The sequence below is a fragment of the Atlantibacter subterraneus genome (assembly GCF_007570865.1).
Taxonomy (GTDB): domain Bacteria; phylum Pseudomonadota; class Gammaproteobacteria; order Enterobacterales; family Enterobacteriaceae; genus Atlantibacter; species Atlantibacter subterraneus.
In genome coordinates this window covers 169,598-227,268 of sequence record NZ_VLPS01000008.1, presented here as the reverse complement: position 1 = coordinate 227,268, position 57,671 = coordinate 169,598, and the positions used below count along the sequence as shown (strand labels likewise).

At 55.1% G+C, this 57,671-nt stretch carries 48 protein-coding genes (2 of these 48 running past the window's edge); 20 read left to right on the top strand and 28 right to left on the bottom strand.

Translation table 11 applies throughout. From position 1 onward, the window contains the following. Positions 1-10, top strand: the final stretch of a protein-coding gene (locus FND52_RS15900) for a type II toxin-antitoxin system HipA family toxin (RefSeq protein ID WP_144131796.1). 1,025 nt of this gene lie to the left of the window's left edge; 10 of the gene's 1,035 nt are visible here — the last part of the coding sequence; its start codon lies off the left edge, out of view; the stop codon is at positions 8-10. Between the two features lie 52 nt (positions 11-62). Here FND52_RS15900 and FND52_RS15895 read toward each other — a convergent pair whose 3' ends face one another. Then, positions 63-254 (bottom strand): toxin-antitoxin system HicB family antitoxin, encoded by a 192-nt coding sequence (locus FND52_RS15895; protein ID WP_144131794.1) that lies wholly within the window; start codon positions 252-254, stop codon positions 63-65. Positions 255-389: 135 nt separating this feature from the next. Here FND52_RS15895 and FND52_RS15890 point away from each other — a divergent pair, with 135 nt between their 5' ends. After that, positions 390-920 (top strand): hypothetical protein, encoded by a 531-nt coding sequence (locus FND52_RS15890; RefSeq protein WP_144131792.1) that lies wholly within the window; start codon positions 390-392, stop codon positions 918-920. Positions 921-1,012: 92 nt separating this feature from the next. Here the strand turns inward: FND52_RS15890 and vapC are convergent, their stop codons facing one another. From vapC to pgaA, 6 genes are all read right to left on the bottom strand, one after another. Continuing rightward, positions 1,013-1,417, bottom strand: a complete 405-nt coding sequence (gene vapC, locus FND52_RS15885; protein ID WP_125292707.1) for a type II toxin-antitoxin system tRNA(fMet)-specific endonuclease VapC — start codon at positions 1,415-1,417, stop codon at positions 1,013-1,015. Then, a complete protein-coding gene (vapB, locus tag FND52_RS15880; RefSeq protein ID WP_125292706.1) occupies positions 1,417-1,647 on the bottom strand; it encodes a type II toxin-antitoxin system VapB family antitoxin in 231 nt (76 codons plus the stop codon). Before vapB ends, vapC begins: the two co-directional genes overlap by 1 nt. Positions 1,648-1,789: 142 nt before the next feature. After that, entirely contained in the window at positions 1,790-2,290 is a 501-nt protein-coding gene (pgaD, locus tag FND52_RS15875) for a poly-beta-1,6-N-acetyl-D-glucosamine biosynthesis protein PgaD (protein WP_125292940.1), read from the bottom strand. 2 nt (positions 2,291-2,292) lie between these two features. Further along, complete coding sequence (gene pgaC / locus FND52_RS15870) at positions 2,293-3,621, bottom strand: poly-beta-1,6-N-acetyl-D-glucosamine synthase (protein WP_125292705.1); 1,329 nt, start codon at positions 3,619-3,621, stop codon at positions 2,293-2,295. Further along, on the bottom strand, positions 3,614-5,632 hold the full coding sequence (gene pgaB / locus FND52_RS15865; protein WP_144131790.1) for a poly-beta-1,6-N-acetyl-D-glucosamine N-deacetylase PgaB: 2,019 nt from the start codon (positions 5,630-5,632) through the stop codon (positions 3,614-3,616). Before pgaB ends, pgaC begins: the two co-directional genes overlap by 8 nt. Positions 5,633-5,641: 9 nt before the next feature. Continuing rightward, positions 5,642-8,098 (bottom strand): poly-beta-1,6 N-acetyl-D-glucosamine export porin PgaA, encoded by a 2,457-nt coding sequence (pgaA, locus tag FND52_RS15860; RefSeq protein ID WP_125292703.1) that lies wholly within the window; start codon positions 8,096-8,098, stop codon positions 5,642-5,644. Positions 8,099-9,180: 1,082 nt separating this feature from the next. Between pgaA and hmsP the strand changes: the two genes are divergently transcribed. The 3 genes from hmsP (at position 9,181) to FND52_RS15845 (ending at position 14,312) form a co-directional block, all read left to right on the top strand. Beyond that, entirely contained in the window at positions 9,181-11,175 is a 1,995-nt protein-coding gene (hmsP, locus tag FND52_RS15855) for a biofilm formation regulator HmsP (RefSeq protein ID WP_144131788.1), read from the top strand. 177 nt (positions 11,176-11,352) lie between these two features. Further along, positions 11,353-12,639, top strand: a complete 1,287-nt coding sequence (locus FND52_RS15850; RefSeq protein WP_144131786.1) for a dicarboxylate/amino acid:cation symporter — start codon at positions 11,353-11,355, stop codon at positions 12,637-12,639. 197 nt (positions 12,640-12,836) lie between these two features. After that, on the top strand, positions 12,837-14,312 hold the full coding sequence (locus FND52_RS15845) for a M16 family metallopeptidase (RefSeq protein ID WP_125292700.1): 1,476 nt from the start codon (positions 12,837-12,839) through the stop codon (positions 14,310-14,312). A 40-nt stretch (positions 14,313-14,352) separates the two neighbouring features. On the opposite strand, the gene FND52_RS15840 is transcribed toward FND52_RS15845, so the two are convergent. Then, positions 14,353-16,413 carry an AsmA family protein gene (locus FND52_RS15840; RefSeq protein ID WP_144131784.1) on the bottom strand — a complete coding sequence of 687 codons (2,061 nt, stop codon included), beginning with the start codon at positions 16,411-16,413 and terminating at the stop codon, positions 14,353-14,355. A 58-nt stretch (positions 16,414-16,471) separates the two neighbouring features. Next, entirely contained in the window at positions 16,472-17,245 is a 774-nt protein-coding gene (pdeH, locus tag FND52_RS15835; RefSeq protein ID WP_125292698.1) for a cyclic-guanylate-specific phosphodiesterase, read from the bottom strand. Positions 17,246-17,474: 229 nt separating this feature from the next. Here pdeH and kdgK point away from each other — a divergent pair, with 229 nt between their 5' ends. Then, positions 17,475-18,407 carry a 2-dehydro-3-deoxygluconokinase gene (gene kdgK, locus FND52_RS15830; RefSeq protein ID WP_125292697.1) on the top strand — a complete coding sequence of 311 codons (933 nt, stop codon included), beginning with the start codon at positions 17,475-17,477 and terminating at the stop codon, positions 18,405-18,407. Here the strand turns inward: kdgK and rsmJ are convergent. Next, the gene (rsmJ, locus tag FND52_RS15825) at positions 18,379-19,158 is read right to left on the bottom strand and encodes a 16S rRNA (guanine(1516)-N(2))-methyltransferase RsmJ (RefSeq protein WP_144131783.1); all 780 of its coding nucleotides are present in this window, start codon (positions 19,156-19,158) and stop codon (positions 18,379-18,381) included. The two genes, kdgK and rsmJ, sit on opposite strands and share 29 nt — an antisense overlap. Positions 19,159-19,166: 8 nt before the next feature. Continuing rightward, on the bottom strand, positions 19,167-21,209 hold the full coding sequence (gene prlC / locus FND52_RS15820; RefSeq protein WP_144131781.1) for an oligopeptidase A: 2,043 nt from the start codon (positions 21,207-21,209) through the stop codon (positions 19,167-19,169). A 177-nt stretch (positions 21,210-21,386) separates the two neighbouring features. On the opposite strand from prlC, the gene FND52_RS15815 reads away from it, so the two are divergent. After that, the gene (locus tag FND52_RS15815; protein WP_125292694.1) at positions 21,387-22,229 is read left to right on the top strand and encodes a 23S rRNA (adenine(2030)-N(6))-methyltransferase RlmJ; all 843 of its coding nucleotides are present in this window, start codon (positions 21,387-21,389) and stop codon (positions 22,227-22,229) included. A 71-nt stretch (positions 22,230-22,300) separates the two neighbouring features. Next, on the top strand, positions 22,301-23,653 hold the full coding sequence (gene gorA / locus FND52_RS15810) for a glutathione-disulfide reductase (protein ID WP_125292693.1): 1,353 nt from the start codon (positions 22,301-22,303) through the stop codon (positions 23,651-23,653). A gap of 126 nt (positions 23,654-23,779) precedes the next feature. Here gorA and FND52_RS15805 read toward each other — a convergent pair whose 3' ends face one another. Next, positions 23,780-24,601, bottom strand: a complete 822-nt coding sequence (locus tag FND52_RS15805) for a helix-turn-helix transcriptional regulator (protein WP_167509369.1) — start codon at positions 24,599-24,601, stop codon at positions 23,780-23,782. Between the two features lie 318 nt (positions 24,602-24,919). On the opposite strand from FND52_RS15805, the gene FND52_RS15800 reads away from it, so the two are divergent. Continuing rightward, on the top strand, positions 24,920-26,317 hold the full coding sequence (locus FND52_RS15800) for a glycoside-pentoside-hexuronide (GPH):cation symporter (protein WP_144131777.1): 1,398 nt from the start codon (positions 24,920-24,922) through the stop codon (positions 26,315-26,317). An 18-nt stretch (positions 26,318-26,335) separates the two neighbouring features. After that, the gene (locus FND52_RS15795; protein ID WP_425277911.1) at positions 26,336-28,297 is read left to right on the top strand and encodes a glycoside hydrolase family 127 protein; all 1,962 of its coding nucleotides are present in this window, start codon (positions 26,336-26,338) and stop codon (positions 28,295-28,297) included. Between the two features lie 80 nt (positions 28,298-28,377). Here the strand turns inward: FND52_RS15795 and FND52_RS15790 are convergent, their stop codons facing one another. The 6 genes from FND52_RS15790 to FND52_RS15765 all read right to left on the bottom strand — a co-directional run bounded on the left by FND52_RS15790 (position 28,378) and on the right by FND52_RS15765 (position 33,213). Further along, on the bottom strand, positions 28,378-29,325 hold the full coding sequence (locus tag FND52_RS15790) for a bifunctional helix-turn-helix transcriptional regulator/GNAT family N-acetyltransferase (RefSeq protein ID WP_144132042.1): 948 nt from the start codon (positions 29,323-29,325) through the stop codon (positions 28,378-28,380). 65 nt (positions 29,326-29,390) lie between these two features. Further along, on the bottom strand, positions 29,391-29,642 hold the full coding sequence (locus FND52_RS15785; protein WP_144131773.1) for a putative Se/S carrier protein: 252 nt from the start codon (positions 29,640-29,642) through the stop codon (positions 29,391-29,393). Then, a complete protein-coding gene (yjiL, locus tag FND52_RS15780; RefSeq protein ID WP_125292688.1) occupies positions 29,639-30,406 on the bottom strand; it encodes a putative 2-hydroxyacyl-CoA dehydratase activator YjiL in 768 nt (255 codons plus the stop codon). The genes FND52_RS15785 and yjiL overlap by 4 nt, the downstream gene beginning before the upstream one ends. A gap of 9 nt (positions 30,407-30,415) precedes the next feature. After that, the gene (locus FND52_RS15775) at positions 30,416-31,567 is read right to left on the bottom strand and encodes a double-cubane-cluster-containing anaerobic reductase (RefSeq protein WP_144131771.1); all 1,152 of its coding nucleotides are present in this window, start codon (positions 31,565-31,567) and stop codon (positions 30,416-30,418) included. A 145-nt stretch (positions 31,568-31,712) separates the two neighbouring features. After that, a complete protein-coding gene (locus tag FND52_RS15770; protein ID WP_144131769.1) occupies positions 31,713-32,630 on the bottom strand; it encodes a manganese catalase family protein in 918 nt (305 codons plus the stop codon). Between the two features lie 70 nt (positions 32,631-32,700). Then, positions 32,701-33,213 (bottom strand): ferritin-like domain-containing protein, encoded by a 513-nt coding sequence (locus FND52_RS15765; RefSeq protein WP_125292685.1) that lies wholly within the window; start codon positions 33,211-33,213, stop codon positions 32,701-32,703. 519 nt (positions 33,214-33,732) lie between these two features. Here FND52_RS15765 and FND52_RS15760 point away from each other — a divergent pair. Together FND52_RS15760 and FND52_RS15755 are read left to right on the top strand one after the other, a co-directional pair. Further along, positions 33,733-35,010 (top strand): MASE1 domain-containing protein, encoded by a 1,278-nt coding sequence (locus FND52_RS15760; protein WP_144131767.1) that lies wholly within the window; start codon positions 33,733-33,735, stop codon positions 35,008-35,010. A 23-nt stretch (positions 35,011-35,033) separates the two neighbouring features. Next, complete coding sequence (locus FND52_RS15755) at positions 35,034-36,365, top strand: HdeD family acid-resistance protein (RefSeq protein ID WP_125292683.1); 1,332 nt, start codon at positions 35,034-35,036, stop codon at positions 36,363-36,365. Here FND52_RS15755 and FND52_RS15750 read toward each other — a convergent pair. Next, complete coding sequence (locus FND52_RS15750) at positions 36,362-37,102, bottom strand: MipA/OmpV family protein (protein ID WP_144131765.1); 741 nt, start codon at positions 37,100-37,102, stop codon at positions 36,362-36,364. The two genes, FND52_RS15755 and FND52_RS15750, sit on opposite strands and share 4 nt — an antisense overlap. A gap of 131 nt (positions 37,103-37,233) precedes the next feature. Between FND52_RS15750 and FND52_RS15745 the strand changes: the two genes are divergently transcribed. After that, the gene (locus FND52_RS15745; protein ID WP_125292681.1) at positions 37,234-37,455 is read left to right on the top strand and encodes a hypothetical protein; all 222 of its coding nucleotides are present in this window, start codon (positions 37,234-37,236) and stop codon (positions 37,453-37,455) included. A gap of 161 nt (positions 37,456-37,616) precedes the next feature. Here FND52_RS15745 and FND52_RS15740 read toward each other — a convergent pair whose 3' ends face one another. Then, on the bottom strand, positions 37,617-38,579 hold the full coding sequence (locus FND52_RS15740) for a P1 family peptidase (protein WP_144131763.1): 963 nt from the start codon (positions 38,577-38,579) through the stop codon (positions 37,617-37,619). 15 nt (positions 38,580-38,594) lie between these two features. Beyond that, the gene (locus FND52_RS15735) at positions 38,595-40,190 is read right to left on the bottom strand and encodes an STY4199 family HEPN domain-containing protein (protein WP_144131761.1); all 1,596 of its coding nucleotides are present in this window, start codon (positions 40,188-40,190) and stop codon (positions 38,595-38,597) included. 179 nt (positions 40,191-40,369) lie between these two features. Here FND52_RS15735 and FND52_RS15730 point away from each other — a divergent pair, with 179 nt between their 5' ends. After that, on the top strand, positions 40,370-40,912 hold the full coding sequence (locus tag FND52_RS15730; protein ID WP_144131759.1) for a GNAT family N-acetyltransferase: 543 nt from the start codon (positions 40,370-40,372) through the stop codon (positions 40,910-40,912). 25 nt (positions 40,913-40,937) lie between these two features. Here the strand turns inward: FND52_RS15730 and FND52_RS15725 are convergent, their stop codons facing one another. Then, on the bottom strand, positions 40,938-41,696 hold the full coding sequence (locus FND52_RS15725; RefSeq protein WP_125292677.1) for an SDR family NAD(P)-dependent oxidoreductase: 759 nt from the start codon (positions 41,694-41,696) through the stop codon (positions 40,938-40,940). A 118-nt stretch (positions 41,697-41,814) separates the two neighbouring features. Here FND52_RS15725 and FND52_RS15720 point away from each other — a divergent pair, with 118 nt between their 5' ends. The 3 genes from FND52_RS15720 (at position 41,815) to FND52_RS15710 (ending at position 45,411) form a co-directional block, all read left to right on the top strand. Then, the gene (locus tag FND52_RS15720) at positions 41,815-42,714 is read left to right on the top strand and encodes a LysR family transcriptional regulator (RefSeq protein WP_144131757.1); all 900 of its coding nucleotides are present in this window, start codon (positions 41,815-41,817) and stop codon (positions 42,712-42,714) included. Positions 42,715-42,767: 53 nt separating this feature from the next. Continuing rightward, positions 42,768-43,820, top strand: a complete 1,053-nt coding sequence (gene yhjD, locus FND52_RS15715; protein ID WP_144131755.1) for an inner membrane protein YhjD — start codon at positions 42,768-42,770, stop codon at positions 43,818-43,820. Positions 43,821-44,091: 271 nt separating this feature from the next. Continuing rightward, a complete protein-coding gene (locus FND52_RS15710) occupies positions 44,092-45,411 on the top strand; it encodes an MFS transporter (RefSeq protein ID WP_125292674.1) in 1,320 nt (439 codons plus the stop codon). A 45-nt stretch (positions 45,412-45,456) separates the two neighbouring features. Here the strand turns inward: FND52_RS15710 and dtpB are convergent, their stop codons facing one another. Together dtpB and uspA are read right to left on the bottom strand one after the other, a co-directional pair. After that, positions 45,457-46,929, bottom strand: a complete 1,473-nt coding sequence (gene dtpB / locus FND52_RS15705; RefSeq protein ID WP_125292673.1) for a dipeptide/tripeptide permease DtpB — start codon at positions 46,927-46,929, stop codon at positions 45,457-45,459. A 238-nt stretch (positions 46,930-47,167) separates the two neighbouring features. Next, positions 47,168-47,605: a universal stress protein UspA gene (uspA, locus tag FND52_RS15700; RefSeq protein ID WP_125292672.1), complete on the bottom strand. Its 438-nt coding sequence runs from the start codon at positions 47,603-47,605 to the stop codon at positions 47,168-47,170. A gap of 437 nt (positions 47,606-48,042) precedes the next feature. On the opposite strand from uspA, the gene uspB reads away from it, so the two are divergent. Then, the gene (gene uspB, locus FND52_RS15695; protein ID WP_125292671.1) at positions 48,043-48,378 is read left to right on the top strand and encodes a universal stress protein UspB; all 336 of its coding nucleotides are present in this window, start codon (positions 48,043-48,045) and stop codon (positions 48,376-48,378) included. A 45-nt stretch (positions 48,379-48,423) separates the two neighbouring features. Here uspB and pitA read toward each other — a convergent pair whose 3' ends face one another. After that, the gene (gene pitA / locus FND52_RS15690) at positions 48,424-49,920 is read right to left on the bottom strand and encodes an inorganic phosphate transporter PitA (protein WP_125292670.1); all 1,497 of its coding nucleotides are present in this window, start codon (positions 49,918-49,920) and stop codon (positions 48,424-48,426) included. A gap of 227 nt (positions 49,921-50,147) precedes the next feature. Between pitA and FND52_RS15685 the strand changes: the two genes are divergently transcribed. Next, complete coding sequence (locus tag FND52_RS15685; protein ID WP_144131753.1) at positions 50,148-51,338, top strand: BaiN/RdsA family NAD(P)/FAD-dependent oxidoreductase; 1,191 nt, start codon at positions 50,148-50,150, stop codon at positions 51,336-51,338. A 215-nt stretch (positions 51,339-51,553) separates the two neighbouring features. Here the strand turns inward: FND52_RS15685 and fdnI are convergent, their stop codons facing one another. Genes fdnI through fdnG form a run of 3 tightly spaced genes read right to left on the bottom strand, consistent with a single transcriptional unit; the run spans position 51,554 to position 56,134 of the window. Continuing rightward, entirely contained in the window at positions 51,554-52,195 is a 642-nt protein-coding gene (fdnI, locus tag FND52_RS15680; protein WP_125292668.1) for a formate dehydrogenase-N subunit gamma, read from the bottom strand. Continuing rightward, complete coding sequence (gene fdxH, locus FND52_RS15675; RefSeq protein ID WP_125292667.1) at positions 52,188-53,075, bottom strand: formate dehydrogenase subunit beta; 888 nt, start codon at positions 53,073-53,075, stop codon at positions 52,188-52,190. Before fdxH ends, fdnI begins: the two co-directional genes overlap by 8 nt. A gap of 11 nt (positions 53,076-53,086) precedes the next feature. Then, the gene (fdnG, locus tag FND52_RS15670; RefSeq protein ID WP_144131751.1) at positions 53,087-56,134 is read right to left on the bottom strand and encodes a formate dehydrogenase-N subunit alpha; all 3,048 of its coding nucleotides are present in this window, start codon (positions 56,132-56,134) and stop codon (positions 53,087-53,089) included. Between the two features lie 866 nt (positions 56,135-57,000). On the opposite strand from fdnG, the gene FND52_RS15665 reads away from it, so the two are divergent. After that, positions 57,001-57,671, top strand: partial view of an AEC family transporter gene (locus FND52_RS15665; protein WP_125292664.1) — the 5' portion only. Its footprint extends 295 nt past the window's final position; only the first 671 of its 966 coding nucleotides appear in the window; its start codon is at positions 57,001-57,003; its stop codon lies off the right edge, out of view.

The following is a 57,671-nucleotide window of genomic DNA, read 5'->3' as shown; positions in this document are numbered from 1 at the left end:
GGGGCTGTAAAAACGATATTGGTAAATGCTGCAACGTTGCAGGCAAAAATCTGATAACTGTCTTACCCCTTCGGCTCAATTCCTTTCTGCCGTAACGCCTCACGCGCCAGGTTTTTAAACCAGTTCGCCAGACTTATGCCTTGTGCTGCGGCCTCGGCGTCAAGTTGCTCTTTTAAAGCAGGATCAATACGCATTTTGAATTGTGGGGCCTGTCCCCCAATTGTCGATTTTTTATCTCTTTTGATAATTGACAAGAGGCCACCTACGGAATAATTTAGGTTTCATTGGTGGCCACTTTAGCATAGTAAAACCACCATAAACAACGCCCCGGAGTGCTTGCAACCACTACCGAGGCGTCTAACCACAAACGTTAATCACGGAGTAACGCTATGGCTAACGCTAATAGTACCACACTCGCTCGTCCTGAAATCGTGCTCCCCGAATCAGATACCCACTCTGCGATCCCGCTTCTGCTTTCTGCGCCACTGGGTAACAGCCTGGATTTATTCGACTTACTCGACCGCTGCCGTCACCATGCCGACGCGTTGATTGAAAGCGACAACCACACCGAGCGTATGGCGCTGTGCGGGCGGTTGCTGGCCGGGCTGGAAGTGTTAAGAAGCGTATTACAAGCGCCATTACCGCCGCATCTCATCGACAGGCTAACCACTGATGCAGCCACGCCGGGCAATTATCGCTGCCCCCTCGCAACGGATTCCGAAACATTACGGGAATACTGCGCGGCACTCGCTCAGTTGTTATTACAACATCAGCAGACGGCGCAACAGCAAGAATCGGTGACCGGGCTGTTATCTGAATTAGTTTCGGTGCTGGTAACGGATCTTAAAGCGCCGCGCTATGTACGGACTGAAGCCGGGTTAATGATGATTGGCGGTGAAGGCGGAAAGGGCGTTCATTAATCTGCGCCACTTTTCGAAAATTCCCGTGTACTGGCAGTAATGTATCCACTATCGGTACATTACTGTTAGCGACTTGATTGATAAATAAAAGCTTATTGTGCGGTCCAGTCTTCAACCCGTAATCCCGGCACGCGATCGAATTCGCGCCGATTATTCGTCACCACAATCAACCCCTGAGAACGTGCATGGCCTGCAATCATATAATCGTAAGCACCAACAGGCGTGCCTTTTCGCTCCAGGTCGGCCCTGATTTGGCCTGTATGATTAGCGGCACCCACATCGTAGGGAAGTACCACCAGACGAGCAGTAAATCCTTCAATTGCGCGCAAATTTCTCTCGACCTGTAATGATTTTTCCGCCCCCACAATAAGTTCCATCAACGAGACTGAGCTGATACACATTTGTCCGTCATGCCGATTGAAGGCATCACGGACAATTTGTGGTTTGTTCTTCATCGTAAAAATACAAATATTGGTATCAAGGAGATATTTCAGCATCAAAAATCATCCCTGCTTTGCGCTGCCGGTTGTTCCCTGTCGGACATAAAGTCATCGCTGACACCCTCGCCATCAAACCAGCTGTCCCAGCGTTCTCCCGCGGGTGTGATGATACGGGTACGACCCACCGCGACGATCTCAACATGCTTTACGTCTTCCGGCAACGAAACGGCTTTTGGCAAGCGAACCGCCTGACTGCGGTTGCTTTTGAATACAGTCGTTTTACCCATGATGGCCTCCGGTATGTGTACGTCTTTTAATCTAAAAGCATAAAATCCTCATGGGATATGTCAATGGGATATACAATTTATTGCGGCCATGATTCCAGACAAAAACGCCAGCGTCTCGCTGGCGTTTTCCCTTACGGCCCCTCTACAACGTCGCCGGTGACGTTTGGCGCAGCGGTGGGGGCATCATTTGTAGCTTTAGCGGCGGGGCAGGCAGCAGGTTATCATTAATCCCCTGCTTAATATCGACATACGATATCCCTCCCATCGAGTTATGATGAACCGTCAGCACCCGCGCTTTATTCAGTTCAGTCACCAGTTCCGGCGTAATATGGAAACTGACCGCCAGCTCTTTGGGAGCCAGCGCCGGGCGGCGCTTACGGCGCTCCACGCGAAAGCGCAGCTGGTTATATTTGGCCCACAGGATCAGCACTAACCCGTTCACCAGCGCGATCAGAAAATAGAGCGCCAGAGTGACCAGCGTTGATTCAAACGGGCGCGGTCCCATAAAGGCGTTTTCCGATAGCGCCTTCACCAGCCCCAGATAAATCAGGTAGCCAAAACCCAGCCAGGCGGCAATGGTCAGCACCGTATCGATAAATTTTGGCAGCTTACGCTGTTCAGTGAAAATTAACGGTTGTTCAATCATTATATCCTCCCAATACCACGGTCAGGACTCACCCAACGCGCGCGGGCGCGCTGGCGTTTCAGCATGACTTTCGGGAATGCCACAAGGGTAGTGAACAGGCTGAGCATCCAGTACACCACCGGGAACCAAATCACCCAGAACAGCGAACCGGCGATGCCTTTTTCGTAACGGCGCTCAATCAACAGGCTGACCAGGAACTGCAACAAGCAGACCACGCCGAGCATCAGGCCAGTAAAGGCCGGAGGGAACAGGCTGTGGATCTGTAAATCTTCCGGCATCGGCACCAGGTAGCCCAGTACAAACAGCACCACGCTCATGGCGTAGGCGAAGGCCCAGGTGGTGGACAGCGTAAACTCCCAGTACAACGGCCACATGCGGCGATATTCCCAGGCCGCCAGGCGGCGCATATTCACCAGAAACACCTCCGCGCCGCCCTGTGCCCAGCGCAAACGCTGTTTCCACAGACCCTTTAACGTCTCCGGCATCAAAATCCAGCACAGCGCACGCGGTTCGAAGAATATCGACCAGTGGCGTAGCTGCAATTTCCAGCTGATATCAATGTCTTCGGTGATCATATCCGGGCTCCAGTAGCCCACTTCCGCCAGCGCACTGCGGCGGAATGCAGCGATCACCCCGGAAACGGTAAACACCTGTCCGTAAATACGCTGGGTACGCTTAATCAGCCCGATAATGGAAGAGAATTCCCCCACCTGAACGCGGCCAATCAGCGTGGAGCGGGTACGGATGCGCGGGTTACCGGTTACCGCACCGACGCGTGGGAACTGCAACAGCGGTGCGACCAGATAGGCGGCGGTATCGCGATCCAGCAGGGCATCGCCGTCGATACACACCAGGAAGTCGCTGCGCGCGGCGGCGGCCCCGGTTTTCAGCGCCACCGCTTTGCCCTGGTTTTCCGCCAGGTGGATCACACGCAGGCGCGGATACTCCGCAGCCAGCTGGTCGAGCACGTCGGCGGTGTTGTCGGAAGAACCGTCGTTAATGGCGATCACTTCAATGTTTTCATAGCGCTGCGCCAGGGCGGCTTCGACTGTTTCCCGCGCGTTCAGCCCCTCGTTGTAACAGGGGATCAGAATGGAAATCAGCGGATTGCCCTCCAGCGCAGGCGGCGGCACCTCTTTGCCCCACGGCCATTTGCGCTCGCGGTAAAACCAGAAGTAAATCCCGCCGGTGATCCAGATGGCGGACATAAACAGCGGCCAGAAGAACACGAAGTTCAGCATCATTTCGCCGGTAAAGATCACCGCTACGCCGAGCGGGATGCTGAATACCAGGCAAAGAACGAGAAAAGCTATTAAGCGATCAATCATTTTTCGGATACCAGAAAGATGAGAATGCCGGTCTGACCTGGGACATCTCAGGCTTATCGTTTATGAAATCATCAGGGTAGTAACCAAAGTGTCTGGCGCCGCTCATCTGGAGCTGCTTCATCCATTCGGCTAACTGCGCACCGCTGATTTCCGAGTGATTGTCATCCTTGCTCCAGTCCCTGGCTTGAAGTTCAAAGACCGTCTTATTCAACGCTTTCGGGTCTTTCGCTATCGTTCGTACCAGCTTGTCCAGCCAGGCATTACTCTCATTCAAAGGGACGCCTTCCATAAGCGGCATTGCCATCGGCGCGGTCCAGTCATAGGTCGAGAGGAAATCGTTAAGGTTTTGCGCGAACCAGGCTTCGCTTTCCGGTTCGAGGATCGGCATCGCGTAGATATTGCGCGACGTTTTGACATACGGGCCGCGGATATCCCGCACCGCCTGAGTCAGGGAGCGGGTATAGTCGATCAGGTAGCGGCTCTTATAGCGCGTCCAGCGCTGGAACGTCTCCGGGTTGCTGCGAATATCGCTGATGGTGCCGTTGAAACCAGCGGCGCGATAGGCGTTCATCGCCACCGGGCTGGCGTCTTCAAAATCCGTCAGCATCGCATCGTCATGGAACAGCACGCCGCGGAACGAGGCGTAGCGCGCCAGGTCCTGGTAAAGCTGAGTGATTTGCTGGCGGCCTTGCTGGCTCCACGGCGAGATCCGCTGATAGTGCTGTTTACTGGTCTCTACCCGATTGGTTTTCGGGTTCCAGGCCTGCACGCGAGGGATTGATTTCTCGAGGTCAACGGCCAGCACCGGCATCCACGCATACACCACAACCCCGGCTCGGGTTTGTAGCTGCCAGGCCATATAGTTAAACAGGTCTTCGCGTACCGGCAGAACGCTGTTATTGAAGTACACCGAGCGCACGGTGCCGTCGCCCGTCGGGTCGGCGAAGGCTTGCAGATAGACATGGGTGATTTTCATGTCGTACACGCGCTGGATCAGCTTGTCGATATTGCGTTTTTGCTGTGCCGGATTTTTGTCGTAGACGTAATCGAGATCGATGTGCATCACGCGCTTCGGCCAGATTTCCTGCACCTGATTCAGAGTGTTGGCGAATTCGCGGATATTTGGGTTACCGGAAATCAGTACGCGCGGAATACTGCTGAGATCGCTGGCGTTCGCCAGGCCATCCTGCAGCGTAAACGCCATCTGGTAGCCATGCTTTTTGGCGATTGCCAACGAGGTGCCGTTGGACGCCCCGTAAGGCCAAACCCAGGCGCGTGGCGCTTTGCCGGTGACTTGCGTGATTTTATCGGTGATGCGCACCACATCGCTTTCGATACGCTTAGTGAACTGCTCATCGGTTTCATATTTACCGGTGTTTTTGTCATACAGACGGTTTGCCACAGCGGGTAGTTGGCTCCCCTGCGGGTTGGCCTGGCTGCCATAGTGCGAGTTCCAGGTATGCGAGCCGATTTCTACCAGATGCGACCGGCTCAGCTCGCGCACCATATCCCAGGTGGCGAACTTATTACGCTCGGTCATTAAGCCGCCGAAATTCACCTTTTGATTCGGCGGCGCATCGACCCAGCTTCCCACCGGGGCCCACAGCGCAGGGAATTTATAGGCCTGTAACAGCGGCCAGACGCGGTCATAGAAGCTGCGGTAACCGTCATCGAAAGTCAGTAACACCGCTTTAGCGGGCAACGGGCGGACGCCGTTATGGGCATCGAGGATTTGCTGAACGCTGACCGGGTGGTAGCCATGGTCACGTAGCCAGGCCATTTGATCGTTCAGGGCGCTGGTGCGCACCGACAGATAACGCTGATCGGCGGCGTTATCTTCCACGTCATGGTATCCGAGCACTAAAAAACTGTTCTGCGGCCAGGGGCTGTTCGCTTCGAGCTGCGGACGTTGATCCGGCGGTAAGAAGCGTGGTTTTTGCGCATTGCCGCAGGCGGTGATCAGTAACCAGGACGCCACCAACAGTGCGATACGGAACACGTGTTTCAGCATGATTAATCCTTAAAACCGTACATTCAGATCAAAGGCGACGCCAAGGTTTTGCTCACGTTTCCCGTCGTAGGGACGTTTGTCCCAGGTCAACATGACGCCGGCGTCGAAGGTATTGTTTAACTGCAACCGCTGACCGTATCCCGCCTGGGTAATCAGACCGGTGTCGTAATTTTTCTGCCAGTAGGCACCCACGCCCGCGACCAGACGCTGGCTCCATACGGTTTCGTAATGGCGGTACATGACATGTTCCGCCTGAATGGCTGGCGTAACGGAAAAATCCTGTTTCGGGTTGAAGTAAGGCACGTTCTCTTTGCTGTTTACGCTGCCGTACAGGCTGGGGGTGAAATCGAGCGTTAAGTTCGGACGCGTCAACATCCGCTCTTTGCCGCTCAGGCCAAATTCCCACCGGTTGTTGCCGTCGGAGAACCAGCTCGGCGCGACGCTGAACTGATATTCGCGGCGTTCGTTCTGGTACCAGCGCACATACGCGGTGCCGCCATCCGCCGTCACGTCGTTACGCATTGCGCGCAGCGGCGTGTTTTGCGATAGCCGCTCGGCAGAACCGCCGACGCGCCAGTTGTCGTTGAAGTCGTGCCAGCCTGAGAGCCGTGCGCCTAATTTGTCGCCGCCGTTGTAGTTGCGGTTCGACAGTTCGGCTTCAATCCAGTAATCGCGGGCGCGCCATTCGATGCCACCCAGCGCATCGCGGGTGATACCTTTCCCTTCTTCAAATTCGCTGTTGGCATAGTTGAACCCGGCGAACAGCCGCCAGTTATCGCCCATTGGCGGGCCATAAATCGCCGAGTTGAGCGTAAAGTCATGGCTGCCGCTCACCGGGCTGTCGGAGTCAATGCCCTGCGAACCGCTGATGCGCAGTTCCGATTTATGATGAATATCGCGGATGCGGTCGAGCCGCTGGGAAGCCGGATCTTCACCGCTGCGATCAACTACATCGTCGGTCAGCAAGTCCATCTGCCGAAACTCCTGAAGATCCAGCGCAACGTAGGCCTGCTGGCGCTCCAGCTCCAGGTTAGAGGGCTCCAGCGCCTCGGCGATTTTCAGTTCCCGTTCGGCGGCGCGGGGCAAGCCGCGCGCGTCCAGCACCGAGGCATAGTTTATGACCAGCCCCTGGTTGCCCGGCGCGCTGCGCGCCAGGTTATAGCTAAGTTTCTCGGCGGCGGGCAGGTCGTTGGTCATCACCTCGTACTGCACCAGCAGGGTGCGGCCCAGTAACCATTTATCGTTCGGGCCCGGCGTCGGTGAGCCGTAGAAGTGACGCTGGTACGGGCTTTTTTCGAGGATCTGCACCACTTCCTGTTGGGCCATGGCGTAGTTTTCGCTTTCCATGTAGGCGTAAAACAGATCCTGTTCATCATCAGTCGGCAGGTTGACGGCGTTGGTTGGGCCGAACAGTTCGCTAAATAATTTCTGCGCTTCCTGCGGCTTACGATCGGCCAGATATGCCGAGGCGGCCCAGCGGCGCGCGTAGTCTGGCACCGGTTTACCGTCAGCGAGCAGGGATTCATATTCGCTGACCACTTCGCTGTAACGATTACGGTTCAATAGCGCACCGAGGCGGTCAACGCGGGCGCGGCGATATTCCACGGCGGCAGCGGGATCGTCTTTCCATTTCTTCAGTAAAACGTCGTAACGGGCGAGGGCTTTGTCGGCCACTAAAAAGCGATCGCGCTCGCTGCGTGTGGAGGTGAAAGACATGCGCACCAGCTCGGCGGCGGCGTCGGCTTCCAGGGTGCGTTCGAATTGCGGAGAAATTTTGGCGGACTGCGACATATTCAGCGCCGGGCCGGAGATGCGGTTGGCCGACAGTGTACCGAGCAGCGACTGTTCCAGCTCGGCGTTGGTTGGCTCAATCCCCTCGGCTCGGGTGGTGGCGAACAGCGTATCCCAGCTTTTACCCTGTGAGCGATACACATAGGCCAGCAGCTGATAGTTCCTGGCGCTCGGATCGGCGACCAGCATCGCTTCGGCTTCCTGCAGAGCGCGATAGTTTTGCTTCGCGTCCGCCAGCGTCATTACCCAACCGACGTGCAGGTCATCGTTCCTGGGCTCAAGCTGGCGGGCCTGCTCCCATAAACTGAGCGAGGTATTCCACTGCTTTTGATTGCGGTACGCGCGCGCGGCGGCGGCCACGCCCCTGACCGGGATGTCCATGCTGGTGTGATAGCGCTGCCAGACGCGGGTGACTTCCGCATCATTGCCGGACCATCCTGCCACCTGTAGCCAGTCGGCCACCTGGTTGGCATTCAGCTCGCTTTGCTGTTCCTGAGCATGCATATAATCGAGCAGCCCGCGCGTATTCCCTTCACGCGCCTGAATAATAAGTTGGTCGTAGTTTGAATCCGCTGCGCTTGCCAGGACGGGAAAAAATAAACATAGACTCAGAGCGCAGGACGCTCGTAGACCTTGCCTGAAGGCAATCTTTTTATATTGCTGTGCGATACGCATAACACCCCTTATATTTTTTATTCCTGCCCGAGACAGTCAACGCTACACATTGCATATTGCAATACGTACAAAAAAACGTTGGAGAATTACTGAGTTTCTCCATATTTCATAAGTAAATTCATACGAAAGGCTTATTGACCACCCGGTCAGAGATATTTGCGACGCTCCATGTTGCAAAGATGAAAACGCAAAAAGTATATCAAGCGAAACTTATGTGTCCAGATTATTTACAGCATCAAAATTATTTCTTAACAAAGTCACCCAAGATTATAGTTAATCTTTCGTGACTAAAAGTATGATTCTTGAAAAATTAATTTTTAAACAATCTCTTTTTATTCAAGTGGTTAATTGGCTCCTTACCTTAAGGAAAATTAATAATTATTAATTTTAGTCGCTGTAATGTTGGCCAGAAAAGTGATGCCGATCATGATCTCAAACAAACTCGACCGGCCAGGGAAAGCCCGTTCGCTTATATAATCACGCTCTCTGTTGTACAATTTTGGACATGTTTAACGGGGCGTTGTACACGTTTTTTTAGCATTATTTTGCTATTGCTTTTTCGCCATAAATGAAAAACGGGTGTAGTTATATCCATAGCCGCTAATTAATTGGAGTGAGGTGTAGGTTGGCTGGTGCAGGCTGAAAAAATTATTCAAACTTCGTATTGCATATTCTCCGTAATAAGCTACTCGCTATTTATTCATACTCATTATTAATTGGTCTGTGATTATTGCGGGCGGCCAGCAATTATAATCCTGAACTGTTCCCGGCGTTTTCCTCGCTCCGGGTCCTGAATACAGTGTCTTACACTGGCGATAACCGCTAATGATGATGGACTTAGCGGCTATACTTTCCGCCAGAGGATGACAACAGGCGCAGAAGATTCACGTGCGGCGATCCGGGTTTACCTGCCGGGCATAGCAACAAAACAGCTGATGCCAGCGCAGCGGCTAACCAATAGCCGGAATAATCTTTAAAGCCCCGGCGGGCCTGATTAAAACCCACCGCAATGCAGTATACTCTGCCCGCGCAGGATAATGATGAGCGTATCCTGCGAGTAGCCGTGTCTTTGGAGAAAGAGCTTGCGAGTCAGTCGTTCGTTAACGATAAAGCAGATGGCGATGGTTTCAGCCGTCGCTGTGGTTTTTATTTTTGTTTTTGTAGTGATTTTGCTTTTCCATTTTGTGCAGCAAAATCGTTATAACACTGCGATGCAGATGGAAAGCATCGCCCGTTCTGTGCGCCTGCCGCTTTCTGCTGCTGTGCTGAAAGCCGATATCCCGGAAGCCGAAGCCATCCTTAAGCAGATCAAGCCTGCTGGGGTTATCAGCCGCGCGGATGTGGTGCTGCCTAATCAGTTTCAGGCATTGCGGTTGAGTTTCACCCCTGAAAGACCGATTCCGGTCATGATTGCGCGTATTTTCGAAATACCGGTACAAATTTCGTTGCCGCTCTATTCACTGGAGCGGCCCGCCAATCCGCAGCCGCTGGCCTATCTGGTGCTGCAGGCCGATTCCTGGCGGATGTACAAATTCATCATCAGCGCCATTTCGACGCTGGTGACGTCGTGGCTGCTGCTGTCGCTGATGCTCTCTGTGGCGATCACCTGGTGCATCAACCGGCTGATGGTGCGTCCGCTACGCAAGCTGGCGCGCGAGCTGAACCATCTGGATGCCCAGGACGTGCTGGGGCATCAACTGACCCTTCCGCGCCTGCATCATGACGATGAGATCGCCATGCTGGTGCGCAGCTATAACCGCAATCAGCAAACGCTGCTGCGCCAGCATGAAGAGATGACTTCTCAGGCCACGCGCTTCCCGGCCACCGAATTGCCTAATAAACCGCTGCTGATGGCGTTGCTGGATCAATCCACCGGCAACAGTCACCCGCTGGCGCTGCTGGTGATTGCCTGCGAAACGTTGCAGGACGTCGCAGGCGTATTAAATGAAGAACAACGCGAAGTCCTGCTGCTGACGCTGGTGAGCAAACTTAAAGCGGCGCTGCCGCCGCGCATGGTACTGGCGCAGGTGAGCCATTACGATTTCGCCGTTATCGCCCACGGCGTGAAAGAGCCCTGGCACGCCATTACCCTGGCGCAGCGCCTGCAAAAAGAGCTGGGCGAAAAGCTGCCGATTAACGGGATCCAACTGCGCCCCACCGCCAGCATCGGTATCGCCATGTTTTACGGTGGCCTGACGCCGGAGCAGTTATATCGCCGCGCGATATCCGCCGCCTTCAGCGCCCGCCGCAAGGGCAAAAACCAGATCCAGTTCTTCGATCCGGTGCAGATGGCACTGGCACAAAAGCGTCTGACCGAAGAGAGCGACATTATTACTGCGCTGGACAGCGATCAATTTGCCATCTGGCTACAGCCGCAGGTGGATTTACGCAGCGGCGAACTGGTCAGCGCGGAAGTGTTGCTGCGCCAGAAGCAGCCGGATGGTCAATGGGAGTTGCCGGACGATTTAATCGAACGCATTGAGTCCTGCGGGCTGATGGTCACGGTGGGGCACTGGATCCTGGAAGAGTCCTGCCGGCTGCTGGCGGCCTGGCAGTCGCGCAATATCGCGTTGCCGCTGTCGGTGAACCTCTCGGCGCTCCAGTTATTGCATCACAATATGATGAACGACGTGCTGGAGCTGCTGTCGCGCTATCACATCAAACCGGGAACCCTGATTCTGGAAGTGACCGAAAGCCGCCGCATTGACGATCCGGATGCGGCGGTCAATATTCTCCGTCCGCTGCGCCAGGCCGGCGTGCGCATTGCGCTGGATGATTTTGGCATGGGTTACGCCAGCCTGCGCCACTTGCATCATATGAAGTCGGTACCGGTAGACGTGTTAAAAATCGACAAAAACTTCGTGGAAGGCATCCCGGACGACCACAGCATGGTCTCGGCGATTATCGCGATGGCGAAAAGCATGGAGCTGGACGTGATTGCCGAAGGGGTGGAAAACGATGCCCAGCGTCAGTGGCTGGCCGACGCGGGTGTGGTTGTTGCCCAGGGATATCTGTTTGGCAAAGCGGTGACGCCAGCCGAGTTTGAAAAAAACTGGTTACCTAACCCGAAAGTATGAGGTTTTAGCGCAGCGCGACGTCATGGGCTGGTGCGAGTCAGCTCATGTTTCTTAACATTTATGTTTCAATTTTGATGCATTGTTATATCTGCGCTGTTTGGCGGGTGTTATTTTTAGCGCCACGGGTTGCATAAAGACCTTATGCAATCTGTGGACTTTTCCTCGCAAGGACACCCTATGAAAATCTCATTATTCAAAAGTCTTTATTTTCAGGTTCTGACCGCCATCGCTATCGGGATTTTACTCGGTCACTACTACCCTGAACTCGGCGCGCAGATGAAGCCGCTGGGCGATGCATTCGTTAAGCTGATCAAAATGGTTATCGCCCCGGTTATTTTCTGTACCGTGGTAACCGGCATCGCAGGTATGGAGAGCATGAAAGCGGTGGGGCGCACCGGCGCGGTGGCGCTGCTCTACTTTGAAATTGTCTCGACGCTGGCGCTGATTATCGGCCTGGTGATCGTCAATATCGTGGAGCCAGGCGCGGGCATGAACGTCGACCCTGCAACGCTCGATGCCAAAGCCGTCGCCGTGTATGCCCAGCAGGCGGAACAGCAGGGAATTGTCGCGTTTCTGATGGACGTGATCCCGAACAGCGTCATCGGCGCGTTCGCCAGCGGTAACATCCTGCAAGTGCTGCTGTTCGCGGTGATGTTTGGTTTTGCGCTGCATCGTCTGGGCAATAAAGGCCAGCTGATTTTCAACGTGATTGAAAGCTTCTCGCAGGTGATTTTCGGCATCATCAACATGATTATGCGTCTGGCCCCTATTGGCGCGTTTGGCGCGATGGCGTTTACCATCGGGAAATACGGCGTCGGCACACTGGTACAGCTGGGCCAGCTGATTATCTGCTTCTATATCACCTGTATCCTGTTCGTGGTGGTGGTGCTGGGCAGTATTGCCCGCGCGACCGGCTTCAGCATCTTCAAGTTCATCCGCTATATCCGTGAAGAACTGCTGATCGTCCTCGGCACCTCCTCATCAGAATCCGCGCTACCGCGTATGCTCGATAAAATGGAAAAACTCGGCTGCCGTAAATCGGTGGTGGGGCTGGTTATCCCGACGGGTTACTCGTTTAACCTCGACGGCACGTCGATTTACCTGACCATGGCGGCGGTGTTTATCGCCCAGGCCACCAACAGCCAGATGGATATTTTCCATCAGATCACGCTGCTGGTGGTGCTGCTGCTCTCCTCAAAAGGCGCGGCAGGGGTGACCGGCAGCGGGTTTATCGTGCTGGCAGCCACCATTTCCGCCGTTGGGCATTTGCCGGTGGCGGGCCTGGCGCTGATCCTCGGCATCGACCGTTTTATGTCTGAAGCGCGTGCGTTAACCAACCTGGTGGGCAACGGCGTAGCAACGGTGGTGGTGGCGAAATGGGTCAAAGAGCTGGACCAGAAAAAGCTCAATGACACCCTGAATAACCGTGACAGTAACGAAACGAAACAACAATTATCCTCTTGATATCACTCATTTGCCCGCGGCGGCTTGCCCTGGCCGCGGGCTCCTGCGCATAATTGCCCTAATTTTTACTTTTTAACGTGACGTTTTTCAGTTTGCGCGGTCAAACGCTGTAGCGAAACGTTACCTTAGGTGGCCCACGTAAAAAGGACGGGCCGCCTTTGCTTGTTTTTAACCAGGAATGTTGATCAGGGGTTCACATGCAGGGCACATTTACTCGAATTTTCACCGGCGGTTTGCTGTTAGCCATCGTCGGTAACGTGCAGGCAGAAGCGCTCCAGCCGGACCCGGCATGGCAACAGGGCACACTTTCAAATGGGTTTCAGTGGCAAGTTCTGGCAACGCCGCAGCGTCCCAGCGACCGCATCGAAATCCGACTGTTAATCAATACCGGTTCACTGACCGAAAGCACCCAACAAACGGGTTATAGCCACTTTCTGCCCCGGGTTGCGCTGACCCAAAGCGGCAGCCTGCAGCCGGTACAGGCTCGCTCCATGTGGCAGCAAAGCGTCGATCCTAAACGCCCTATGCCGCCCGCTATCGTTTCTTATGACTTCACGCAATACAATCTCAGCCTGCCGAATAGCCGCAATGACCTGCTGAAAGAGTCGTTGACCTGGCTGGCGGATGCCGCTGGCAATCTGACGATCACCCCGCAGAGCGTGACTCACGCGCTGCAAACCCAGGATATGGTGCTGACCGCCCCCGCCGACACCAAAGAAGGCAGCTGGCGCTACCGCCTTAAAGGCTCGACGCTGTTAGGCCACGATCCCTCTGAATCGCCGAAGCAACCGGTGGATGCCGAGCATTTGAAGGCGTTTTATCAAAAATGGTACACGCCGGATGCTATGACGCTGATCGTAGTGGGCAATATCGACAGCCGCGCGGTCGCAGAACAAATCAACAAAACCTTTGGTAGCCTGAAGGGTAAACGTGAAACACCAGCGCCGGTGCCGACGCTTTCTCCGCTGCGCCATGATCCGGTCAGTATCATGACGACGGCGGTGCGCCAGGATCGCCTGGGCATCACCTGGGATACACCCTGGCAGCCGATCCGCGAATCCGCCGCGCTGCTGCGCTACTGGCGCGCCGATCTGGCGCGTGAAGCGCTGTTCTGGCACGTGCAGCAGTACTTGACCCGCAGCAACGTTAAAGATCTCAATCTGGGCTTTGACTGCCGGGTGCTGTTCCAGCGCGCGCAGTGCGCCATCAATATTGAATCGCCGGGCGAGAAGCTGGACAGCAACCTGAATCTGGTCGCCAAAGAGCTGGCGAATGTGCGCAGCAACGGGCTGGCAAAAGAAGAGTTTGACGCGCTCATCACGCAGAAAAAAGCCGAACTGCAAAAGCTGTTCGCGACCTATGCGCGCACCGATACCGATATTCTGATTAACCAACGGCTGCGCACGCTGCAAAACCAGGTGGTGGATATCGCGCCAGAGCAATACCAAAAGCTGCGCCAGGATTTCCTCAACGGCTTAACGGTTGATCAACTGAATCAGGATCTGCGCCAGCAGTTATCCCACGAGATGGCATTGATTCTGTTACAGCCGCAGGGCGAACCGGAATTTGATATGAAGGTGCTGAAGGCGACCTGGGACAAGATTATGGCGCAGGAACCTGTTGTAGAAGAACCCACGCCTGAAGGCGATGCGGGCGCGCCAGCCGCTCAGTAATTAACAAACCCGGCTCTTAACAGAGCCGGGTTTTTTCTTGTTACTTCTTCATCTGCGACAAAATCACCTGACACTGATTCGCTTCGCCTTCCGACGGAGAGATCAGCGCCAGTAGCGCGGCAGCCGGTGTGACCAGCGTTGCCAGCGCCGCGGCCACCGCACCGCGGGCAATCAGCGGCCCCGGCTTCACGCCGTAATCCGGGTTTTTAAAGGTGCCGCGCACGTACAGCGGCGAGCGCAGCGTGACAATGCGTATCCCTTTACTTTCCGGATCGATGGTTAAATCGAGCTGCTCCGAGGCAAAGCTGGCGGTGCCGGTAATGTTGACCACCGCGTTTTCGGTGTCGAACGCGAAGATTTGCGGGCGCGCCACGCCACGGCGGATATCCAGGTTGGCGGCGGCGCAGTTGACGCGCACTTCTTCATCACCAAAGATTTGCCCGACCAGGAAATTGCCCACGTTGAGACCGAGAATTTCCATCAGGTTGCGGCTAATCAGCCCGTCGTTCATCAGCAGCTTGAGATTACCGTCGCTGCTGCCCAGCAGGGCGGCGATGGAGTTGCCGGTGCCGCGGAACTCCGCATCACCGTTCATTTCGCCGAGCGTTTTCTGCATCAATTCCACGTCCGGCATCAGCTGTTTGAGCTTCAGGCGGCGCGCCTGAATATCGGCCTCGCCCCGCATCGGGTTTTTCCGGCCATCGAGGTGGATGTTGGAGGCAATAGTGCCGCCCGCCATGCCGAACTTGAGTGGCTTAAGACGTAAATCGCCGTTATTCAGCAGGATATGGGTAGAGAGATCGCTCAGTGGCAGGGTGGAGCTGTGCTCGATGCGCCGTCCTTTAAACCGCACATCGGCATCCATGGTATCCCACTTATCCGTCTCGAATTTGTCATACGGTAAAACCTTGCCTGCCGGTTGCGCGGATTTCTCGCCTTTTTTCTGCTCGGACTGGCGGCTCTTCTCTGCGCCTTTACCGGAATCCACCCCAATCAGCGGACCTAAATCCGCCAGCCGCAGCTGGCGCGATTCCAGATCGCCTTCCAGTTTCGGGCGCGGTTCACGCTGGCTGTAGGTTAGCGAGCCGCGAATGTCACTGTCGCCGATACGGCCACGGAAGCCGCGATAGTCGAAAACTGAGCCTTTTTCGGCATCGATTTTCGCCACCAGACGCCCGTCGGTTTCAAAAGGTGGGGTATCCGGCAGCAGTACGCCGGTCAGTTCATACAGTTCCCCTAATGAATCCCCGCTGAATTTGAGCTGGAGATCCACGCCGCCCATTTTCATCGGATCGTTCACGGTGCCCTGAAACGCCACCCGCGTATTGCCGGAGCGAATATCGGCCTGCACCGGGAACGGCGTACCTTCGCTGCGCAGCGCCAGCATTCCGCCAATTTTCCCGCTACCCTGCACGCTCTGCTCGTTATAACGGCCCTTCATTTTTAAGCCGAAAATGTAATCACCGGGTTTTTTATCGTCGTCTTTGGCTTTCTGGCCGCTGACTTCGCTGTACGGCAGCGGTTTGCCCAGCGGGTCGACCAGGATTTCCACATCGGCCTTAGAGACGCTGTCATCCACCGCGATGCGGCCTTCATCGAACAGAATATTGTCCAGACGGAACGACCAGGATGAGGGCTGCTGCGGCTCGTCTTCGCTATCGCTTTTCGCCATATCGAAGGTCCAGTTATTGGTTTTTTCATTAATGCGGATCAGCCTGGCATCGGGTTTAACCAGCTTAATCCAGGGTAGATACACGGTTTTCGACAGCAGCGCCAGCGGGGCCAGCGTGGCTTCCACGCGCGGCAAATGCACCATGGTGATGGCAGGGATATCGGGCGGGTTACCGAGGATAATATCGTTGGCGTACACGTGGGGCCACGGTACCCAGCTGCGCCAGCCCGGCTCGTCGCGGTTGCGCGCCCAGGCGACGCTAAGATCGCCGCGAATAGCAAACGGACGGTTCAGTTCAGTAGAAACTTTTTGGTTGATGGTTGGCTTCAGCCTGTTCCAGTCAAATGTCGCAATAACAATCACAACCACCACAACCAACAACAAAAAAGCGCCTGCTACTCCGCTTATAATTTTTCCGGTTCGCGTCATGCCCACCTCTGTTTGATTATCTTTTTTAATAAAGATAGTTCAGCACAGAGAAAGGGCATCAAAGCAGCAGCATTTCTACCTCATCCAGGGTGCTGAAACAGACCGGACGCGACAGATAATAGCCCTGTGCTGCCAGCGCGGGCGATCCCTGAACGTCCTGCCACTCTTCTACGGTTTCGACGCCCTCGACAATCACGCCGTTGCAGTAGCGGTTCATTAGCTGGAGTAGTTGAGTAAACAGATTGCGCCCTTCCGGGGTGGTGCGCAGCATGATAAACAGCTCGCGCGCCACTTTGATGTAGTCATAGCGCACCTCGCTTAAGGCCGAGAAATTCGCCATGCCGGTGCCGAAATCGTCCAGCCACAGCGGGCCAAATTCGCTCATCCCCGCAAGGTTAGAGTCTTCCGGCAGGCGGATATGCTCTACCAGTTCAAAGCGCACCCAGGGCAGTTGGTTGACCAGTTGCAGAATATCGCTGCGCTCGCGCATGGCGATAAGCGTGGGGCCATCGACATTCACCGACGCCAGCACCTCGTGGCGCAGGAAGAAATGTTCCCGCTGCTGGAGCATCCGCAGCTGTTCTTCAATCACGCTCAGGCGCAGGCGTACCGGGATCGCGGCGAAATAGCGATCCGGCGCGATGCGCTGTTGGGGATTGGCAGGATGCGTGACGACCGTCAACAGCTCCACGGCCAGCAGTTTGCCGTTGGTTTTATAGATTGGCTGATAAGTATAAGCACGCTCACACTGCAACCAATATCGATGCTCTTCTAAATTTTCGATACTCGCGGCGGGCATTGTCAGCCGGTGAGTGACCTGCTTTAACTTCATCGTCATCGTCCTGTTAAACGGGGTGACATACCTGGACATTGGGATTATCGGCCCCGCGCTTGAGAACTTTATGTTTCGTTCGTAACCAATTCTGGCAGTTTTTTGGGGATTTAGTTTCGGGATCGCCACCTGGCTCAAAAAAATTATCGGAACATTGTTTTAAAATATTTGACGACTTTTCGTTCGCAGCACACACTGCGCATAATATTGATAATCCGGGTTGGCCACTATGTCGTTGAAAAAGATTGCCGTCATTGGCGAATGCATGATTGAACTGTCGCAGAAAGGCGCGGAAGTAAACCGCGGATTTGGCGGCGATACGCTGAATACCTCTGTTTATATCGCGCGTCAGGTTGATGCCGAAGCGCTGGGCGTACACTACGTAACCGCGCTGGGCCAGGACAGCTTCAGCCAGCAGATGCTGGAAGCGTGGCAGGCCGAGCAGGTTCAGACATCGCTGATCCAGCGTATGGAAAACCGTCTGCCGGGCCTGTACTACATCGAAACCGACGAGACCGGCGAGCGCACCTTTTACTACTGGCGCAACGAAGCTGCCGCGCGTTTCTGGCTGGAGAGCGAGCAGGCACCGGCAATTTGCGCCGAACTGGCGCAGTTTGATTACATCTATTTAAGCGGCATCAGCCTGGCGATCTTAAGCCCGGAAAGCCGTGAGAAACTGCTGGCGCTGCTGCGCCAGTGCCGCGCCAACGGCGGGAAAGTGATTTTCGACAACAACTACCGTCCGCGCCTGTGGGCCAGCAAAGAAGTGACCCAGCAGGTTTACCAGCAGATGCTGACCTGTACTGATATCGCCTTCCTGACGCTGGACGACGAAGACGCGCTATGGGGCGAGAAGCCAGTTGAGGAGGTGGTTGCCCGCACTCAGGCGGCTGGCGTCAGCGAAGTGGTGATTAAGCGCGGCGCGGATTCTTGCCTGGTGGCGATTGCCGGCGAACCGCTGCTGGACGTCCCGGCGGTGAAACTGCCGAAAGAGAAAGTGATCGACACCACCGCAGCAGGCGACTCGTTCAGCGCCGGTTATCTGGCGGTGCGCCTGACCGGCGGCGATGCCGAAGCGGCGGCGAAGCGTGGTCACCTCACCGCCAGCACCGTGATCCAGTATCGTGGCGCGATTATTCCGCGTGAGGCGATGCCGCAGTAATTTCTGCCAGCGGCGGATAAATATCGAAGCGATGGCTTTTGGTCGTCACCGCCGACTGGGTGGCGACGCCCGCCAGCGGCGGCGCATAGTCGGGGCGTTTGACCACAATGCGTTTAGTTGCCAGACGTCGGGCGGGTTCCAGTAATCCGTCCGCGTCGATATCCGGCCCTACCAGCGACTGAAACACCCGCATCTCTTTCTTTACCAGCGCGCTTTTCTGCTTGTGGGGAAACATCGGATCGAGATACACCACCTGCGGACGCGGAGTGATATTTTCCAGCGCCGTCAGGCTGGAGGCGTGGATCAGATGCAGCCGTTCCCGTAGCCAGGAGCCGATTTCCGGGTCCTGATAGCCGCGCGCCAGACCGTCATCCAGCAGCGCCGCCACTACCGGATTGCGTTCCAGCATCCGCACATGGCACCCTACCGACGCCAGCACAAAGGCATCGCGCCCCAGGCCCGCCGTGGCATCCACCACATCCGGCAGATAATCGCCCTTAATGCCGACCGCTTTAGCGACCGCTTCGCCGCGACCGCCGCCGAATTTACGGCGATGGGCCATCGCACCGGAGACAAAATCGACAAAAATCCCGCCGAGTTTAGGTTCATCGCGCTTACGCAGTTCCAGATGTTCCGCCGTCAGCACCAGCGCCATCGGGTTATCAGCGTCGTGGTTGAGCCCCCAGCGCTGCGCCAGAAGTGATAAGGCGCCGTCTCCGGCGCCTGTTTCATCAATTAAACAGATGTTCACGAGAAGGGTTAACCCTTAATGCCGTAGTGTTCCAGCATCGCATCCAGCTGCGGTTCGCGGCCCCGGAAGCGTTTGAACAGCTCCATTGGCTCTTCGGATCCGCCGCGGGTCAGGATGTTGTCGAGGAACGCCTGGCCGGTTTGACGGTTGAAAATCCCTTCTTCTTCGAAGCGGGAGTAGGCATCCGCCGCCAGCACATCGGCCCACAGGTAGCTGTAGTAGCCCGCCGCGTAGCCGCCAGCAAAAATGTGGCTGAACGCGTGCGGGAAACGGCCCCATGATGGACCCGGGATCAGCGCCACCTGGCTCTTAATTTCCGCCAGGGTTTCGAGGATTTTCGCTCCGAGATCCGGGCTGAACTCCGCATGCAGGCGGAAATCGAACAGGCCGAACTCCAGCTGGCGCAGGATAAACATCGCCGCCTGGTAGTTTTTCGCCGCCAGCATTTTCTCCAGCAGTTCCTGCGGCAGCGGTTCGCCGGTTTCATAATGGCCGGAGATAAACGCCAGCGCGTCCGGCTCCCAGCACCAGTTTTCCATAAACTGGCTCGGCAGCTCTACCGCATCCCACGGCACCCCGCTGATGCCCGCCACCCCTGGGGTTTCGATACGCGTCAGCATATGGTGCAGGCCGTGGCCGAATTCGTGGAACAGGGTGATCACTTCGTCGTGGGTAAACAGCGCCGGTTTGCCGTTCAGCGGACGGTTGAAGTTACAGGTGAGATAGGCCACCGGTTTTTGCAGCGAGCCGTCGGCTTTGCGCATCTGGCCGACGCAGTCGTCCATCCACGCGCCGCCGCGCTTGTTTTCGCGGGCGTACAGGTCGAGATAGAAACTGCCGCGCAGTTCGCCGCTGTCGTCATACAGCTCGAAGAAGCGCACGTCCGGATGCCAGACGTCCACGTCTTTACGCTCTTTGGCCGTTATGCCGTAAATGCGTTTAACGACTTCGAACAGACCGTTGACCGCTTTGTTTTCCGGGAAGTACGGGCGTAGCTGTTCGTCGCTGATGCTGTACAGATGCTGCTTCTGTTTTTCGCTGTAGTAGGCGATATCCCACGGATGCAGTTCATCCACGCCGTACTGCGCTTTAGCGAAATCGCGCAGCTGGGCCAGCTCTTTTTCACCCTGCGGACGGGCGCGTTTTGCCAGATCGGTTAAGAAATCCAGCACCTGCTGCGGGTTTTCTGCCATTTTGGTGGCGAGGGATTTATGGGCGTAGTTTTCAAAGCCCAGCAGTTCCGCCAGCTCATGACGCAGCGCCAGGATCTCCGCCATAATCGGGCTGTTATCCCATTTCCCGGCGTTTGGACCCTGGTCAGAGGCGCGGGTGCTGTAGGCGCGGTACATCTCTTCACGCAGCGCCTGGTTGTCGCAGTAGGTCATTACCGGCAGGTAGCTCGGGATATCCAGCGTCAGCAGATAACCCTGCTGCTCTTTGGCTTCGGCCTGAGCTTTGGCGGCGGCCAGCGCGCTTTCCGGCATCCCGGAGAGTTCAGATTCGTCAGCGACCAGTTTGCTCCAGCCCATGGTAGCGTCGAGCACGTTGTTGCTGTAGGTGGAACCCAGCTCGGACAGACGCGCGGCGATCTCGCCATAGCGCTGCTGTTTGTCTTTCGGCAGACCAATGCCGGAGAGTTCAAAATCACGCAGCGCATTATCCACTGCTTTTTTCTGAGCGGTGTCGAGGGCGGCGTAGTGCTCGCCGTCACGCAGATCGCGGTACGCGTTATACAGCCCTTCATGTTGGCCGACCCAGGTGCTGTATTCGGACAGCAGCGGCAGGGTTTGCTCGTAGGCTTCGCGCAGTTCCGGGCTGTTCTGCACCGAATTGAGGTGGCTGACCGGCGAGAAAATGCGCCCTAAACGATCGTCCACTTCCGCCAGCGGCTGGCACAGCGTCTCCCAGCGGTACGGCGCGCCTTTCGCGACCACTTCTTCCACACGCTGACGGCAGGCATCCAGCGCTTGCGTCACAGCGGGCACCACATGTTCAGGTTTAATAGCGGAGAAGGGCGGCAACTCGAAAGGGACGAGTAATGGATTGGTCATAAGCGCGTTCCTGATTAAAAGGTAAGTGAAGCGCGTCGATTGGCGCTTTGTTCATTGTGTGGTGATCTGGGGTTTAGTGTAGTGGATTTCAATGGTCGCCGTCGGCAATCCCCGGTCGGGTTAACTTTCCGGTATACTGTCGCCATACCCTTAAGATCCCATCTGGAAACGTTCTACATGCTTAGCTATCGCCATAGCTTCCACGCCGGTAACCACGCCGACGTGCTGAAGCACACCGTACAAAGCCTTATCATTGAATCCCTTAAAGAAAAAGAGAAACCGTTTCTCTATCTGGATACCCATGCGGGCGCAGGGCGTTATCAGTTAAGCGGCGAGCATGCGGAGCGTACCGGCGAATATCTGGAAGGCATCGCGCGCATCTGGCAGCAGGACGATTTACCTGCGGAGCTGGAGCCGTACATCAGCGCGGTGGAACATTTCAACCGTGGCGGGCAACTGCGTTATTACCCCGGTTCACCGCTGATCGCGCGCCAGCTGCTGCGCCCGCAGGACAGCATGCAGCTCACCGAACTGCACCCCAGCGATTTCCCTCTGCTGCGTGCTGAATTTCAGAAAGACGACCGCGCCACCGTCAGCCGTTCCGACGGCTATCAGCAGTTAAAAGCCAAACTGCCGCCGGTGTCGCGCCGTGGGTTGATTCTTATCGATCCGCCCTATGAAATGAAAACTGACTATCAGGCGGTAGTGACCGGTATTAAAGAAGGCTACAACCGCTTTGCGACTGGCGTATACGCCCTGTGGTATCCGGTGGTGCTGCGCCAGCAGATCAAACGCATGGTTCATGCGCTGGAAGAAACCGGCATTCGGCGTATTCTGCAAATCGAACTGGCGGTACTGCCGGACAGCGATCGTCGCGGCATGACCGCGTCGGGGATGATTGTGATTAACCCGCCGTGGAAGCTGGAACAGCAGATGAACAGCGTGCTGCCCTGGCTGCACAAAAAGCTGGTGCCAGCGGGAACCGGCCACGCGACCGTCAGCTGGATCGTGCCGGAATAATCGCAGCCATCGATGGAACCTATTGATTTCAGGTATACAATCGCGGCAATCAGACATTAAGGACCAGAATCATGACCAGACATTATGACTACCTCGCTATCGGCGGCGGCAGCGGTGGTATTGCCTCCATTAACCGGGCAGCCATGTACGGGAAGAAGTGCGCGCTGATTGAAGCCAAAGAGCTGGGCGGCACCTGCGTCAACGTGGGTTGCGTGCCGAAAAAAGTGATGTGGCATGCGGCGCAAATCGCGGAAGCTATCCATCTGTACGGCCCGGATTACGGTTTCGATACCACCGTGAATCATTTCGACTGGAAAAAGCTGGTCGCCAGCCGTACCGCCTACATCGACCGCATTCACACCTCTTATGAGACGGTGTTAAAGAAAAACATTGTTGATGTGATCCGTGGCTTCGCGCGTTTTGTTGATGCGCATACCGTGGAAGTGAACGGCGAGACCATCACCGCTGACCATATTCTGATTGCTACCGGCGGCCGTCCGTCTATCCCGTCAATTCCGGGTGCGGAATACGGCATTAATTCCGACGGCTTCTTTGAGCTGGACGAGATGCCAAAACGCGTTGCGGTAGTGGGCGCGGGTTACATCGCCGTAGAAATCGCCGGCGTGGTTAACGCGCTGGGGGCGGATACCCATTTGTTCGTGCGTAAACACGCGCCGCTGCGTAACTTTGATCCGCTGATTGTCGAAACGCTGGTGGAAGTGATTAACACCGAAGGCCCGACGCTGCACACCCAGGCGATCCCGAAAGCGGTGGTGAAAAACGCCGACGGCAGCCTGACGCTGCAACTGGAAGATGGCCGTAGCGAAACCGTTGACTGCCTGATTTGGGCGATTGGCCGCGAACCGGCGAACGACACCTTCAACCTGGAAGCGACAGGCGTTAAAACCAACGAAAAAGGCTATATCGTCGTCGATAAATTCCAGAATACCAGTGTTGATGGCATTTACGCGGTAGGCGATAACACCGGCGCGGTAGAACTGACGCCGGTCGCGGTTGCTGCCGGCCGCCGTCTCTCCGAGCGCCTGTTTAACAACAAGCCGGAAGAGCATCTGGATTACACCAACGTCCCGACCGTGGTGTTCAGCCACCCGCCGATCGGCACCGTGGGCCTGACCGAACCGCAGGCGCGCGAGCAGTACGGCGACGACCAGGTGAAAGTGTATAAATCGTCGTTCACCGCGATGTACACCGCCGTGACCTCTCACCGCCAGCCGTGCCGCATGAAATTAGTGTGCGTCGGCCCGGAAGAGAAAATCGTCGGCATTCACGGGATTGGCTTCGGAATGGATGAAATCCTGCAAGGTTTCGCGGTGGCGCTGAAAATGGGCGCGACCAAGAAAGACTTTGATAATACCGTGGCGATCCATCCGACAGCGGCGGAAGAGTTTGTGACGATGCGTTAAGCACAGAGCATTGTTTTTGATATCTGCTTATCTGAAAAACTGGCCGTAAGGGCCAGTTTTTGTTTTTCCGGACCGGAAGTCATTATCAATTTAGCGCGGTAATAACTTACCTCTTTTATAAGCCCGTTAATGCGTATTAATGTGGATCCTCGAATAAAGTGCTCGCCATTTCTTTGGCGTTACGCCTTTGTATTTTTTAAATATTTCCCGGAAATAGGCTGTATCTGTAAATCCGCATCGGGTGGCAATATCGGGCAGAGAAAACAGACTTGTAACGAGTAAACTTTCTGCCGTTTTTACCCGTTGTTGATTGATCTCATCGGTGACCGTAAGACCACGATATTGTCTGAATAAGCGTCCGAGGTAATCAGGGTTGCATTTCAATTTCGCCGCTACGGATGAGGTGGAAATTTTTAAATGATAATGTGTCCGAATGTAGGCTGCTGCCTGTTGAACCAGCACGCTTTCATTTTCGGTATGTTTATCAAACGGTACAGAAGCGGCGAGTTTTTTCAAAATTAACAGAAAAATTGTGTTCAGCAATTCAACGGGCGCGTTTGCCGTTTGTTCACTGAGAAATAAGCGGAACAAGGAGGCAACCGAATTTGAGTCTTTTACTCGTATATAATTAGCTAACGTTATGGTGCTTTCACCGGGTAGCAAAGCGGGCAACTCTGAGGGTAATAAAGTGAAATGGATCCAAAAGAATTTTAAGTCAGCAGGAAAATTATCGGTGCCTTCATGGGTTTTTCCGGGAGCCAGAATAAGGCACTGTCCTGCCCCGACGGTATAATAGTCATTATCTTCACGAATGGATAACGAGCCAGATTCAACAAATATTAACTCCCAGGAGTGAATAATCCGCCGGGGGTGGATCCCCTGGCCGCGTGAAATAAATAATCCGCCATTTTCTATTTTAAGACCAATATTGCTGATGACTTCGATCATGTCGTCTCCTGCAACACCACGGAAAATCCGCGGAGTTGAAAAGGATGAGTGCACCTGATTAACGCCGTTTTTGTTACATGACGTATGGTCAACGCCCATAATACAGGCTGAGATATCGCCACAGCGGTATCGGATTCACAATATTCCTTTTTGTTGAACTGTATCACAAAAATCTATGGCAAGTCGGAATCGTCGCGTTTTTATGCTTTTTGCTCCCTATCCCGAGTTACGCCTTCACCCCTAGAATCATCTCAAGGAAATTTCTTTATGTTCTCGTCAAATATACGCAATCAATTTATTAATAATTGAGGTAAGGCTATGACAGACACCCGGATTGATTCTGGACATCTCGTTTCTCCGGAAATTAACGACAAACTTTCAATAAAAGAAAAAATTGGTTATGGGCTGGGTGATGCCGGTGGAACAATCATCACCTTTTTGATTGGGAAGTTTTTAACCTTTTTTTATACCGATATTTTTGGATTAACGCCTGCTGTCGTGGGCACGCTGTTCGTTGTATTGCGTATTTTTGATGCGATTACCGACCCGATGATGGGGTTGGTTGCTGACCGAACTCGCAGCAAATATGGGCGTTTTCGCCCCTGGCAACTCTGGGTGGCGCTGCCGTTGGGGATGGTGGTGGTATTAACGTTTACCGTACCCGATCTTAGCTACAACATGAAACTGGTCTGGGCGTTTGGCACTTACCTGATGCTATCAATTGGTTATACCGCCATTAACGTGCCTTATTGCGCGCTCATTAACAGTATGACGACTAAACGTGAAGAGGTGATTGCGTGTCAGACCTGGCGTTTTGCTTTGTGCGGTATTGCCGGGCTGATGGTTTCAGCTGGCTTACCCTATCTGGTAGCAAGCCTGGGCCAGGGCAATACTGCACAGGGCTATCAGTATGGCGTCTCCGTACTGGCTTTAGCGGCTATTGCGATGTTTCTGTGCTGCTTCTACTGGGTTCAGGAGCGGACATCCAGCAGCCTGATGGGGCAGGTCTCTTTACGCCAGACGTTCGCGCTGGTGAAGCAAAACGATCAGTTGTTATTAATGCTGCTGATGTCATTCGTCATCATTAACTGCTTCAACATTCGTGGCGGTAGTTACATGTATTTCATTACTTACGTCCTGGAGGGGAAAGTCGGTTATTCGTCGCTGTTCTTTACCTCACTGGCGATGTCTTCCATCCTCGGAGCAATGGTTGTTAACCGTGTTACCCGCAAATTTGATGCCGTTAAGGTTTATTACTACACCAATTTGTTTTTAGCGGCAGCAGCGCTTTTGATGTGGTTTTTACCCGCCAGTCCAGCCTGGCAGACGCTGTGGCTGGTGATCATTTTCACCAATGGTGTAGTGCTGGGTTTTACCTTGCCGCTGCATTTTTCCATCATGGCTTTTGCCAATACCTATGGACAGTGGAAAACGGGGGTTAAGACTTCGGGTTTTAATTTCGCCATCAATTTATTCTGCATCAAAATGGCCTGGGCATCCGGGGCGGCCATGATCAGCCTGGTACTGGTTATTGTGGCCTATAGGCCCGGCCTGGAAAACCAGACGGCATTTTCGCTTCAGGGGATCACCGCGCTGCAAACTTTCTTACCCGCCATATTCCATCTGCTGCTGGCTTTATTGGTACGCCGCTGCAAATTAACCTCAGACACAATGCGCACAATAAGGCTGGAACTGGATACGCATTCTGTACGCTGATCATCATGAGGAATGACCATGACTTCGCTGTTTGATTTTCACAAAATTAAAATTACCGATACGTTTTTCGGCGACTACCAGCGCCTCACTCGGGAGGTCGTCATCCCTTATCAGTGGGATGCGATTAATGACCGTATCACCGATGCCGAACCCAGCCACGCGCTGCGTAACTTCAGGATTGCCGCAGGACTTGAAGAAGGCGAGTTCTACGGCATGGTTTTTCAGGATAGTGACGTAACCAAATGGCTGGAAGCGGTTGCCTGGTCTCTGAGCCAGTATCCGGATGCGGCGCTTGAAGCAACCGCCGATGCGGTCATCGATCTTTTAGAGCAGGCGCAGTGGGAAGATGGATACCTTAACACCTGGTATACCGTTAAAGAGCCTGGTCAGCGCTGGACAAATCTGGCAGAAAACCACGAGCTTTATTGTGCCGGGCATCTGTTTGAAGCCGCTGTGGCCTACTATCTGGTCACCGGGAAACAGAAAATTATCGATATCTCCTGTCGCTTTGCCGATCATATCGACAGCGTATTTGGACGAAACAGCGGACAGATCAAAGGCTATCCAGGGCATCCAGAAATTGAGCTGGCGCTATTAAAACTCTACGAAGTCACCGCGAATCGTCGGTATCTGGATCTCGCCACTTACTTTATTGATGAGCGGGGTACGACGCCGCATTTCTACGAGAGTGAATATGAAAAACGCGGTTTTACCTGGCGTTCCGTGACTAACGGACCCGGCTGGATGTTTAAAGATAAAGCTTACAGCCAGGCGCATGCCCCTTTAAAAGAACAACAAGAAGCCATCGGGCATGCGGTACGCTTCGCCTATCTGCTGACCGGAGCGGCGCATCTGGCGCATTTAAAACAGGACGATGCCCGCTATCAAGTGTGTCGTCGCTTATGGGACAGCATGGTTCAGCGCCAGATGTATATTACAGGCGGTATTGGTTCCCAGGCGCGTGGTGAAGCATTTAGCTGTAATTACGACCTGCCTTCCGATACGGCTTATACCGAAACCTGTGCCTCTATCGCCGTGATGATGTTTGCCCGACGAATGCTGGAATGTGAAGGGGATGCGGAGTATGCGGACGTGATGGAACGCGCATTGTACAACACGGTGCTCGGCGGGATGTCGCTTGACGGCAGGCACTTTTTCTATGTGAACCCGCTGGAAACAGCCCCGGTTGCTATCCGACACAATCATAAATATGAGCATGTAAAACCGGTTCGCCAGCGCTGGTTTGGCTGCGCCTGTTGCCCGCCAAATATCGCCCGGACGTTATCGGGCATCGGACAATATATTTATACCGTTCATCCAGAAACGCTGTTTATTAATCTGTTTGTGGGCAATACCTGGACGCATCAGATTGATGGGCAGCCGTTAACGCTGACGCTCGAAGGTCACTATCCTACCCAGGATAAGATAGCCATCACCGTCGACTGCCCGAAGGAAATAACGCATACCCTGGCCGTGCGTATCCCTGGCTGGTGCGCCAATGCCGTGGTGAAAGTGAACGGCGATCCGGTAAACTACGAGCCGATCAAAGGTTACCTGCATCTTCACCGATGCTGGAAAGCGGGCGACATCATCGAAATGCAGTTACCGATGTCTGTCCGACCGGTGTATGCCCATCCGCAAGTCAGACAGCTTGCCGGGAAAGTGGCGCTTCAGCGTGGGCCTTTGGTCTATTGCCTGGAGGAGGCGGATAATGGTTGCGATTTGCACAACCTTTGGCTGGATGAGCGCCTGCCGTTCACATTGATTTCTGGCACCGGCCTGATGCAAGGAAAAACGCTTATTCAGGCGAGTGGCGTCCGGCTTCGTGCGTTGTCGGACGATACAGGGTCGTTATATCGGTTTGATCAGCCTGCTACCGAAGGCGAATCCGTGGCGCTAACATTTATTCCCTGGTATGCATGGGCCAACCGGGGAGAGGGTGAAATGCGAATTTGGGTAAATAGCCAGCGCTACCAGTAACGTTGTCCGTTCCCTTCAGCAGCAAGGGGCTGGAAAAGGTTTTCGATGGCTTGAGGCGTTTGCTTCAAGCCATTTTTATTTTAACGTCCCACCCGCATAAACTGCTGCTCCAGCATCTCTCTCCCCCACTGATCGCCCTGCCATTCGCGGGCCAGCGTAAATCCAAATGACTCATACAGCCTACGCGCCGCATCAAGCCCGCTAAACGTCCAGAGCTGCGTGGCTGCGAACCTCTGGCGGTCGCAAAAATCCATCGCCTCACTCAGTAACCGGCGGCCCATGCCGCTGCCGCGACAGTCGTCGTCGAGGATAAACCAGCGCAGGTGCGCTTCGTTATTACCCAGGTCTTCGCCGTCGATAGCAACCGACCCGACAATCCGCCCGTGATGCTTCACCAGCCAGATCTGATTGCACGGCCTGTCCAGCCGCGTGCAAAATTCCGCCAGACCCGACGCGACTTTGCCTTCAAAGAAGTGCCCGAAATCATAATGTTTAGCGTAGTAACTGCCGTGCATTTCGCTGATGCGGCCAATCATGCCGGGATGATACCCGGTAACAATTTCAAACGGGCTGGCCTCGCTAACGCGTGCGCCGTTCCGGCAGGCTTCCAGCGCGTGGGCATAGGCCGCCAGCCCACGGGCCACGGACTGTTGCTGGGAAGGGTTAAGCTGTTCCAGCGCCTCGACTACCCGCATCGCGCCGTACTGGTTTATCCGCGCAACGCTTTCCCGCCCTTGTTCAGTGAGTTGCAGTTGCTTGACCCGCCCGTCCTGCGCCGAAGGCGTTTCCTGCAACTCACCGGCGGCGATCAGTTTGCTGACCATCCGGCTGACGCTGGATTTTTCCAGCCCAAGGATTTGCACCAGTTGCGCGGCGGTAAGCGCGCCGTGAGCGTCAATTTCCACCAGCGTATGGACGGCGGAAGGAGAATAGTCCGTGGCGGCAAGCGTGGCATTCATAAAGCCCAGCTCGCGAACCATCAGGCGCGAAGAGACACGAATGTCGTTGATAATGGCGGAGTCGATCATAAAGGCATCTGAGAGCGGTAAATGGTTGTGCAATACAACCATTTGTTTGAATCGCTGTCAACGATTCATCCTGAGGGATAACTGGCGATGCATTCCCACTGTTCCCCTTCCACCCGATACACCGATTCCGTCAGCCCGGCCATGACCCACTCCTGGTACCCGTCTTCCGCGCAGGCGACCCAGACACACAGCCCGCAGCCGCCGCGCAGCTGGCGCGGGATATCAGTGACGCGAAAATCGATTCCCGCCGCCTGGAGCGCCCGGCGGGTTTTCACCACGCCGAGGGTACTGTGGAACAGAAACAGGTATTCGGTCATCGGCGTTTCCCCGGCTGCTGGCCGATCAGCGCTGCGCCTACCGCACCGGCATACTGGGCGTCGGGATGGGTTTGTACCGTCATGCCCACGTGTTGCGTCAGCTTCTCGACAAACACGGCGCAGTGGCTGACGCCACCGGTAAACAACACCGGCCCCTGTGCCGACAATCTGCCGATAAAGTTTGCGCTGCGGCGCGCCATGGCGTTGACGATCCCGGCGAGAATCGCTTCCGGGGCGACGCCCGCCGAGCGCAGGCTGATGACTTCTGATTCGGCGAATACCGTACACATGCTGGTGATGGCGTGCGGCTCCACGCCGTGGGTAATCGCGTCGAGCTGATCAACGCTGGCACCGAGGGTGCGCGAGATGACTTCCAGAAAGCGTCCAGTGCCGGCGGCGCATTTGTCGTTCATCAGAAAATCGGTCAGGTTGCCCTGCTCGTCGAGCTGGATGACTTTACTGTCCTGGCCGCCGATGTCGATCACCGTGCGGGTGTCCGGCACCAGCAGGCGCGCGCCCAGACCATGGCAGGAGATTTCCGTAACCTGTTTATCGGCGAAATCCACCAGTTGTCGTCCATAGCCGGTGAGGGTGAGGAAAGGGCGTTCGTCCAGCCCGGCGCTGAGGTTTTGCCAGGCTTCGCTTATTGCCGTTTCCGGGCGGAACGGCGTCGGGCACAGGAAGCGGCGCACAATCGCGCCGTCCTGTAACAGTACGCCTTTGGTGGTGGTCGAACCGGAATCAATGCCTACTGATACAGCCACAACCGCTCCTTAAAGCATTTCGATAAAGGCCGCCACGCGGGTGCTGAGTTGCCCGATATCCGAGGTAGAGTAATCGGTCTCGATAGCGATATACGGGATGTTGTGGTTTTCACGCACGTGGCGCTTAATTGCCAGCGATTCTACGGCGTATGTATGGCAGGCCTGCAAAATCACATCCACCACGCCGTCGGCCTGGTACTCTTCCACCATCTGGCTAAGCAGTTTCAGGCGTTGGTCGTTAGGGGAAATGCAGGAGCAGCCAATCGCCAGATATTTGTCGGTGAGCGCGTCGTACACATCGCCGGTTTCATCCACGCAGTGTTCGGTCGCTTTCGCGCCGGTGCAGTTTTCAAAGCCCACCACCCAACCGCCGTTCTCCTCGATGGCGCGCACCACTTTTTCCGCCGCGCCGCCGATGGGGCAACCGGTGATCAGAATCCGCGGGCGGGCTTCCAGCCGTTTGCCGTCCTGCCACTCCTGACGCACGCGTGCCGCCATGCCGTTCAGTTCGTCGATCAGCGCTTTTTTGTCGAAGCGGAAGGTCGCGCCGTATACTACTTTGAGGATATCCATGCCGCTGAGCGCGGGCGGATTAAGCTGCCCGACGTGATAAAAATTGGCTGTGGCGCGGCGTTCCTGGTTTTTCAGCGCGATGGCCTCGCGCAGCGCCTGCTCGGTGATTGTCGTGCCAAAACGCTGTTCAACGGCGTCCTTCAGACGATGGATTTCCGCCTTCCATAACGCGCGGGACGCGGCATCAGTGGCGCTGTTCGGGAGTTGCATGACGTGCACGGCCTTAAAATCGGCCATGTATTCGTACATCTTTTTCTTGCCGTCGCAGGTGGTTTCACCCACCACCAGGTCGGAGAAATAGAAGTAGGGGCATTTATCGGTTTTCCCGAAACCGTAGCTGCTTTTAATCAGTGGGCACAGGTTGCGCGGCAGGTCTTTTTCAGCTTCCTCGATGGTCTCATCGGAGGTGGAGCACAGCGAGACGACCACCGCGCCGGCAGCCATGGGGATCTCCTGAGGCATAAAGGTGCAATAGGTTCCCACCAGCGGAACGCCTTGCTCTTTGAGATCCATGACGGTGATAAAACCTTTCTGACGGGCTTCGGAGAACTGATCGAAAATGGCGGGTAATTCAGTGATAAGAGACATATTTTTCCTTCCCCGTTACACGGGCGAGAGTAAAATTGGCCCCGCATTATAGGCACACTGAATGAATGGTTTTGTTGATCTCTGGCGGGTAAAGGGTACTTGCATGGGGAGGTTGTGACGGCTCTGAGAGCCGTCACCGGTTGCGTTATTTCTTCGGCTTTTTCGCCGGGGATTTTTTGACTGCGGCTTCATTTTCGATCGGCGGAACCGAACCGATATCGGTGCCGGTCACCGGGTTAACCGAAGGATCGGACGCGGTACGCGCAATCATGCTGTCGAGATTGGCTTTCTGCGAGGCAGGCAGTTGAACGCTTGCCAGGCCATCGCCGCCATCTACCGCCGGTTGTGGGTCGGCGACATAGGTGAAGTTCTCGTCGGAATTCCAGCTGCCGCGCATGTCGTCGCCTTCGGACATATTGAAGTAAACGTTGGAGTATTGTTCGATCGGCGGCAATTTCCCGGCCGGGAAATTATTGCGGATCGAATACAGCGCTTTCTCAAATGAAATCTGGTGCGCCACTTCGCGGGTCATCAGGAAGCCCAGCGCGTCTTTTACGCCAACGTCGTCGGTCAGGTTAATCAGGCGCTCATAGATGATTTTGGCGCGGGCTTCGGCCGCAATGTTGGAGCGCAAGTCGGCGGTGACTTCGCCGATGGTATCAATGTAAGCCGCTGTCCAGGGCACACCCGCAGAGTTGACCAGCGCCGGACCGCCGCCATACAGCAGCGAGGTCAGATGGCTATCGTTACCGTTGCCGGTGATGGTGCGGTAGAGCTCGCCTTCTTTTTCTGTACCTTCGGCCAGGTCGCCTTTGGCACCTTTGTTCAGCATCCCCACCAGCGAACCGATGATTTCCAGGTGGCTCAACTCCTCGGTAGCGATATCCATCAGCATATCTTTACGGCCCGGATCGTCATCTCCCAGCCCCTGAGTAAAGTAGCGGCACGCCGCCGCCAGCTCGCCCTGTGGGCCGCCAAACTGTTCGAGCAGCAGGTTTGCCAGGCCGGGATTCGGTTCTGATACGCGTACTGTGTACTGTAGTTGTTTAACATGTCTGAACATAGCTCACTCCGCAAAAGTAAAAGGCAGTAAAATGCCCGCGTTAACGGCGGGCATCCTGCAAAAGAAGGGATTATTTTTTAGCTTCGACGCCAGGAGCGGCGTCACGAACCAGGAACTGTTCGGTGACATCAGGAATATGATTTAACGCCCACTCCGCCATGGCCATTTCCTGCTCGCGGATCTGTTCAAAGATGCGTGCGCCTTCCTGGTCACCGACCAGCTGCGCCGCCGCAATCAGCGAGGTGTAGCAAGCGACTTCAAAGTGTTCAAAGGCATAGCTGCTGAGCGCGCCTTTCACCACTTCGTCATCAGCAAACATACCGCCCATCGCCTGGCCGGTAGCCGCCATCTTGCCCATCACGTCTTTGAAGGTGGAGTTGGAGGTGTTGTGACGATCGATAACGGATTGAATCAGCGTTTGCTGCTGGCGAGTTTCTTCAATGTGCTGCTCAATGCGCGCTTTCAGATCCGGATAGTGCTCCAGTCGTCCGGCCATTTTCTCAAGCATGGATTCAGCCTGTTTCTCCATCGCATGCGCATCTCTTACCCAGTCCAGATAGTTTTCTTCGTAAGTCGTTGCCATGATTATTCCTCTTAGATTAAACACCTGATCGAAAATAACAGTCGGGATATTCTCCGCTCTGTTCTGCAATAGCAGAACCCACTACGGATAAATATCAGCGCTTCGATTCCACGGTAGTTTTCTCAGACCGTAACCATCGTTTTCTGATAAAAATAATGAGTATTATCGTCGTACCAGTTTTTTACGCTGGCTGGATAAGGATAGACGTCAAAGTGCGATTCATCCTCGGTTGAAGACACTAAGAATAGTTTCAGGATTTTTCTTAACCCCCGATAATATATCGTTAGCGGTGTGGCGCAACGGCAGTCAGGCGTTATGATTCTCATATTTTATATATCCTGGCTATCGCGGTTGGCTGCAAGCGAAGCGGCAAATAAATTATTCGGGAAATAATAATTTTCGCGTCTCGTCGGGCTTAAATCTCCGGATAAAAAATGATGCAGTGAAACGCCCTGCCGCAGGAAAGTTTTCAGATTATCGTTGATAATACAGACTTTATAAAACCAACGAGATGACCCTATGAAAGGCACACTCTCACCGTTTATGCATCAGGCCGTTTCCTTTGCCATCTGGATGCTGATTTATTATCTCTCCGGCCTGATCTCGCTTCAGCTTGACGATCCGAGCCTCGATTTTTCCATCGTCTGGTTCCCGGCGGGCGTGGCGACGGCGGCGTTCCTGTGCGCGCCATGGCGGCAGTGGTGGCTTTTTCTCGCCGGTTTTGTGGCGCTCAATCTGGTGCTCAACAACACCACCACGGAAAACTTTCCTACCAACCTGATGTTCGCCGTGTTATCGATGCCGTCTACCATGGCTATCGCCTGGCTGGTCAGGCGGCTGTCGCGCGAAGGCGACGACCTGCATCAAATTGTGATGTGGTTAGTGATGACGGTGCTGGTGAGCGTGGTAGATGCGCTGGTGCTGTCGTCCGGGCTGTGGTTCTTCCGCAATGAATCCTTTACCAGCACCTTCTGGCCGGGGTTAATTGCCGACGTCACCGGTATTTTCTTTGCCACCACTATTATTATGGGCTTCCTGAATAATCATCTGCGCACCGAAGGGATGCACCGCAGAATAATGATTGCCGGATGCTTCGTCTGGGTGCTGCTGATCCTGATTACCACCTGGATATTCAGCGATTCGGTGAAATATGTCACCGATGCGTTTTATACCCACCGCTACGATGTACTGCGTTTTGCCGCAGCCTGTATTCCCATCGTGTTAACGGTGGCGCTGGCGATATTATGGGGCAATCGGGGCGGTTCCTTTGCGCTATTAACCCTCGGCGCGATTGTTATTTGGTTCTCGATCCAAAAAATGGGACCGTTCTTTATTAAAGGGCTGCGCACCGGCGAACCGCTGCTTATTGCCCAGTGTTATTTAACCGCGACGGCGTTATTAATGGTGTTTATTCGGGTATTAACCCGCAGCGCCCAGCGGCTGGATAATCGCACTGGCGTACAAAGCGCGCGCGATGCTATTTATCAGCTCAATCTGGTTACCGGGCAGCTGTACTGGGATCACTCGCTGGATGTGCTGGACGACATCGCCACCGACGAACTGACCGATAAAGAAAAAATGCTGGCGCGCGTTCATCCGGACGACCGCGAGAAATTCCAGCGCCAGTGGAGCGATATCGGGCAGGCGCATAAGCTGCCGACTATCTCATTTCGCTTTAAAGATAAAAATGACCGCTGGGTAACCATCACCGATAGCGGCAACGTGCTGATTAATCATCAGTCGCAGCCGATTATTATTGGCAACTGGCGAATCAGTGGCACCACCACATTCAGTTAAGCGCAGAGAGGCGGAGAGTCGTTATGTTACAAATCGCATTATTGCTTTTCGGTGCTCAGTTTGTCCGTGATAAAGCCAAATATCTGTGGATAAGCGGCTTATTGTGGGGTATCGCAGGGGTATTAATTTTTATTGATGGTTTTGACGGACAAACGTATTTCCCGCTGAAAACCTTTGGCATCGTTTTGTTATTAGAGAGCCTGATCACCCTGAGCGTGGCGGCAAGTGGGATCGGCGCGCAAAAAGCGGTGCTTTATTTTAAAGGCGGAGTATTTTTCTTCGTCTCGTTAATTATGCTGGTGGACGCCCGCTACAGTAATATTCTGCTGTCGGTGATTTTCGGCTTCTCATATTTTGTTATCGGCCTGTTCGTTATTGCCTCCGCCTGGGTGGTGCGTTTCCCGCGCTGGCGCGCGTCGCTGATTATGGGCTGCCTGCAAATTGCCTTTGCCGGGTTTTTAATCACCCATTCCAGCGCGACGGTGTCATTTTTCCTCGGGGTATTGATGATAGCGGGCAGCATTAATACCCTGCGCGTGGCGATGCGGGCAAGGCAGTTGAAAAATGCCACTTCGGTGTTCCAGCTGATGGTGCCGCGTGAATTTGCCAAAGGCTTTACCACCAAAGTAAAAGGCAGCCCGGCACCGGAAAAGGTCGCCGAAACGGTGACGCCGCCGCTGGCGTTTACCTCGCCGCTGACGGTGCATATCTGGACGCCGGAGGGCTCCGCCAGTGAACCGGCGGTGCCGCGCCCGGTCATCAACCGCTATATTGCCGCCGTGGATGCCCACGGCGTGATCTCTACCGGCCATGCGGCGCTGGAGGCCTCGCCCCATGTTTACGTGAGCCTGTACCCGGCGGAGGACATTGACCGCTCGCCGTCCGAGTTTTTCCGCCTGCTGAAAGCCACCCACGACAACGACATCGCCGGGAAATACCAGCCGGATTACGTTACCGAATCCGGCAACTGGTGCCATTCCGATAAGAAAATCCATTTCCACGGGTTTAACGGCGAGGCGCTGCACCGCTTCTGGACGAACTATCGCAAAGATGAAATTTATAATCTGACCTACCGCAACTGTTCAAGCAGCGTGGCGTATTCGCTGGAGGCCGCGCTCGACGGGGTGTTAGCCAACCGGCGGGGCAACTGGCTGACCACCCTGAAAGTGTTGTTTATGCCGGAGCTGTGGATTGCATCGCAGGTGCGTAAAAGAGCCTTAACCATGGCCTGGACGCCGGGTCTGGTGATGGATTACGCCCGGGCGCTGCGCGCCATCGTGCATCCGGTTCCCCAGCCCTGGTATAAACGCATGCCGTGGAAATGGCGTTCCACGGCGCGGGACCAGGCGAGTTAAAACGACCAAACCAGCCCGGATTCGATGTCGGCGAGGACATTGTCGTCCACCATCGGGCTGTGGCGAATCGTTGAGGGCAGGAAGGTGATACGCGGTTGCAGATAGAAATGCAGATTGTCGGTCACCTTCCAGTCTGCCGCTACCGCCAGCCAGGGCGCGAAGGCGTCATTCGGCGACCAGGCGTCTAAGCCCGACTTCGCGGATTCCCGCTCGCTGATACCGTAGTAATAGCGCGCCAGCTTGTCGCTATACCAGTCGACGCCCGCCTGAGGATAAATCGTCACCGGCTCGGCAACGATCTGTCCGGCCCAGGCCAGCGTTGCCATCAGGCCGTTGCTGGTATTGAGCGTGTCGCCGGAAAACTCCCCGCGAAACGCGCCGATGTCGGTGATGCGCTGATAGCTCACCCCGGCCATCATTGTGCTGTGGCGGGTATCCAACTGGCGGATCGCCCACTGGCGGGCGTTGTCCGGATCGAATTCCACATCCAGATACCAGACGCGCGCTTTGAATTCGTTTTTGTCGTCATTCACCAAATAGACGCCCGCTTCGGTCCCGTCCAGATAAACGATCTTATTGTCATAGCTCAGATAGGGGATAAGCGAATAGTCGGTTTTATAGCTTTTGTAGGGGTTGAACTGCGCTTCGCCTTCAACGCCCAGGCCGATTTCCGCCGCCAGGGCTTCGCTCAGCGGCAGTAATAACGTTATCCCCAAGACGATAAATTTTTTCATCATATTGTTATCCTGAAAGAATAATCCTTTAGCCACCCGCGCTCCTTATTTTTAACGCTGCATTGATAATTGGTTGATAAAGCCAGGCGTAAGCTTCAATCATTAAGCCAGTACGCTACTGAGTGGTGATTGTGATGAATCGTAATAACCGTAAAGTTAATGCCTTTACTCAACCAAAATTTTTAGTGCTGATGGCCTGTATTTATTTCGTCATTATCCTGAGCTGTGACTATCTTTCTGAAATTGTACAGAAAAATACCGGGCATAATGTTAACCCGCATATCGTTGCGCCGCTGATAATTGCCCTGGTAACGTATTTTGTTTACAAAGCCGCTACCGCTAAAAAAACATCATAGCGGAAAGGAGAAAGAATATGATCTTTTGAAAGCATACGTTGTATATCAATCTCCCGAGTTAATCATGCCCGTCACTACCAGAATCCTGACGGGCTATTTTATTATTTCCACACCCCGTCAAATATATAATATTTCATTTAAATACTGCCCTGTGTATAACATTAACTCGCCGCCAGCCCACGTACTCCGTGCGCGCTGCGCGCGGCGCGCACCCCATCCAGCACCGCGGCGGCCATGACTTCCGCCGCCAGCATCCCGACGATGTTAACGCTGGACTCCACGCCGCCGGTGGTGGCGGCAAACAGCGTATCACCGTCGCTCAGGGTGTGAACCGGGTAAATGGTGCGCGCCAGGCCGTCATGGGCCATTTGCGCCACTTTTTGCATCTGGCTTTTGGTGAAGGCGGCATTACAACAAATAATCCCGATCGTGGTGTTGGTGCCCGCGCTGAAGTGGCTGTCGCGGCTGTTTAATACGCTGGCCTGTAAATCAAGCAGATTGCCCTGCGCATCGCACGCGCCGGCGATAGTTTGCCCGGTATGCGGATCGTGAATTTCGCCAACCGCGTTGACCGCAACCATCGCCGCGACGATTAACCCATCCGGCCCGCTTGCCGACGCCGTACCTAACCCGCCCTTCATGGCTTTCTCCATCCCCGCCATTTTGCCGATGGTGGCCCCGACGCCTGCGCCGGTGTTGCCGGACGGGAACGGATTTTCCGATGCGGCATTCACCGCGCGGTAGCCCATCTGGGCATCGGGCCGCACCGCCGGGTCGCCGAAGGTTAAATCAAACAGCACCGCCGCCGGAACAATGGGCACCACCGTTACGCCGACGTCAAAGCCGATTTTGCGCTGCTCCAGCCACTGCATCACGCCAGAAGCGGCATCCAGCCCGAAAGCGCTGCCGCCGCTCAGCACGACTGCGTGAACCTTGTCGATCAGATTGGTGGGATTGAGCAGATCGGTCTCGCGGGTACCAGGTGCCGCGCCGCGAACGTCCACGCCGCACACCGCGCCGTCTTCAAACAGCACCACGCTACAACCGGTCTGTTTTAGCGCATCGGCGGCATGGCCGACTTTCACCCCAGGGACATCAACAAGGCTGCCGTGTGCGTTTTGCATCTGCTTACCCTCTGGCTATTTGATTTCGTTATAGATGGCTTTCTGGATCGCCGCCCATTTTTCATCGCTTTTATCGCGGGTGGCGGCGGCACGCGCCTGGGCCTGAGCAGCGTCACTGGCCTGGCGCTTCACCACGGCGGGCGTGGCGCAGAACGCTTTTAAATACGTCTTACGAATTGAGGTGAATGACTGCCCCTGCGCCAGCGCGTGCCCGAGGTTAGCGATCATCCGCCGACAGGGTTTGGGCTCGTTCATTTGCACACGATAGCTGAGCAGCAGATCCAGCACCTTATGCTGTTTGCTCGCCAGCGCCTGTTCGGTCCAGGAAACTTTCCATTCCATGCCAGCCTGTAAAAATAACCGGGCTATACGGTCATCATCGCGGTCAATTGCGGAGCGAAAATGGTTTTCGTCCCAGGGAATGCCCATGCGGTTAAGCTGCTGGCGCGGGGTGCTGTCACGCGGCTCTTCCCGCTCAACCGGCGCGGCATAGGCTGTCGACGGGCTTGCCACTGCAGGTTTCTGGGTCTGGTTTACCAGGTGCAGCCAACCCACGGCAATCGCCACCGCCACCAGCCCCACTGCGCCCCATAAAACACCGACCACCAGCTGCTCGCGCTGTTCACGGGTGCGCGGCGGCTTGTGGCGCGGCGAATCAACTACATCCCGGATCTCGAAAATATCGCCGCTCATCGCCTGATGTTTTTGCTCGGCATCGGCAAACCAGGCTTCCAGTTCGTTATCATCACAGGCGTTAAAGCTGGCCGGATTAACCAGGGTTTTCCCCTGCACATGGCGTTGCTGTAGGGGCGCAGTAATGGCAGTGGCGTAATTATCCAGCAGCGTCATCTGTACCGGGGAAAGCGGCTGCTGGCCCAGTGCGTGGTTGCGGATCAGCCGTACATCGTCCAGAAACGTCAGCAGGGATTTACGCGGTTCAATCAGGAAACTTAACGCGCCGCTTTCCGGAAAATGGGCGGCGTAATGTTTGGCGAACTCTTTTTTATCCACCACCAGCTGCGCCAGTTCGCTGAACTGCATTCCGCTGAGAATGTCGCCAGGTTTGGCGAATTTAAGCCAGCTCCGCACTTTGTTAGCCCCAAAGAGCAGTTTGAGATGGTTCACCAGGGCGACCTCATCCGGCCAGGCTTCACGGATAAGCCCCTTTAGGGTCAGCTCCAGGCTTCGCAGCTGAACGCGCGCGGCGCGTGGCTGCGGCGGCTGGCTGAGCGCCAGTTCCGTATTGTAATGCAGCAGCGGTTGGCGCAGGCGAACCCGTTCCAGGGTGGCGACAAAACGCAGCGCGGCGATCAACGCCGTGGAGCTGACCTCGGCACCGCTTTCATACTGCGGCACCAGTTGCTGGAGGTGGCGCAGCTGGAGGGTAAACTGCGACAGCTCGGCATCATTGATATGCAGCCGCTTCGCCACCAGACCCCAGCTGCCGAGATGCTGCCGGGCGTTATCCATCTGCTGTAAAAACCATTGCGGATCTTTGGCTTCTGCAACCGGGTTGCCGAGCAGGGAGAGGATTGCTTTTGACGCTTCACGGATTGCCTGCAGGGCCGCTTCAAATTGTTCTCTTGCGATAAGCTGTGCTGAACGAGTCATGGTTATCCTTACACTCGTTAATGCGCTACTCCACTCTGTCCGGCATAGCGCCTGATTATTATGATTATGTATATTGCTGTGTTGAGAAGTTCTGACAGTTAACTCAAAGATAGACTATTTACTCGTCATACCATCGGGCGAAAAGCGTTCGATATATTCTTTAATTAACAGGGGCTAGCGTGCAACCGGCAGACTACATAACTTCAACCCGCGTCACTTACCAACAAATTACCTTGCAAGACTGGCCTTTTTTTGTGGCGCTCCAGCGCGATCCGCGAATTTCGCGCTATCTGGCGTCGTCCCGGGATGAAGAAGCCATGCGCGCCGCGTTTGACAGCCGATTACCGCGATGGGAGCCGGGCAGCAGCCACTGGCTGTGCCTGGTGATGCGCGAAAAGCGCAGCGGTGAGCCGTTCGGCGTGACGGGGTTTATCGATCGCGGTGACGGGATTGCGGAAGTCGGGTATCTGCTGGCGACGCGGGTACACGGTCAGGGGCTGGGTTATGAGTCGTTGCAGGCGATTTGCGACTACGCGTTTCAAATCTGCGGCTACCGGAAACTGGTGGCTACGGTGACGGTTGGCAATGAGCCGTCGAAGCGGGTGCTGGAAAAGGCCGGATTTGTGCTGGAAGGGACGCTGCGCGAAAACTACTTTCTCGACGAACGCTGGCAGGACGACTGGTTGTTCGGCCTGCTGGCGCACGAATTTACGCCGGGCTGATAGCGCCGCCCGGCGTGTTCAGGCATCAGATATACATCCCGCCCGAGACCTCAATGCGCTGGGCATTCATCCAGCCGAGGCCGTCGCCCAGCAGCGCGGCGATGGCCTCGCCAATATCATCCGGCAGACCTACACGCCCTAAGGCAGTTTGCGCCGCGATAGCCTTATTCAGTTCGGCGTTATCGCGCACCGCGCCGCCGCCGAAGTCGGTTTCAATCGCGCCAGGAGCGATGATATTGGCGGAGATGCCGCGTGCGCCCAGCTCTTTAGCCTGATAGTGAGTAAGCACTTCCATCGCACCTTTCATGGCGGCGTAGGCCGAATAGCCAGGCAGGGCAAAACGCGTCAGACCGCTGGAGACGTTCAGGATACGCCCGCCATTTTTTATCAGCGGCAGCAGATGCTGAGTCAAAAAGAACGGTCCTTTGAAGTGAATGTTCACTAACTGGTCGAACTGTGCTTCGGTAATGTCAGTAAACGGCGCGTTAATGCCGATCCCGGCATTGTTCACTAAATAATCGAAGCTATCGCGTTGCCAGACGTGTTTAAGCTGTTGCTTCACTTCATTAGCGAATGCGGCAAAGCTCGCGCTTTCGGCGACGTTAAGCTGTAATGCCAGCGCTTTCACGCCTTTTTTCTCAATTTCGCGCACCACATCATCCGCGTCTTCACGCTGGCTGTTGTAGGTGAGGATAATGGCAATTCCCTTCTCCGCCAGCTTTAGCGCTGCGTTTTTCCCAAGGCCGCGGCTGCCGCCGGTCACAATTGCGATACGTTGCGTCATAAAAACCTCGTCTGCGTTATTACGGTGGTTGAGGGAAAGCTTATTAGCTGCTATGAAATCAATAAAGATGCCGCGCTGCGCATCACTGTTTCATTAATAACAACAATAAGCCCAACCAATGGATAAAATTCACGCAATGCAGTTGTTCATTCGGGTGGCGGATCTGGAGAGTTTTTCCCAGGCCGCGCAAACACTCGGACTCCCTAAAGGTAGCGTATCGCGCCAAATCCAGGCGCTGGAAAATGCGTTAGGCACGCGGCTGCTGCACCGCACCACGCGGCGGGTGCAGCTCACCCAGGACGGTATGGTCTACTACGAGCGCTGCCGCGATTTGCTGGCCAATCTGGAGGAACTCGACGGGCTGTTTCTGCACGATCCTTCCAGCGTCAGCGGGCGTCTGCGTGTGGATATGCCGGTAGGTATCGCTAAAAATCTGGTGATGCCGAAATTGCCTGCGTTTTTGCAACAGTATCCGGGAATTGAGCTGGAACTGAGCAGCAGCGACCGGCTGGTGGACGTGGTGCGCGAAGGGTTCGACTGCGTGGTGCGCGTCGGGCATCTGAAAGATTCTGGCCTGGTGGCGCGCCCGCTCGGTAAGCTCACCGTCGTAAACTGCGCCAGTCCGGGCTATCTGGAGCGTTTTGGCTTTCCGGAACGGCTGGAGGATTTAGAGGCCCATGCCGTGGTGCATTATTCCACGCATTTCGGCAGCCGACCGCAGGGGTTTGAATATGGGATGGATAAGCAAACCCACTGGATAAAAACCGGCGGCATCTTAACGGTCAACAGCACCGAAACTTACCAGGCGGCGGCGCTCACCGGGCTGGGCATTATCCAGGTGCCGCGTGTGGGGATCAAAGAGGCACTTCGCAGCGGCACGCTGATTGAAATCCTGCCCCAGTACCGGCCAGAACCGATGCCGGTGTCGCTGCTTTATCCGCATCGCCGCAACCTGTCGAGGCGGGTGCATTTGTTTATGGAATGGTTAGGCGGCGTGATGAAAGGTTACGTTGATTAACGTATGTCTATACTTTTCCCATGATGCTTATCACTGACAAGGAATTGCGTTCAATGACAACACCGGAGAACACCCCGAAACGCCCAACCAACGATCTGGACTATAAGCCGGTACCGCAGCTGGACACCCGGTCTGAAGAGGCGAAAAAAGATCAGCCTGAACAGAGTGATAGTCATGAAAAAGGCGACGGACCGATTGCGAAGGTCACCGAGACGGTTGAGAAACTGGAACGCCGCCCGATGATTGCTCACCTGCTCCGGGCCACTGAGCGGTTTAACGACCGGCTCGGTAATCAGTTTGGCGCGGCGATAACCTATTTCTCTTTCTTATCAATGATCCCGATTTTGATGGTGTCCTTTGCGGCAGCGGGCTTTATCCTCGCGTCTCACCCAACGCTGTTGCAGGATATCTTCAATAAAATCCTGATGAACGTCAGCGACCAGACGCTGGCAACGACTCTGAAAAGCACCATCAATACCGCCGTGCAGCAGCGTACCACGGTGGGGATCGTTGGCCTCGCCGTGGCGCTCTATTCCGGGGTGAACTGGATGGGCAACCTGCGCGAGGCAATCCGCGCCCAGTCGCGCGATGTCTGGGAGCGCAATGCGCAGGATGAAGAAAAGTGGTGGGCCAAATATCTGCGCGATTTCGTCTCGCTGATTGGCCTGCTGGTGGCGTTGATCATCACCATTTCTATCACCTCCGTGGCGGGATCGGCCCAGGAAATGATTATCCGCTGGCTGTATCTCGACTACATTCCGTGGCTGAAGCCGGTGTGGCAGCTGATTGGCCTGGCGATTTCCATGTGCGCCAACTTCCTGTTGTTCTTCTGGATCTTCTGGCGGCTGCCGCGCCACCGTCCGCGTAAAAAAGCGCTGATCCGCGGCAGTATTCTGGCCGCCATCGGTTTTGAAGTCATTAAAATCATTATGACCTGGACGCTGCCGTCGCTGATGACGTCGCCTTCCGGCGCGGCATTTGGCTCGGTGCTGGGGCTGATGGCGTTCTTCTACTTCTTTGCCCGTCTGACGCTGTTCTGCGCGGCCTGGATCGCGACCGCCGAGTACAAAGACGACAAGCGGATGCCGGGAAAAACCCACCGTTAAACAGGCCGGGCTGGAGTAAAACGCAAAAAACTTCAGCCCGAGCCAGCGTTTTAGACGATAAATCCATTCCGTAACTTTTATTTAACCAATTTCTGGTTTTTCCTGCTAATTTAAAATTTGTGTGAAGCATTTCATAGAAGTGAAATTGCGAGCATGAAAATTATCCTCTTTTTGCCGCTTTTCTGAACAACTTCACGTTTTGTGGCGCATTGAAATGTGGCTTTTGCTGTGCGTAATATGGAATTTCGTTTCACATAAATAAGAAAAATATATGCAAGCATCCATCACCACATCCGTTGATCACGACGCACCTCCGGTTAACTCGCGCAGTAAAGTCGTTGTCGCCTCGCTCATTGGCACCGCCATTGAGTTTTTCGATTTCTACATTTATGCCACTGCAGCGGTTATTGTTTTTCCGCATATTTTCTTCCCACAGGGCGACCCGACTGCCGCCACGCTACAGTCGCTGGCAACTTTTGCCATCGCGTTTGTGGCGCGACCTATCGGTTCTGCCGTGTTTGGGCACTTTGGCGATCGCGTCGGGCGTAAAGCCACGCTGGTGGCCTCGCTGTTAACCATGGGTATTTCCACGGTGGTGATCGGCCTGCTGCCGAGCTACGAAACCATTGGCGTATTAGCGCCGCTGTTGCTGGCCCTGGCGCGTTTCGGCCAGGGGCTGGGTCTGGGCGGCGAATGGGGCGGAGCAGCGCTGCTGGCCACCGAGAACGCGCCTGCCGGTAAACGCGCACTGTATGGCTCCTTCCCGCAGTTGGGCGCGCCGATTGGCTTCTTCTTCGCTAACGGCACCTTCCTGCTGCTCTCCTGGCTGTTGACGGACGAGCAGTTTATGTCCTGGGGATGGCGCGTGCCGTTTGTGTTCTCTGCGGTGCTGGTGTTGATTGGCCTGTACGTGCGCGTTTCTCTGCATGAAACGCCGGTGTTCGCGAAAATCGCCAAAGCAAACAAACAGGTGAAAGTGCCATTGGGTACGCTGCTGACCAAACATCTGCGCGTCACCATCCTCGGCACCTTTATCATGCTGGCGACCTATACGCTGTTCTATATCATGACGGTGTATTCCATGACCTTCAGCACCGCGGCGGCCCCGAACGGGCTGGGCTTCCCGCGCAACGAAGTGCTGTGGATGTTAATGATGGCGGTAATCGGCTTTGGTGTGATGGTGCCGATTGCCGGCGTGCTGGCGGATAAATTTGGTCGCCGCAAGAGCATGATCGTGATTACCTCCCTGATTATTCTGTTTGCGCTGTTCGTGTTCCCGCCGCTGTTGCAGTCCGGCAATCCGGCGATGGTGATGGCGTACCTGCTGATTGGCCTGAGCATCATGGGCCTGACCTTCGGCCCGATGGGCGCGCTGCTGCCGGAGCTGTTCCCGACCGAGGTGCGTTACACCGGGGCGTCATTCTCGTATAACGTGGCGTCGATTCTCGGGGCGTCCGTGGCACCGTATATCGCCACCTGGTTGCAGGCGAACTACGGGCTGTTTTATGTGGGGATTTATCTGGCATCGATGGCGGCGTTGACGCTGATTGCGCTGCTGCTGACCCATGAGACGAAGCATCAGTCGCTGTAAGTGTTGAAAGGGCGCAGGCCGCGTGTCGCCTGCGCCCACACTCCTTTAGATTTTCTCTTCCGGCGTGGCGATCATCCGGTTCAGCCACGGCACCATTAATCCCATCACGATTGAAACGCCCAGCGTCACCAGACCAATTTTGCTGAACACCCCGGTATAAATCGGCAGGGTTTGCAGCGGATCGGTGATCCCTTCCGGGACAGCGGTAAAGGTGGCGACGTAGCCGCCCAGCAGAAACGCGGCGGCCTGGGTCAGGAACCACATCCCGAGGATAAAGCCCATCAGGTGCTGCGGCACCAGTGCGGCGACCATCGCCAGCCCCAGCGCGCTAATCAGCAGCTCGCCCAGGCTCTGGAACAGATACACCAGCACGATAAACCACGGCGACGTTAGCCCCTGGGCGTCGGCGAACCACATACCTGCGGCGGCAGCGGTTAAGAAGCCAAGGGCGCATAAGAACATCCCGAGCGTAAATTTCATCGGCATGGTCAGGTCTTTGCCCCGGCTGCCCAGCCGGGTGTAAATCATCGCCAGCACCGGGCTTGCCACCACCACCCAGAACGGATTCAGCGCCTGGAAGCTCACCGGGTTAATGGTGAAGCCGAGGATCTCATGGTGCACGTTGTTGATGGCGAAGAAGTTCAGCGAGGTGGGCATCTGGGCGTAGAGGATGTAAAACAGCACTGCTTCCAGCATCAGAATAAACGCCACAAACATCCTGTTGCGCCCGGTTTTATCCAGCCGGAACGCTTCGCGGAAAAAGAAAATAATCACCACGATGGAGAGCACAATCAACACCAGATTGGCGACCTGCACGTTATGCATCAGCCAGGCGCAGAGGAAAATCATCGCCACCGTGCCCACCAATACCAGCAACAGATTTTTGACGCTCATCGGCGCATGGTCTGGTTCGGAGCCGATATGCTTCACCATCCCCCGGCAGGCAAAGTAAACCAGCAACGCGATAATCAGCCCAATGCCGCACAGGTTGTAGGTCACCGCGTAACCGTAACGCTCGGCGATCACCGGTGCCAGCGATAGCGACAGCAGCGACCCGATGTTGATCGACATATAAAACAGCGTAAACGCGCCGTCGAGACGCGGGTCTTTGGGCGGATAGCATTTGGACAGCAGGCTGGCGGGGTTAGCTTTAAACAGCCCGTTGCCCACTGCGATGGTGCCTAAGGCGATGAAAATCAGGTCAGGCTGGTGCAACGACAGCCCGGTCATAAAATACCCGATGGCCAGTACAATCGCGCCCAACACCAGGGTGCGCTTGGTACCGAGCAGATGGTCGCCTACGTAGCCGCCAATTGAAATTAGCCCATATACCAGCGCGGCGAACGCCCCGAAGGTGACGAAAGCCTGTTCCTGGGAGAAGCCGAGCTGCTGGACGAAGAAAACTGCCAGAATGCCCTGCACGCCGTAGTAGCCAAAGCGCTCCCACAGCTCGACAAAGAAGATCATAAAAAAGGGTTTCGGCTGTTGAAGTAAGCCGACAGGTGCAGTGTTGTTCATTTTTCCGTTGCCTTAACGTGACGCCAGTAAAAGTATGTACGCGGTGTCAGGATCGCGCCGCTTTGTCATTTGTCGGCGGGTAATGCCGATTATGACCTTTAAATTAGGTTATTGTATTGGTTGGTGACGATCGCAGCGGCAGATCACACTAATGAATTTATTGAAGTCAGTGATTTACGTTGGCAGGGCGGAAATAAAAACGCCCGCATCAGCGGGCGTTGAGAGCAAGAAAGGGCGATTATTCCTCTTCTTCGTCGCGCAGCGGCACAATCAGCATATCGATGTGCACGGTGTTGATCAGCTGACGGGCGGACGACATCAGTTTGCTCCAGAAATCCTGGTGATGGCCGCACAGCACTAAATCAACGTCGTATTTTTTAATCGCATCCACCAGCACCTGGCCCAGATCGCCGCTGCCGCTAAGGGTTTCCGCAATCGGGTAACCGGCATTAGTGGACAGCTCGGTCAGCGCGTGGTGGGTTTCTTCAGAAATGCGTTTCTGCATATCGCCCAGGTTCACGTCGATCAGGCCGGTGTAGAGATCGGAATAATTTACATCGACATGAATCAGTGAAACTTTGGCGTTATACGGGCGTGCCATGGAGACGGCTTTTTCGACCAGCACTTTGCTTTCAGGGGAGAGGTCGACTGCGATAAGTATATGTTTGTAAGCCATAATTTTACTCCTTCCATAAGATGTCGATGACAATGGATCAGACAACGCTTTAGGTTATCGATGATGTCCTTGCCCCGCGTCCTGCATACCGCTCTCGCGGGAACCTGTAAACGATATCCTTCAGCCTGAAGCATGAGGATATAGAAAGACTTAAGCATAACGGTCTCTTTTTACCTTATCGCCCAGGAAGAAATCCGTCAATCCGCTGCGTCCGCATTCATTCTAAATCGAAATACAGTTATCACGAACGATTGACCAGAACGATGTGGCAAAAAAATAACCTGATCTTCTACACTATTAAATGAGTCACTCGGGTAAATAAATGTGAACCCGATCGACTTTTGGTATCTCTCTCATTTGGAACGAGTTGACTGACTTGGTATCGGGGGTGCGGTTGTCCCGGGGGGTGTCTCCGTGGCTATCGCCGGGGAGGTGTTATGATAAGCACTGTTGCGCTGTTTTGGGCCTTATGTGTGGTATGCGTCGTCAATATGGCGCGCTACTTCTCATCGTTGCGTGCGCTGCTTGTGGTGCTTCGTGGTTGTGATCCCTTGCTCTACCAGTATGTAGATGGCAGCGGTTTTTTCACATCCCATGGTCAGCCAAATAAGCAAGTGCGACTGGTCTGGTACATCTATGCTCAACGTTACCGCGATCATCATGACGACGAATTCATCCGCCGCTGTGAGCGAGTACGGTGTCATTTTATATTAACCAGTGCGTTGTGCGGTCTCGTAATGGTCTGCCTTATCGCTATGATGATTTGGCACTAATAAAAAAGCGGGCAGTGCCCGCTCTTTTTTTGATATTTAACGCTGTCAGATAAAGTGCAGCGAAATCCAGTACAGCGCGCCGGAGAGGGCAATTGAGGCCGGCAGGGTGAACACCCAGGCCATCAGAATGCTTTTCACCGTGCGGCTCTGCAATCCGCCACCGTCAACCAGCATGGTGCCCGCAACGGACGACGACAGTACGTGCGTGGTGGAGACCGGCATACCGGTATAACTCGCTACCCCGATAGAAATCGCCGCGGTCATCTGCGCCGACATCCCCTGAGCGTAAGTCATGCCTTTCTTACCGATTTTCTCACCGATGGTGGTGGCGACGCGACGCCAGCCGATCATGGTGCCGATACCTAATGCCAGCGCTACCGCCATAATGATCCACACCGGTGCGTATTCGATGGTGTAGAGCAGGTCGGCTTTCAGCTCTTTCAGGTAGCGTTTGTCATCTTTAGAGGTTTCCGGCAGGCCAGCCACTTTGTCGGCGGTATCAGAGATACACAGCAGCATACGACGCATATGGCTGCGCTCTTCAATGCTCAGCTTGTCGTAGCTCTCAAGGCCGGTCAGCATGGTTTTGGCGCGCTGCAGGGCCAGCATGGCGCGGTTAGCGTCACAGTGGAATTCCTGCGGTTGGCTCTTCACCTCTTCCGGCGTCGGGATCACCGGATTCATATCAATCACGTGTTTGATGGCTTCACCGTGCTGCTGGAAATAGCTCTCAACGTGATTGATGGCGTCGCGGGTACGGGTGATGTCGTAGCCAGAGGCATTCATGTTTACCACGAATCCCGCCGGGGCCACGCCAATCAGTACCAGCATGATCAAGCCGATGCCTTTCTGGCCGTCGTTAGCGCCGTGAGAGAAGCTCACGCCAATGGCTGACAGGATCAGCGCGATACGGGTCCAGAACGGTGGTTTTTTCTTGCCGTCTTTTTTCTCACGCTCGGCAGGCGTCAGGTGGATACGGGCGCGTTTTTTGGTGCCGCTCCAGTAGCGACGCAGCAAAAACACCAGACCGCCTGCGAACACCAGACCGACAATAGGAGAAATAATCAGCGAGCCGAAAATGTTGATCACTTTCGGGATATTTAACGCATCCACCACTGACGTGCCGGTCATCAGGGCGTTGGTTAAACCAATACCGATAATCGCGCCAATCAGGGTGTGGGAACTGGACGCTGGCAGACCCAGATACCAGGTACCGAGGTTCCAGATGATCGCCGCCAGCAGCATAGAGAACACCATGGCCAGGCCATGTGCGGAACCTACGTTAAGCAACAGATCGGTGGGAAGCATATGAACAATGGCATAGGCTACGCTTAACCCGCCCAGCAAAACGCCGAGGAAGTTAAACACCGCTGCCATGACCACTGCCAGTTGCGAACGCATCGCTCGCGTATAGATTACGGTTGCAACTGCGTTCGCTGTGTCATGAAAACCATTAATGGCTTCATAAAACAGGACAAAGCCCAGAGCAAGCAAAAGCAAAAGGCCGGTATGAAGATCCAGGCCGGCAAATAAATGTAGCATAGACGTTACGCCATCTTGAGGACATGAACGCGCCGCATTATCAGGGACTTTCGCGGCAGGGGCAAAGTGAAATATAGACTTTTTTTGATGCCACGTCGCTTAACGTCAACGATTGAAAAGATTTACCCTTTAAAAAACAAGTGGCTGCATTCTTGCAGGGGCATATTGCTGGTGCGACCAGCTAAGAAACTTTACAATTCGCAGCCTTACTTTCAGGGGAGCAGGGTGTGGAACAGTTTGATGCAGTGATTATCGGCGCAGGCGCGGCGGGGTTATTTTGCGCGGCGCAGGCCGGGCAGGCGGGTTTACGGGTGTTGCTTCTCGACAACGGCAAAAAGCCGGGACGCAAGATCCTGATGTCCGGCGGCGGGCGCTGCAACTTCACCAATCTGTATGTCGAACCGGCGGCCTACCTGAGCGCCAATCCGCATTTCTGCAAATCCGCTCTGGCGCGCTACACCCAATGGGATTTTATCGATCTGGTGGGCAAATACGGGATCGCCTGGCATGAGAAAACCCTCGGCCAGCTGTTTTGCGACGACTCGGCGCAGCAAATCGTCGATATGCTGGTGGCGGAGTGCGAGAAAGGCAACGTCACACTGCGCTTGCGTAGCGAAGTGCTGAGCATCGAGCGCGACGAGCAGGGCTACCTGCTGGCGCTTAATGGCGACAGCGTGCGGACGCCAAAACTGGTGATCGCCAGCGGCGGGCTTTCGATGCCGGGGCTGGGCGCGTCGCCGTTTGGCTATAAAGTAGCGGAACAGTTCGGTCTGAAGGTATTGCCGACCCGCGCCGGACTGGTGCCGTTTACCCTGCATAAACCGCTGCTGGCGTCGCTCCAGGTGCTGTCCGGCGTCTCCGTGCCGTCGGTGGTTAGCGCCCAGGACGGCACCGTTTTTCGTGAAAACGTGCTGTTTACCCACCGCGGGCTATCCGGCCCGGCCATTCTGCAAATTTCCAGCTACTGGCAGCCGGGGGAAAAGGTCACCATTAACCTTCTTCCCGACTGCGACCTGAATGCGTTTATTGATGAGCAGCGCAACGCGCATCCCAATCAGAGCCTGAAAAACACCCTGGCGATGCAGCTGCCGAAGCGGCTGATCGAGATCCTTCAGCAGATGGGGCAAATCCCTGACTGTACCCTGAAGCAGCTTAATGTCCGTCAGCAGGAGGCGTTAATCGAACTGCTGACCGCCTGGCAGGTGCAACCGAACGGTACCGAAGGCTATCGCACCGCTGAAGTCACGCTGGGCGGCGTCGATACCCACGCGCTCTCCTCGCGCACCATGGAAGCCCGCAATGTGCCGGGGCTCTATTTCATCGGTGAAGTGGTGGACGTGACCGGCTGGCTGGGCGGATATAACTTCCAGTGGGCCTGGGCATCGGCATGGGCCTGCGCCCAGGCATTGAGTGAGTAAAAAACACCTGCATAGCAGGTGGCATTGATTGCGCCCCCGAGGGGCGTACTAAAAGTTCTGATAAAAAGTCTCTGCCTGCGCTGAACATTCTAAATCCAAAGACAATAAGGCAAAGCCAAAAATGGTTGCTGACCACCTCCTCAGGAGGTGGTGTTTATGCAGGGATAAAAACGGCGCCTTGATTAAGGCGCCGTTTTACTTGTCAAACCCGCTCGTTACTCCTGAGCGTCTTCCGCTTTCTGAACTTTGCGATACCAGCGCGGATGGTGTTTAGCCGCCCAGCGGCGGCTGACTTTGCCTTCGATCATGCCTTTAATCGATCCTTTGACCCAGAACGCCATATACATATGGATCAGGATCGCATGGATCAGCACGATGGCCGCCAGCGCGTGCACCAACAGGCTCCAGCGCACGATCCACATCGGGAAGAAGTGCGTGAAGTAAGGACGCCAGATAATAATGCCGGTCACCAGCAGCACAAAAATCATGCTCATGATGCTCCAGAACATCATTTTCTGCCCGGCGTTGTATTTGCCCACGTCCGCTACATGGTGTTCGTTGCCTTTCAGCACTTCCACAATGTTCTTCAGCCACGGCAAATCCTGCTTATCCGGGATGTTATGTCTGACGAAGCGGACAAACATAAACATCAGCGCGAAGAAGATCAGCACGCCGAAGAAGGGGTGCAGAATACGCCCCATCTGCGGTGTCCCGAAGGTTTGCGTCAGCCATTGCAGAGTCGGGAAAAACAGCGCAATGCCCGATAACGACACCAGGAAGAAGCAGATCACCACCGTCCAGTGACACGCCCGGTCGATAAAGCTGGTCCGAACGATCATCTTACTTTTCTTAGTCATGGTGCTCCTCCTCTTCGTCGTCATCGACTTCCTTGTTCGGACCGACGCCCACATAGTGGAAAATCAGACCGGCGAAGGTGGCGATAAAGCCCGCAGCGGAGAGCGGTTTGAGGATCCCTTTCCACAGGCTAATCGGCGTATCGATTTGCGGATCTTTCGGCAGGCCGTGATACAGCTCCGGCTGGTCGTTGTGGTGCAGCACGTAAATTACGTGAGTGCCGCCCACGCCCGCCGGGTCGTAAATACCCGCGTGCGGGTAACCGCGTTTTTTCAGCTTCTCCACGCGCTCGCTCGCCACTTCCAGCATCTCTTTTTTGGTGCCGAAGTGGATTGCGCCGGTCGGGCAGGTTTTCACGCACGCTGGCTCCTGGCCCACGCTCACCCGGTCGACGCACAGGGTGCATTTATACACCCGGTTATCTTGCGGATTGAGGCGCGGCACGTTGAACGGGCAGCCCGCGATGCAGTAACCGCAACCGATGCAGTGTTCCGACTGAAAATCGACGATGCCATTGGCGTACTGGATAATTGCACCCGCCGACGGGCACGCCTTCAGGCAGCCCGGATCTTCACAGTGCATACAGCCGTCTTTGCGGATCAGCCATTCCAGTTTGCCGTTGGCGCGGGTTTCGCTAAAGCGCATTACCGTCCAGGCTTTGGCCGTCAGGTCCGTCGGGTTGTCGTAGACGCCCACGCAGTGACCGACCTCAGCGCGGATGTCATTCCACTCCGAGCACGCCACCTGGCAGGCTTTACAGCCGATACAGGTGGAGACGTCAATCAGCTTGGCGACTTCTTCCTTGAAGTCACGCGCCTGAGGCGGCGGGGTCATTCCGTTGGTGGCGGAACGTTTAATAATGTCCTGAGATTGCATTGACATGAGTTCGCCCCTTACGCCTTCTCAATGTTAACCAGGAACGCCTTGTACTCCGGCGTCTGTGAGTTAGCATCACCGACCGGCGGCGTCAGGGTGTTCGCCAGATAACCCTTGCGCGCGGTGCCTTCAAAGCCCCAGTGCAGCGGGATACCTACGGTTTCAACCTGCTTGCCGTCCACGTTCAGAACCTGCAAACGCGGCGTCACCACCGCAACCGCCCGGATAAACCCGCGCTTGCTGCTGACCTTCACCGTATCGCCGTTGGCGATGCCTTTCGCTTTCGCGAGGGTTTCGCTGATTTCCACGAACTGCTCCGGCTGGGCGATGGCGTTGAGCAACGCATGCTTAGTCCAGGTGTGGAAATGCTCGGTTAAACGGTAGGTGGTGCCCACATACGGGAACTCACTGCGATCGCCGATACGTTTGGCGTCTTCCGGCAACAGGCGCGCCGCCGGGTTAGAGATCACGTTCGGGTGCAGCGGGTTGGTGCCAATCGGCGTTTCCACCGGCTCGTAGTGTTCCGGGAACGGCCCTTCCGCCATTTTGTCGATGGCGAACAGGCGGCCCAGCCCTTCCGGCTGCATGATAAACGGACCGGTGCCGCTGCCTGGCGCGGCGGTGTTGTAGTCCGGGATATCGTTCCCGACCCACTTGCTGCCGTTCCATTTGATCAGCATGCGTTTGCTGTCCCAGGGTTTACCCATCGGATCGGCGGACGCGCGGTTGTAAATGATGCGGCGGTTGAGCGGCCATGCCCAGGCCCAGCCCAGTGTGTTGCCCAGACCGGACGGATCGCTGTTATCGCGGTTCGCCATCTGGTTGCCTTTCTCGGTCCAGCTACCAGCGTAAATCCAGCAGGAAGACGCGGTGGTGCCGTCGTCGCGCATCAGCGCAAACGAACTCAGCAGCTCGCCTTTCTTCGCCAGCAGGTTGCCGTTCGGATCGTAAAGGTCCGCCAGCGCCACGCCGTTGTTCTCTTTGGCCACTTCCGCCGATTCCGGATGATCCGGGCGTTTGTACGTCCAGCTCATTTTCAGCAGCGGCTCGACGCCTTTGCCGCCTTCGCTGCGATACATCTCGCGCAGGCGATGGTACAGGCCCGCGAGGATTTCCCCGTCGTTCAACGCTTCGCCCGGGGCGTCCGCCGCTTTCCAGTGCCACTGCAACCAGCGGCCGGAGTTGGCGATAGACCCGTCCTCTTCCGCGAAACAGGTCGACGGCAGACGGAACACCTCGGTCTGAATGCTGGCCGGATCGACGTCGTTCATGTCGCCGTGGTTCTGCCAGAAGTTACTGGTTTCGGTAACCAGCGGGTCGATGACAATCAGGTACTTCAGCTTGCTGAGGCGGCTGACGATCTGGTTTTTATCCGGCAGTGACGCCACCGGGTTAAAGCCCTGGCAGATATAACCGTTCACTTCGCCGCGATCCATCATGTCGAAGTACTTCATGGCGTCGTAAACCTGGTCCCACTTCGGCAACCAGTCATAACCCCACTGGTTCTCTTTCTGGGCATCATCGCCGTAGAACGACTTCATCAGGCTGACGAAGAACTTGGGATAGTTGCTCCAGTAGTTCACCTGATTCGGCAGCGTTGCGACCGGCGTATTGGCCTTCAGATAGCTTTCCAGATCGGCTTGCTTCTCCGACGGCAGCGTCAGGTAGCCCGGCAGGCTGGTGGACAGCAGGCCGAGGTCGGTCAGACCCTGAATATTGGAGTGGCCGCGCAGGGCGTTCACGCCGCCGCCTGCCATACCCATGTTGCCGAGCAGCAGTTGGATCATCGCCATGGTGCGGATGTTCTGCGCGCCGACGGTGTGCTGCGTCCAGCCCAGGGCATACAGGAAGGTGGTGGTACGGTCCGGGGCGCTGGTGGAGGCCAGCACTTCACACACTTTCAGGAAGTCCGCCTTCGGCGTGCCGCAGATGTTCTCCACCATGTCCGGCGTGTAACGGGAAACGTGCTGTTTCAGCAGGTTCCAGACGCAGCGCGGGTGGGTCAGCGTCTCGTCGCGCAGGGCGTAGCCGTTTTCGTCGAACTGATAGTTCCAGGTGGTCTTATCATATTTACGTTTTTCAGCGTCATAGCCGCTGAACAGACCGTCCTCAAAGGAAAAGTCTTCCCGCACCAGCAGATTCGCGTTGGTGTAGTGCTTAACATATTCGGCGTTAATTTTGTTGTTTTCGATCAGGTACAGCAAAACCCCTGACAGGAAGGTAATGTCAGTACCGGAACGGATAGGGACGTAGAGATCCGCAACCGACGCCGTGCGCGTAAAACGTGGGTCGACCACGATCAGCGTCGCGTCATTGTTGTTTTTCGCTTCCATCGCCCAGCGGAAACCCACCGGATGCGCTTCAGCGGCGTTACCGCCCATCACCATCACGACGTTGGCGTTTTTGATATCAACCCAGTGGTTGGTCATCGCACCGCGACCAAATGTTGGAGCAAGACTTGCTACCGTTGGTCCGTGTCAGACGCGCGCCTGGTTATCTACCGCCACCATGCCTAAGGAACGAGCGAATTTCTGGGTCAGCATCCCGGTTTCGTTGCTGGCGGCAGACGCGCACAGCATACCGGTAGTGGTCCAGCGGTTCACCGTGGTGCCCGCCGCGTTTTGCTCGATAAAGTTAGCGTCGCGGTCCGCTTTCATCAGCCGCGTGATGCGGTTGAAGGCGTCGTCCCAGCTGATGCGCTGCCATTTATCCGAGCCAGGTGCCCGGTATTCCGGGTAGCGCAGACGGCCTTCGCTATGAACGTAATCCAGCAACCCTGCGCCTTTCGGGCACAGCGCGCCGCGGCTCACCGGATGGTCCGGATCCCCTTCGACGTGGAACAGCGCGGATTTCGCGTTCATTGAGCCGTCGCCAAGGCTGTACATCAATAATCCGCAGCCAACGGAACAGTAGGTACAGGTATTGCGGGTTTCGGTAGAGCGCAACAATTTATAGTCGCGAATACCCGCCAGTGCCGTTTTGGGCGCAAATCCCAGAGCGGCAACGGTGGTACCTGCCAGGCCACCGGCGCAAATCCGGAAAAATTGCCTGCGATTCACATCCATTGTTTACCCCATGTGATGGTGAATGTTTTTGTTTTGAACCTCATTCCTTAACCAAAAACAGACGTTATTTTTCTGTTCATGTTTATTGGTAAAGGGTGATGCCAGTTAAATAATCCCGCCGCTAACTAAAATTAATTACTCATTAATGGTTAGTTATTGGCCGGAGAAATTTCCCAGGTGTTGGGTGTTGGAAAAGCACCACATTGCAGAAATTGCCGTGCGAAAATTAACACAGACAAAAAGTTCTATTTTTGTTCAAGGTCAATTTGTAGGGTGAGTGTTATAGAGGAGTGGGGGTTTTGTGATCTCAAATAGTGTTGTTAAATCGGATTAAATGTTGAGCATGAGGTAAAAATAGCCGGACGCAACAAGTTTAAATGACTACGTGACAATTTTATCGTGTTAATGTCATGAAAATTAAAGCATTTAAGTGAAATCTTTAACGCTATTTTTTAGCGATTAAACGGCGTGCTTTATTGCGCAAAAAAATATACTTAAAAGGGAGTATTTTTCGCAGGTAAATTATTCATCCATTTTGCTTTTTTAATTGCCGATGAATTGTTAAAAAAACTGGCTTGCAGTAAATATCTAAAAAAATAACGGCCTGTTAGCGGGTGATAATGCCGGGGCAAATCAACGTTTATTCCGGAAAATAAACCCGCGAAGCGCGGCAATGTGACTCGATTCAGCGTGATAGCAGTTATTTTTCTTATCAGGAGGCATTCGCCGTGATGGGATCGTCAGCCAGGCAAATGCCCAAAATTTTACGCCAGGCAGAACGCGACCTGACGCCCCGATCCGAATCCCTTATACTGGCGAAAAACGATTAAAAAATTACCAACTTCGTGATTCAGGCAGGGATAAGAATGGAATCGATCGGCTTTTTTGGGCAACTCTCGCATCAGGTTGTGCTTTCGGCACCGCTGTTTTTATTGATGGCAACCGGATATGGCATTGGGCGCTTCGCCGGCTGGCCGGATTCCGTGGCGGAAGGGCTTAACCGCTTCTGTTTTACCGTGGCGTTGCCGTGCATGCTGTTTAAGGTCATGAGCAAGTTCTACGAAAGCCCGCCGGTGGACATGCGTTTGTTGATCGCCTTTTTCGGCAGTTGCTTCGTGGTCTACTTTATTGGCCGGCTGGTGGCGAAGCATCTGTTTCACCTCGATCCCGTTTCCTCGTCGGTGTTCAGCCTCGGCGGGATTTTCTCTAACAACGTAATGCTCGGTATTCCGGTAGCGATTATTCTGCTGGGGCAATCCAGCCTGCCATCAGTGGCGCTGGTGCTGGTGTTTAACAGCCTGATCCTCTGGACGCTGGTGACGGTCTCGGTGGAGTGGGCGCAAAGCGGCAGTTTTTCTCTGCGCGGCATCGTGAAAACGCTGCTTAACGTGGTGCGTAACCCGATCATTATCGGCATCTTTACCGGCTTCGCCTGGAGCCTGCTGCATCGCCCGCTGCCGTATATCATCGATTCGCCGGTCACCATGCTGGGCCAGGTGTCCGCGCCGCTGACGCTGGTGACGCTGGGCATGAGCCT

Excerpts from the sequence above, each read along its gene's own strand:
- FND52_RS15890 (WP_144131792.1), top strand. The coding sequence starts at position 390 with ATGGCTAACGCTAATAGTACCACACTCGCTCGTCCTGAAATCGTGCTC.
- vapC (WP_125292707.1), bottom strand. The coding sequence starts at position 1,417 with ATGCTGAAATATCTCCTTGATACCAATATTTGTATTTTTACGATGAAG.
- vapB (WP_125292706.1), bottom strand. The coding sequence starts at position 1,647 with ATGGGTAAAACGACTGTATTCAAAAGCAACCGCAGTCAGGCGGTTCGC.
- pgaC (WP_125292705.1), bottom strand. The coding sequence starts at position 3,621 with ATGATTGATCGCTTAATAGCTTTTCTCGTTCTTTGCCTGGTATTCAGC.
- pgaB (WP_144131790.1), bottom strand. The coding sequence starts at position 5,632 with ATGCTGAAACACGTGTTCCGTATCGCACTGTTGGTGGCGTCCTGGTTA.
- pgaA (WP_125292703.1), bottom strand. The coding sequence starts at position 8,098 with ATGCGTATCGCACAGCAATATAAAAAGATTGCCTTCAGGCAAGGTCTA.
- FND52_RS15850 (WP_144131786.1), top strand. The coding sequence starts at position 11,353 with ATGAAAATCTCATTATTCAAAAGTCTTTATTTTCAGGTTCTGACCGCC.
- FND52_RS15845 (WP_125292700.1), top strand. The coding sequence starts at position 12,837 with ATGCAGGGCACATTTACTCGAATTTTCACCGGCGGTTTGCTGTTAGCC.
- FND52_RS15840 (WP_144131784.1), bottom strand. The coding sequence starts at position 16,413 with ATGACGCGAACCGGAAAAATTATAAGCGGAGTAGCAGGCGCTTTTTTG.
- pdeH (WP_125292698.1), bottom strand. The coding sequence starts at position 17,245 with ATGAAGTTAAAGCAGGTCACTCACCGGCTGACAATGCCCGCCGCGAGT.
- kdgK (WP_125292697.1), top strand. The coding sequence starts at position 17,475 with ATGTCGTTGAAAAAGATTGCCGTCATTGGCGAATGCATGATTGAACTG.
- prlC (WP_144131781.1), bottom strand. The coding sequence starts at position 21,209 with ATGACCAATCCATTACTCGTCCCTTTCGAGTTGCCGCCCTTCTCCGCT.
- FND52_RS15815 (WP_125292694.1), top strand. The coding sequence starts at position 21,387 with ATGCTTAGCTATCGCCATAGCTTCCACGCCGGTAACCACGCCGACGTG.
- gorA (WP_125292693.1), top strand. The coding sequence starts at position 22,301 with ATGACCAGACATTATGACTACCTCGCTATCGGCGGCGGCAGCGGTGGT.
- FND52_RS15805 (WP_167509369.1), bottom strand. The coding sequence starts at position 24,601 with ATGATCGAAGTCATCAGCAATATTGGTCTTAAAATAGAAAATGGCGGA.
- FND52_RS15800 (WP_144131777.1), top strand. The coding sequence starts at position 24,920 with ATGACAGACACCCGGATTGATTCTGGACATCTCGTTTCTCCGGAAATT.
- FND52_RS15795 (WP_425277911.1), top strand. The coding sequence starts at position 26,336 with ATGACTTCGCTGTTTGATTTTCACAAAATTAAAATTACCGATACGTTT.
- FND52_RS15790 (WP_144132042.1), bottom strand. The coding sequence starts at position 29,325 with ATGATCGACTCCGCCATTATCAACGACATTCGTGTCTCTTCGCGCCTG.
- FND52_RS15785 (WP_144131773.1), bottom strand. The coding sequence starts at position 29,642 with ATGACCGAATACCTGTTTCTGTTCCACAGTACCCTCGGCGTGGTGAAA.
- FND52_RS15775 (WP_144131771.1), bottom strand. The coding sequence starts at position 31,567 with ATGTCTCTTATCACTGAATTACCCGCCATTTTCGATCAGTTCTCCGAA.
- FND52_RS15770 (WP_144131769.1), bottom strand. The coding sequence starts at position 32,630 with ATGTTCAGACATGTTAAACAACTACAGTACACAGTACGCGTATCAGAA.
- FND52_RS15765 (WP_125292685.1), bottom strand. The coding sequence starts at position 33,213 with ATGGCAACGACTTACGAAGAAAACTATCTGGACTGGGTAAGAGATGCG.
- FND52_RS15760 (WP_144131767.1), top strand. The coding sequence starts at position 33,733 with ATGAAAGGCACACTCTCACCGTTTATGCATCAGGCCGTTTCCTTTGCC.
- FND52_RS15755 (WP_125292683.1), top strand. The coding sequence starts at position 35,034 with ATGTTACAAATCGCATTATTGCTTTTCGGTGCTCAGTTTGTCCGTGAT.
- FND52_RS15750 (WP_144131765.1), bottom strand. The coding sequence starts at position 37,102 with ATGATGAAAAAATTTATCGTCTTGGGGATAACGTTATTACTGCCGCTG.
- FND52_RS15745 (WP_125292681.1), top strand. The coding sequence starts at position 37,234 with ATGAATCGTAATAACCGTAAAGTTAATGCCTTTACTCAACCAAAATTT.
- FND52_RS15740 (WP_144131763.1), bottom strand. The coding sequence starts at position 38,579 with ATGCAAAACGCACACGGCAGCCTTGTTGATGTCCCTGGGGTGAAAGTC.
- FND52_RS15735 (WP_144131761.1), bottom strand. The coding sequence starts at position 40,190 with ATGACTCGTTCAGCACAGCTTATCGCAAGAGAACAATTTGAAGCGGCC.
- FND52_RS15725 (WP_125292677.1), bottom strand. The coding sequence starts at position 41,696 with ATGACGCAACGTATCGCAATTGTGACCGGCGGCAGCCGCGGCCTTGGG.
- FND52_RS15720 (WP_144131757.1), top strand. The coding sequence starts at position 41,815 with ATGGATAAAATTCACGCAATGCAGTTGTTCATTCGGGTGGCGGATCTG.
- yhjD (WP_144131755.1), top strand. The coding sequence starts at position 42,768 with ATGACAACACCGGAGAACACCCCGAAACGCCCAACCAACGATCTGGAC.
- FND52_RS15710 (WP_125292674.1), top strand. The coding sequence starts at position 44,092 with ATGCAAGCATCCATCACCACATCCGTTGATCACGACGCACCTCCGGTT.
- dtpB (WP_125292673.1), bottom strand. The coding sequence starts at position 46,929 with ATGAACAACACTGCACCTGTCGGCTTACTTCAACAGCCGAAACCCTTT.
- uspA (WP_125292672.1), bottom strand. The coding sequence starts at position 47,605 with ATGGCTTACAAACATATACTTATCGCAGTCGACCTCTCCCCTGAAAGC.
- uspB (WP_125292671.1), top strand. The coding sequence starts at position 48,043 with ATGATAAGCACTGTTGCGCTGTTTTGGGCCTTATGTGTGGTATGCGTC.
- pitA (WP_125292670.1), bottom strand. The coding sequence starts at position 49,920 with ATGCTACATTTATTTGCCGGCCTGGATCTTCATACCGGCCTTTTGCTT.
- fdnI (WP_125292668.1), bottom strand. The coding sequence starts at position 52,195 with ATGACTAAGAAAAGTAAGATGATCGTTCGGACCAGCTTTATCGACCGG.
- fdxH (WP_125292667.1), bottom strand. The coding sequence starts at position 53,075 with ATGTCAATGCAATCTCAGGACATTATTAAACGTTCCGCCACCAACGGA.